The organism is Janthinobacterium sp. PSPC1-1, from assembly GCF_049897625.1.
Lineage (GTDB): Bacteria > Pseudomonadota > Gammaproteobacteria > Burkholderiales > Burkholderiaceae_D > Janthinobacterium > Janthinobacterium tructae.
Window position 1 is genome coordinate 233,645 of the sequence record NZ_JAFCWP010000006.1, and the last position, 57,671, is coordinate 291,315.

The window sequence follows — 57,671 nt, forward strand, 5'->3', positions numbered from 1 at the left end:
GCCAGCGGAGTGCGGGCCGATATCACGCCGAAAGCGTTGACGGTGACGGGAGTGACGGCGGCGAGCCGGGACTATGACGGCACGCAGCAGGCTGCGCTGTCGGGCGGCGCCTTGAGCGGCCTGGTCGGCATGGAAACGCTGAACTTGAATCTGGCGAACCAGACAGGCGCCTTCAGCGACAAGAACGCAGGCAGCAACAAAGTGGTCAATGTCACGGGCGCGACGGTCACGGACGGCACTGGCCTGGCCAGTAATTACGCCTTTAGCAATGCCAGCGGAGTGCGGGCCGATATCACGCCGAAAGCGTTGACGGTGACGGGAGTGACGGCGGCGAGCCGGGACTATGACGGCACGCAGCAGGCTGCGCTGTCGGGCGGCGCCTTGAGCGGCTTGGTCGGCATGGAAACGCTGAGCTTGAATCTGGCGAACCAGACAGGCGCCTTCAGCGACAAGAACGCGGGCAGCAACAAGGTGGTCAATGTCACGGGCGCGACGGTCACGGACGGCACTGGCCTGGCCAGCAACTACGCCTTCAGCAATGCCAGCGGGGTGCGGGCCGATATCGGCAAGGCGTCCATCAGTAGCGTGACGAACGTGGGCGTCAACAACAAGACCTACGATGGCTTGAGCACGGCCACGCTGAACGGTGCGGCCACTTTCAATGGCAAGGTGAACGGCGATAGCCTGACGCTGGACGGCAGCGGCGCATTCAGCGACAAGAATGCGGGCACGGGCAAGACGGTGACGGTCAGCGGTATCACCCTCGGTGGCGCGGACGCGGGTAACTACAATCTTGTCAGCAATGCATCCAGCGGCATGGCCGATATCGGCAAGGCGAGCATCAGCGGCGTGACGGACGTGGGCGTGAACAACAAGATCTACGATGGCATGACCACGGCCACGCTGAACGGCGCGGCCACCTTTAATGGCAAGGTGAACGGCGATAGCCTGACGCTGGCCGGCAACGGCGCGTTCAGCGACCAGAATGTGGCCACGGGCAAGGTTGTGACGGTCAGCGGCATCACCTTGAGCGGCTTGGACGCCGGCAACTACATCCTGGCCAGCAATGCCTCCAGTGGCACGGCGGATATCACGCCGAAAGCCCTGACGGTGGCGGGCCAGGTGGCGGGCAACAAGGTCTACGATGGCAATGCGGTAGCGCAATTGCTTGGTGGCAGCTTGCTCGGCCTGGTGGGCGGCGAAACCCTGGCCATCGCTGGCCAGACAGCGGCCTTCAGCGACAAGAACGTGGCTAACGCGAAAACCGTCACGGTCAGCGGCACCACCCTGCTCGACGGCACTGGCTCGGCCAGCAACTATACGGTGCTCAACCCGACCGGTTTGACTGCCAGCATCACGCCCGCGTCCATCAGCGCCATTGCCGGTATCGTGGCTGCGAACAAGGTGTATGACGGTGGCACGGTAGCCAGCCTGAACCTGGCGGGCACCAGCTTCAATGGCATGGTGGCTGGCGACGCCTTGAGCCTGGGCAGCGGCCCCGTCCTTGGCACATTCGGCGACAAGAATGCGGCGCTGGGCAAGACCGTGGCCATCAGCGGTTTGGGCCTGGCCGGTGCCGATGCGGGCAACTATGTGCTGGCCAGCAGTCAGGCCAGCACCACGGCCGATATCACGCCAGCCGCCCTGACGGTCAGCGCCAGCGGCGTCAACAAAGTGTATGACGCCACCACGAATGCCGCCGTCTCCTTGCGCGACAACCGCATCGGTAATGACCAGCTGAGTATTGCCAGCAATGGCGCCAGTTTCAGCGACAAGAATGCGGGTGTGGGCAAGACGGTGACGGTGGCAGGCATAAGCCTGAGCGGCACGGATGCGGGCAATTACGTGGTCAACACCAGCGCCAGCACCACGGCCACGATCTCGCAGGCAGCGCTGACGGTCAAAGTCGATAACACTGAAAAAGACCAGGGACGCGTCAACCCCGACTTCAGCGCCGGCTACAGCGGCCTGCTCGGTGGCGACACGGTGGCCGCCGAAGTGAGTGGCAACCTGGCGTTCAGCACGCCGGCGACGACGGCATCCGTGGCCGGCAATTATCTGGTATCGGCATCGGGCCAGGCGTCGAACAACTACGCCTTGAACTATGTGGACGGCGTGCTGAAAGTCAAGCCGACGGAAGCGCTGCAAAGCGCAGTCGCCAGCGTGATCGCGGCCGTTGCCGTGGCACCATCGCAGGGCAATATGGTGCAGGCAGACATGATCGTCAGTGGCGAGGCGGCACCAGGCAAGCCCGCCGCCACGCAGGAGGCGCCGCGCGAGGGAGAGAAGGGTAACGCAGGCGGCGCGCCGGTGGTGCAACTGGCCGGCAATGTCGTCAGCAATGTCCTGCCAGGCCTGCGCCTGAGCGTGGTCGACAGCGGCCTGCGCTTGCCGGTCGAAGCTGGCGGCAACACGCGCCAGGAAAGCCAGTAAAGCCCGCTGCGTCACCCTATGGTGGCGTCGGAGTGCCGCTTCGTGTTTCGAAGCGGCATTTTTTATGCCGTCGCTTCATCGCATCACTCTTATAATGGCTGCACCATCCTTGTTTTCCGTCAGAAGAGCAGCGTTGAACAGAAAGTACCATCGCATGACATCCCATTTCATCGGCGTGGCCGGCTTGCCACGCGCTGGCTCCACCTTGCTGTGCCAGTTACTGGCGCAGCATCCCGACCTGCATTGCGAAGGCAATAGCTCGCCCCTGTGCAACGCCTTGCTGGGCATGCGGCGCATGGTCAGCGACGATTCTTTTTTCCTGTCGCAGCTCGATACGAGTTTCGACGCCAGCTATGGCCATCTGAAAACAGCCATGCAGGGCTTCCTGCGCGGCTGGTACCAGGATTGCGGCAAGCAGGGCGTGGTGGACAAGAACCGCGCCTGGCTGCATTGCGTGGAGATGCTGCTGCAACTGGCGCCGGAAGCGAAAGTCATCGTCTGCGTGCGCGAACTGGGCCAGGTATATGGTTCCATCGAAGCGCAGCACCAGCGCACCATCCTGCTCGACTTTGTCGACCACCTGGCCGATTTCGACCGTCTGGGCCGTGCCGACATGCTGTTTGCCAAGGATCGCACCATAGGCGCGCCCTTGAGCTCCCTGCACGCCGTGCTGGACCTGCCAGTCGAGGTGCAGAAAAAGCTGTATTTCGTGCGTTTCGAAGACTTGATGGCGCGGCCGGTGGAATGCATGTCGCACCTGTATGCGTGGCTGGGCCTGGCGCCATGGCAGATCGATCCGCATAATCTGGCCGTGGGGATACAGGAAAGCGACAGCCATTACCGCATGAAGTATACGCACCGCCAGCAGGCGACGATCAGCGCGCCCAGGCCGCATGCGATACCGCCGCGCATCCAGGCGCAAATCGAGGAGGCGTACGGCTGGTTTTATGACCTGTATTATCCGCAACACCAGCGCGCGGCAACGCCATCGGCCTGAAAACACCTGCGGCAGTGTTAATACCACTTGCGGCACCGCTGCCGGTGCGGTATTGCCGGTTTTGCTGCAAACTCCGCTTTTCTCTCTCTCCTTCACTCTTCGCTTGTCGCGCCGTAGCCGTACCGTCTGAAGTCACTGGTATTGTAAAAAACACCGTTATATAAAACCACTTGACTACCAATTTCCGGCGTCGCATTCTCTGTGCAGAAAGCCGATGCTGCGCTGCGCTTTCTTTACGTACAACATAAAAAGCTACTTCGATAGTTTTCGTATAACGTTCAGGAGACAATGTGAAAACACGGCAATCAAGCCGGCTGGCCACGCCATTCATGGCTGGCCTGCTGGGCAGCGCGCTGCTCGCTTGCGGCGGCAATTCCCCCACCGAACCCCCATCGACCCTGCTGGCCGCGACCATCGCCAGCGACAGTTGCGCGGCCTGGAGCGCCAGCGCCGTCTACACGGCGGGCCAGTGCGCCGTGTATGACGGCAAGGTGTACCGGGCCAAATGGTGGGTGCAGGGCACGGCGCCGGGCAACGACCAGTGGGGGCCGTGGAGCCTGGATTCCACCACCCCGACACCGACACCGACACCGACACCCACGCCAGGCGTGCCCACCAAGGCCCAGGCCGAGGCGAACGAGGCGGCGCTGACGAACAATGATTTCTTCCGCAAGGTCAAGGCCTCGATCCGCACCCTGGGCAATGCGACCGTCGAAGCCGTGCAGCCTGGGCTGGCCGGCAATCCGCTCAACGTCAAGCGCGTCGAACGCCTGCTGCCGGCGGCGAAGTGGGATTACTATTTTGCCGCGCGCGACGCCAGCTACACCTACCAGCGCTTCCTGCAAGCGGTGGCCAAGTTCCCCGCCGTATGCGACGACTACAGCGACGGGCGCAATGCGGATGCCATCTGCCGCCACAGCCTGGCCACCATGTTTGCCCACTTCGGGCAGGAGACGGGTGACCATAACGCCAGCAGCCCGCTGCCGCAATGGCGCCAGGGCTTGAAGTATCTGCGCGAGCTGGGCTGCGACGAGACGGGCGCCGGCTGCGGCTACAACATCGAGTGCGCCGATCCCGTCTTCAACAAGGTATGGACCTGCGGCAAGAACGCCGATGGCAGCTTCAAAAAGTACTTTGGACGCGGCGCCAAGCAGCTGTCGTACAACTACAACTACGGTCCGTTTTCGCAAGCCATGCATGACGGCGATCAAACGGTACTGCTGAAAAACCCGGACCTCGTCGCCTCGACCTGGCTGAACCTGGCCTCGGCCACGTTCTTCTTTGTCTATCCGCAACCGCCGAAACCGTCGATGCTGCACGTGCTCGACGGCACCTGGGTGCCGAACGCGGCCGATACGACAGCCGGTGCGGGCAATAACTTTGCCACCACCATCATGATCATCAATGCCGAGTGCGGGCAGGGCACGGAAAAGCAGGCCGCACAAAACCGCATCGATTACTACAAGCAATTTGCCACCGACATGGGCTGGGATTATTCAGGCGAACAATTGTCGTGCGCCAACATGCAGCGCTTCACCCCGGCCAGTTCCGCTTCCTACAACATCTACTGGGAAAAGAACTGGAGCGCGGGTGGCGAGAACCAATGCCAGCTGGTCAGCTATCAGACGCCGTACAGCGCCTTGCTGGCCGGAAACTACGTGAAATGCGTGGAAGCCAACTGGAATGTGAAGTTGCAGTAACAGCAAGCGCAGGAAAGCCGGCCAGGGATCACAGTTGACAAGAGCCCCCATAGGGGCCTGCAACAGCTCTCGATGTATAACCATAACGGAGACAGACACCTCATGAAATCGAATGCATTATTGATGGCCTTGCTCAGCGGCGTGCTCGTCGCTTGCGGCGGCGGCCAGGAAGGCACGACGGCCACGCCAAACACCTTGCTCGCCACCGTGGAAGCGTGCGCCGTCTGGGATGCCGCCACCGTCTATACGGGCGGACAGTGCGTGCTGTACCAGGGCGTCAGCTACAAGGCCAAGTGGTGGACGCAGGGCAATGTCCCCAGCGCCACCGACCAGTGGGGACCATGGGCCGTGACGGATACGCCGACGCCGACACCGACGCCGACACCGACACCGACACCAACGCCGACACCAACACCAACACCAACACCAACACCAACCCCAACCCCGACACCAACGCCCACGGCTTGCCGTCCGGACGGCTTGATCTCGGCCGTGCCGAATGTGCCGTATTGCAAGGTGTACGATGTGAATGGCCGTGAAGTGTTGGGCAATGGCTTGAACCGGCGCATCGTCGGCTATTTCGCCAGCTGGCGCACGGGCGTCGATGGCAGTCCGACTTACTTGGTGAACAACCTGCCGTGGGACAAGATTACCCACCTGAACTATGCGTTTGCTTCCGTCAACCCGGCCACCTCGAAAATCGCCATCGGCAGCGGCGCGGCCAATCCCGATACGGGCCTCACCTGGCCCAATGTGCCGGCGGCGGCCATGGACCCATCCTTGCCATACCAGGGCCATTTCAACCTGCTGGCGCAATACAAGAAGAAGTATCCAGGCGTGAAACTGATGATTTCCGTGGGCGGCTGGGCCGGCAGCGGCGGCTTCTACACGGCCACGACGAATGCGGACGGCAGCATCAACACGGCCGGCATCAATACCCTGGCCGATTCCATGGTGGCCTTCGTGCGCCAATACAATTTCTTCGATGGCGTCGATGTCGATTACGAACATCCGACCACCAACAATGAAGCGGGCAATCCGAACGATTTCGCCGTCTCGAAACCGCGCCTGGCCGGCTTGATGACGAGCTATAACGTGCTGCTGAAAGTGCTGCGCCAGAAGCTCGACGAAGCGGCTGTGCAGGACAATAAATACTATCTGCTCACCATTGCCGGCTCCGCCTCGGGCTGGGTCTTGCGTGGCGAGGAAAACATGTCGGGCTTGAAATATCTCGATTACGCCAGCCTGATGTCGTATGACTTGCACGGCGCGTGGAACCAGTATGTGGGACCGAACGCGGCGCTGTTTGACGATGGCAACGATGGCGAATTGCGTGCCGGCAATGCTTACCAGTACCAGAACATCGGCTACCTGAACACGGACTGGGCGTATCGTTACTACCGGGGCGCCATGCAGGCGGGCCGCATCAATATCGGCGTGCCGTTCTACACGCGGGGCTGGAAGGATGTGACGGGCGGCACCAACGGCCTGTGGGGAACGACGGCGCTGACCAATTCCACCGTCACCTGCGCGGGCGTGAAAACCTGCGGCATGGGCGCCACCGGCATCGACAACGTGTGGTACGACCTCGACTCGCAAGGCAAACCCACGCCCGGTGGCGGCAACCCCATCTGGCATGCGCTGAACTTGCAAAACGGCATCGTGCCAAGCTACCTCGATGCGTATAAAGTCACGGACAAGGCGCTGGTGGGCACGTATGTGCCGTACTACAGCAGCACCATGGTGGCGCCGTGGCTGTGGAATGCGACCAAAAAAGTGTTCCTTTCCACGGAAACCACGCAATCGATCGCGGCCAAGGCCCAGTACATCGTCAACAACAATATCGGTGGCGTAATGATCTGGGAACTGGCGGGCGACTATGCCTGGGATGCCACGCGCAATGGCGGCAAGGGCGAGTACTTCATGGGCACCACCCTGACGGACGTGCTGTACCAGGCCTTCCGCACGGCTGGCGTGTACGGCAACAAGCGCGCCGAAATCGCCATGCCGGCCACGGCGGCCAACGTCAGCATCACTTTGGGCGGCTGGAAGCTGGGCGACAACAACTTTCCCATCAACCCCGTGATGACGGTGAAGAACAACACCACGTCGACCTTGCCGGGCGGCACCGTGGTGGAGTTCGACTATCCCGTCTCGGCGCCATCGGACATGAGCGACCAGTCCGGCTTCGGCTTGACGGTGATCAATGCCGGCTACACGGGACCGAACAATATCGGCGGCTTTACGAAGAACTACAACCGCGCCCGCTTTGCGATTCCCGCCTGGCAATCGCTGGCTCCGGGCGGCTCCGTGGCGCTGACCCTGAATTACCGCCTGCCGATCTCGGGACCGGCCAACTACACGGTCACCGTGGGAGGCACCAAGTATGCATTGACGCAGGAGTATCCGGAATTGCCGGTGGCGCTGCCGTAAGTTGCATCCGGTAGGGTAAACAGGAAAGGGCGGAACCTCGGTTCCGCCCTTTTTAGTTTCTACCGCAGCCTGGTATTAGAACCAGGTTTCCACCTGGAAGCCGTACGAGGTACCGCTGGTATTGTTGTTGTAGATCGGGCCGCCGTTGTTCGACGCGTTGACCGAGGCGGTAGCCGCATCGTTCCATTTGCCGTAGGTCACGAAAGCGCGCAGTTCAGGACGCGACCACAGGCCAGGACCTGCAGAGATCGTCGGCGCGATGGTCAGCTTGGTCAGGCGCTTGGCCGGCTGGCCACCCGCTTGCGTCACTCTGTCCGTGCCCAGTTCGCCCACCAGCTTGAAGTTGTCGGTGAATGCATACACAGGACGCACGCCGACCGAGGTCCAGGTCGAGGAACCTTTGGCGTTCGACTCGTCTTTTTGCCACAGGGCGACGAATTCCATGCCGAAATTGGCCATCGGCTGGATCGCCATGTCATTGAAGATGCGCGTGCGTTTCACGTCCGAACCGAAATTGGTGTCGCCCGAAGCGCCGAACTGCGCGCCATTGCCGGTGCCAGGACCGACGCCGTACTGCACGCCAAAGGTGTTGCCGCCGCCGAATACTTTACCTTGACGGTGGAAGGCCGACAGTTGCCAGCCGTTATTGCGCTTGCCCGTGAGGACGTCGTCCTTGCCTTCGCCGATGATGTAGGTCGCGGCCAGGTCCAGGGTGCCGTTTTCATTGACGGGAATCTCGCCAAAGATGAAGTTCTGGCGCACGGCCGATTTGGTGTTGACGCCGCCGTTCGGCAACGCGATCTTGATGTCGTTGTCCTTGAAGAAGGCATACGAGAATTTACCCGGGCCAGCAGGAATGCGGTCCAGGCCGGCGCCCGTGCCGTTCATGTTGATGTACTGCAGATCCAGCATGTGGATGTCAGGACGGTAGTAGAAGCGTTTACCGATCCAGGCCGTGCCGCCATTGAGGAAGTCGAGTCCCTGCGCTTCGACGTAGGCCTTGACGATGCCCAGTTTGTTGTCACCGAAATCGGAGTTTGGCGCGTAAGCGTTGACCCAGATGGTGGCCAGGTAGTTCACGCCGCCGGACTTGGCGACGGACTTGGTGTAGCCGAATTCCGTGTAGGCGTCGCACTCATTGCCCAGACGGTATTTCATGGTATTGCCACCCAGGCCGAAGCAGCCTTGCGAGCCGCCGTCGCCCGACGTATTGCTGCCGGCGCCGGCGCGCAGGTAGCCATGGAAGCCTTCGGCATCACTTGGGTACATGGGGTCGGCGATGGCGGAAGCGCTGGCGATGGCCAGGAGCAGGGCAGGTAAGGTTTTCAATGCAGTGCGATTCATGCGGTCTCCAGAAAAATGTAGGTGGTAGCGCTGGTGCCCAAGAGGACGGCCAGCGCATACGGTCTAATGCCGAAAACCAAGTCTAGCAGCGCTTTTTTAACCAGGCCGATACAAAACGTACAAGTGACGATACTTTCTTTCAAAGTGTTGTTTTTACTCAATATCGATACTCTGGTGCATAGCGGGTCTGCAAAAGAGTATCGAATTGCGGTTTTGGAGTATCAGAAAGTATCAAAGTCCGGTGCTACATTGTGGTCGTGGTGCTAAGTACCTGAGCATTGCCAACGACAAAAAACACTGGAGACACACAATGAAACGTTCCGCCATTGCCGCGCTGTGCGCCGGCGCCTTCTGCTTCGCCTCGTCCGCGATTGCCGCCACCGACCTGGTCATCGCCACCGTCAACAACGGCCACATGATCGAAATGCAAAAGCTCAGCAAGTTCTTCGAGCAAGCCAATCCCGACATCAAGCTCAAATGGGTGACCCTGGAAGAGGGTGTCTTGCGCCAGCGCATGACCACCGATATCGCCACCAAGGGCGGCCAGTTCGACGTGATGACCATCGGCTTGTATGAAACGCCCATCTGGGGCAAGAAAAACTGGTTGATCCCCATCAAGCCGGACGCTAAATACGATATCGACGACTTGCTGCCGGCTATACGAGAAGGCCTCTCCGGCGATGGCAAGCTGTACGCGTCGCCGTTCTATGGCGAAAGCTCGATGATCATGTACCGCAGCGACCTGGTCAAAAAAGCCGGCGTGACGATCGAAGACCGCCCCACCTGGAACCAGTTGCGCGACGTGGCCGCCAAGCTGCACGATCCGGCCAACGGCGTGTACGGCATCTGCCTGCGCGGCAAGCCGGGCTGGGGCGACAATATGGCGCTGATCACCACCATGGCCAATTCCTATGGCGGCCAGCTGTTCGACATGCAGTGGAAACCGCAATTTACCAGCAAGCCGTGGAAGGACGCGGTCACCATGTATGTCGACCTGATGAAGAAATACGGCCCGCCGGGCGCAGCCGCCAACAGTTTCAATGAAAACCTGGCGCTGTTCAACCAGGGCAAGTGCGGCATCTGGATCGACGCGACGATCGCCGCCTCCTTCATCACGGATCCCAAGCAAAGCAAGGTGGCCGACAAGGTGGCGTTTGCCCAGTCGCCCATCGGCGTGACGGAGCGGGGCGCCAACTGGTTGTGGATCTGGTCGCTGGCGATTCCCGCCAGTTCCAAACACCCGAATGAAGCGCAACGCTTCATCAACTGGGCCACCTCGCCCGATTACGTGAAACTGGTGGCCAGGGAAACGAGCTGGGCCAACGTGCCGACGGGCACGCGCAAGTCGACGTATGCCAGCCCCGAGTTCCAGAAAGTGGCGAAATTTGCCGCCGCCGAAGGCAAGGCCCTGGCCACCACGCGCGCCGTGCAAAGCACCATGCTGCCGTCGCCGTACGTGGGCGTGCAATTCGCTTCCATCCCGGAATTCCAGGTGATCGGCGTGGCGGCCGGCCAGCAAATGGCGGCGGCGCTGCTGGGCAAGGTGACGGTCGACCAGGCGCTGGAATTGTCGCAGCAGACGGCGGAACGTGAGATGCGCAAGGGCGGGTATTACAAGTAGGCCTGCTGCATAGTTTGCGTACCCCAACGGCATAAATCTGGGGTCGGTCCTTCGGATCGGAATGCGTCCCATTGGGCCGCATTCCCCCTCAGGGTCCGACCCCGGCACTTTAGCTTTGCGGGTTATCGGTTCACCTGTCCCAAGAGAACATTATGAAACGCATTATCCCCCGGACTTTGCTGACGCCGGCCGTGGTCGCCGTCTCCGTCATTTCCGTCATTCCGCTGCTGATTACCCTGTTTTACGCGTTCGTGCGCTATTCCATGCTCGATCCGAGCGGCCATCCTTTCCATGGCCTGGCCAATTTCCATTTTTTCTTTACCGATGCCTCGTTCCTGCCGGCCTTGCAGAACACGTTTACTTTGCTGTTTTCCGTCATGCTGATCACCGTAGTGCTGGGCACGGCGCTGGGCTTGCTGATCAATGAAGCATTCCCCGGGCGCGCCATCGTGCGCGTGCTCTTGATCTCGCCGTTTCTCGTCATGCCGGCCGTGAACGCCCTGATGTGGAAGAACATGCTGCTCAATCCGATCTACGGCCTGTTCGCGCAAATCAGCATCTTCTTTGGCGCCACGCCCGTCGACTGGCTGTCGGCCCACCCGCTGTTTTCCATCATCATGATGGTCTCGTGGCAATGGCTGCCATTCGCCTGCCTGATCTTCATGACGGCCCTGCAATCGATGGACCGCGAGCAGCTGGAAGCGGCGCGCATGGATGGAGCCACCTACCTGCAGCAGTTGCGCTATCTCTACATTCCTCACCTGGGCCGCGCCGTCTCGGTGGTGCTGATGATCGAGATGATTTTCCTGTTGTCGATCTTCGCGGAAATCTTCACCACCACGGGCGGCGGTCCCGGTTTCGACACGACCACCATCACCTTCATGATTTATCAGCAGGCGCTGCTGTCGTATGACGTGGGAGCGGCCTCGGCCGGTGCCCTGTTCGCCGTGCTCATTGCCAACATCGCCGCCTTCTTCCTGATGCGCGTCATCGGCAAGAATCTGTCGAAATAAGGAGACCTTGATGCATAGCAAATTCAATCTGTATGGCCGCACGGCCGCCGCCTGGCTGTGCGCGCTGCTGTTGTTCTTTCCCATCTTCTGGCTGGGCCTGATGGCTTTCAAGACGGAAGGGCAAGCCATTTCCACGCCGCCCCTGCTGTTCTTCACGCCGACCCTCGACAGCTTCCGCGAAGTGCTGGCGCGCGACAATTACTTCGGTTACGCGTGGAACTCGCTGTTTACCAGCGTGGTCTCCACCGCCATCGGCCTCTTGATCGCCATCCCGGCCGCGTATTCGATGGCCTTCTTTCCCACGGGCGGCACCATCGGTTTGCTGAAATTCATGCTCAGCTCGCGCTACATGCCCGGCGTGGGTGCCCTGATGCCGATTTATATCTGCTATCAGTACTTCGGCCTGCTCGATACGCGCATCGGCCTGACCATCATGTTCATGCTGATGAATCTGCCCATCATGATCTGGCTGCTGTACACCAGCATGAAGGAGCTGCCGCGCGAAATTCTGGAAGCGTCGCGCATGGATGGCGCCACCGTGTGGGACGAATTCCGCCACGTCGTGCTGCCCCTGTCCGTGGGCGGCATCGCTTCCACGGCCCTGGTGTGCATGGTGTGGTCGTGGAATGAATCGTTCTGGTCGCTGAACCTGGGCGCGTCCAACGCGGGCACCTTGGCCTGGCTGATTGCCTCGTATTCCAGCCCGGAAGGCTTGTTCTGGGCAAAATTGTCGGCCGCATCGCTGATGGCCATTGCGCCCATCATGGCGCTGGGCTGGTTCTGCCAAAAACAACTGGTCCAGGGTATGACCTTTGGCGCAGTCAAATAAACTACAGAATAGAGACACACATCATGGCTTACCTTCAACTGAGCAATATCGAAAAATTCTTTGGCGAGCACCGCGCCATCAAGGGCATCGACCTGGAGATCCGGCAGGGCGAGTTCGTCGTCTTCGTGGGGCCGTCAGGTTGCGGGAAATCCACCTTGCTGCGCCTGATCGCGGGCCTGGAGCCGATCGACGGCGGCAAGCTGTCGCTCGACGGGCGCGACATCACCAACGTGCCGTCGTCCAAGCGCGACCTGGCGATGGTGTTCCAGTCGTACGCGCTGTACCCGCACATGACGGTATTCCAGAACATGTCGTTTGCCTTGAAACTGGCCGGCGTCGATCCCGCCATCATCCGCGAGAAAGTCGACAAGGCGGCCGCCATCCTCGACCTGGGAAAATACCTGGAACGCACGCCCAAAGAATTGTCGGGCGGCCAGCGCCAGAGGGTGGCGATCGGCCGCGCCATCGTGCGCGACCCGAAAGTGTTCTTGTTCGATGAACCGCTGTCGAACCTCGATGCGGCCCTGCGCGTGCAGACGCGCATCGAGATCGCCAAGCTGCACCGCGAGCTGGGCGCCACCACGATTTATGTGACGCATGACCAGGTTGAAGCGATGACCCTGGCTGACAGGGTGGTGGTGTTGCGCGACGGGCAGATCGAGCAGCATGGCACGCCCCTGGAACTGTATGACCATCCCGCCAACCGCTTTGTCGCGCAATTCATCGGCACGCCCAGCATGAACGTGGTACCGGCCGACGCGGCGCCTCAGTTGCTGGCGCAGGCGGGCAGCGCGGCCCAGGTCGACGGTTTTGTCGGCATCCGCCCCGAACACGTGCACCTGGGTGCGGCGCAGCCGGGCAGCGTGCCCGTCACCGTCGACCTGGTCGAATCCCTGGGCGTGGAAACCCTGACCTATGTGCGCTTGCCGAACAATGTGCAGGTGGTCTCGCGCGGCGCCGAACGCAGCAGCCTGCAGCCGGGCCAGCAGACGCATTTGACGTTCGAACCGGGCTTCGTCCACTATTTTGACCGCGCCGGCAAGACCTATGCGGCGGCGAAAGGAGCGCTGTAATGGACGCCATCGCATTGAACCAGGTGAACCTGGCGCAGTTGCCGGCCAACGTGGCCGTGCCCGCGTACGCGCGCGAGACGCTCGTGGCCAGCATCGTGCATATCGGCGTGGGCGGCTTTTTCCGCGCCCACCAGGCCGTGTACCTCGACGACTTGCTGGCCTTGCCCGGCCAGGAACACGCGCAATGGGGCTATTGCGGCGTGGGCTTGCTGGCGCATGACGCGGCCATGCGCGACGCCATGCGGGCGCAGGACGGCTTGTATGCGGTGGTCGAACGCAGCGCGGCCGGCGACTCGGCGCGCATCATCGGCAGCGTCGGCGAGTATCTGTATGCGCCCGACGAGCCGCAGGTCGTGCTGGAAAAACTGGCCGACCCCGGCACGCGCATCGTCGCGCTGACCATCACCGAGGGCGGCTACTACGTCAACCAGGGCACGGGCGAGTTTGACGCGGATCATGCCGATATCGTGCATGAACTGGCGCATCCCGATGCGCCGCGCTGCTCGTTCGGCTACCTGGCCGCTGCGCTGGCCCTGCGCCATCAGCGGGGCCTGGCGCCGTTTACCATCATGTCCTGCGATAACCTGCAAAACAATGGCGACGTGACGCGCAAGATGCTGCTGGCCTTTGTCGCCCTGCGCGACGGGGAACTGGCGCGCTGGCTGGCCACGCATGGCAGCTTCCCCAACAGCATGGTCGACCGCATCACGCCGGCCACCACGGATGAACACCGGGCGCTGCTGCGTGACAGCTTCGGCATCGTCGACGCCTGGCCCGTCGTGTGCGAGCCATTCCGCCAGTGGGTCATCGAAGACGAATTCCCGCAGGGCCGCCCGGCCTGGGAAAAGGTGGGTGCGCAGATGACGCACGACGTGCTGCCGTATGAAAAGATGAAGCTGCGTCTCTTGAATGCCAGCCACCAGGCCCTGTGCTACATCGGCATGCAGCTCGGTTACACGTTTGCACATGAAGCGATGCTTGACCCTGGCATCCGCCTGCTGGTGCGGCGCATGATGGATGACGAGGTCACGCCCTTGCTCGATAGCGTGGAAGGCATCGATCTGGAACGGTACAAGGCTACCCTGATCGAGCGCTTTTCGAATCCGGCCGTGCGCGACCAGCTGGCGCGCATCGGCACGGAAGGTTCGGCGCGCATCCCGAAATTCGTGCTGCCATCCGTGCGCGAAGCGCTGGCCCGGGGCAGCGCCATCAAGCTGCTGGCCTTCACGGTGGCGTGCTGGTTCCGCTACCTGGAAGGCCACGACGAGCAGGGGCGCGAGATGCCCCTGAACGACCCGTATGCGGCGCGCCTGCGCGCGCTGGCACTGCAGGGCGGCTCGGACGCCGCGCCGTTGCTGTCCTTGCGCGAGCTGTTCGGCGACCTTTGCGACACACCAGCGTTAACGCAGGCAGTGGGCGAAGCGCTGGCCAGCCTGTATGGGCTGGGCGCGCGCGCGGCGCTGGCACAGAGCGTGGCTTGAGGGGAGGGCGCGCCATGCCACGCAAAGCCGATGCTGTCTTGCCGCAGATGGAGCTGGAACAGCAGCGCGATGCCACGCCCGGCTTCGAGCCGAAAGGCAGTTTCGGTTTCATCCGCTACCTGGAGCACGGCTTTCCGAATGCGCTGGTGCGCTGGCATTATCATGACGAGTACGAGCTGCACCTGATCGTCGAGACGAGCGGCAAGGTCTTCGTGGGCGACTATATCGGCCAGTTCGCGCCCGGTCATTTGGTGCTGACGGGGCCGCGCGTGCCGCACAACTGGGTCTCGCTCGACACGCCGCCCGAAGGCGTGGCCCTGCGCGACATGGTGCTCCAGTTTTCGCACGCGCCGCTGGCGTCGATGGCGGCCGCCATTCCTGAGTTAAAAGGGATTTTTCCGCTGCTGCAGCGCGCCCTGCATGGCGTGGAATTTTTCGGCGTCAGCGAGCAGTCGCTGCGGCGCTTTCAGCGTATCCGCGACAGCAGCGGCCTGCCGCGCTTCATCGAGTTTCTGACCCTGCTGGGCGAACTGGCGCAGATCAGCGACTACCAATTGCTGTCGACGGTGCCGATGCAGTCGAGCGATGACGACGTGGCCTTGGCGCGCATCAGTTCAGCCATCAACTTCATCGTGCACAATTACAGCAGCCAGTTTTCGCTGAAACAGCTGGCCGAGCAGGTGGACATGCCTGAGCGGACGTTTTCGCGCTTCTTTCGCAGTGCCACGGGCAACAGCTTCACGGACTTCGTCAACCGCCTGCGCATCAACAAGGCGTGCCAGTTGCTGATGGAGACGGAGCGCTACGTCAGCAACATCTGCTACGAGGCGGGTTTTAACAATGTGGCCAACTTCAACCGGCGCTTCCTGGAATTGAAAGGCATGACGCCGAAGGAGTTTCGCCAGCAGGCGCTGGGCCGTTTTGGCGCCTGAGGTTTTTTGAGGTACATTCGATGGCACGGGCGCGGACCGCTTGGGAGAGACGAGCATGGAACACGTATGGCAGAAGGACAGCGAGCGCAAGGCGCCCGAACTGGAGCGCGAAAGCTACGATGGCATCATCAATTACCTGGAACATGGCTATCCCAGCTCGCGCGTGCGCTGGCACTGCCACGAAGAATACGAGCTGCACCTGATCGTCGCCACCAGCGGGCGCTTGTTCGTGGGCGACTATATCGGCGAATTCTCGCCCGGCCACCTGGTGCTGACGGGCCCGCGCCTGCCGCACAACTGGATTTCCAACGTGGTGCCGGAAGGCGGCGTGGCCCTGCGCGACATGATCGTGCAGTTCGCCCACGCGCCGCTGGCGGGCGCCGCGCGCGTCATCCCCGAACTGCGCGAGCTGCTGCCGCTGCTCGAGCGCTCCAGCTATGGCGTGGAGTTTTTCGACATGGGCCATGAGGCCGAGCAGCACCTGGCGCGCATCCGCACCACGCATGGCGCCGAGCGCTTCGCCGCATTCGTGCAATTAATGAGCAAGCTGGCGCGCACGGCCAACTATCGCCTGCTGTCGAGCGCCTCGCTGCGCTCGTACGATGATGATGCCACCCTGGCCAAGGTCAATTCCGTCCTCAATTACATCACGGACAATTACCGCGAGCCGATTTCGGCGGAAATGCTGGCCGAGCAGGTGGGCATGTCGCTGAGTAAATTCTCGCGCTTCTTCCGCAAGGCGACGGGCAACAGCTTCACGGATTTCATCAGCCGTTTGCGCATCAACAAGGCCTGCCAGCTGTTGATGGACACGGATCAATACGTTTCCAACGTCTGCTACGACGTGGGTTTCCAGAACGTGGCCAATTTCAACCGCCGCTTCCTGCAGGTGAAGGGCGTCACGCCGAAGGAATTCCGGCGTCAGGCCGATGGGCGCTTTGGCGGCATCGGCGGGCCTGTTGCGGATACGCCACGGGCTTGAAGGCTGTCACGGGCTTGTCACTTTGCCCAGTTACTCTCCACGGCTTCAATCCCACTTTAGCCGAGGAATGCATGAACGCTGCCGTAACGTCGACCCCGAAACTGACCCTGTTGGCCATCGCCGCCAGCCTGACCCTGGCCGCTTGCGGCGGCAGCGATAATACGCCGGCGGAACCGGCCAAACCGGTGGCGCAGACGGGCGTGTTCCTCGACGGTGCGGTGGAAGGTCTCGATTACGTGGCTGGCAGCGCGGTCAAGGCCAGCACCAACGCCAAGGGCGAGTTCATGTGCAACCCGGGCGATACTGTGGCCTTCAGCGTGGGCGGCCTGGCCCTGGGTTCGGCGCCATGCGGTGCCGTCGTCACGCCGCTGGCGCTGGCCGCCAGCACGAATGTGGCGGACGACAAGGTCGTCAACCGCCTGCTGGCGCTGCAATTGCTTGACGACGACAGCGATCCGTCGAACGGCATCAAGCTGACGGCCGAAGTGAAGGCGGCGCTGGCCGGCAAGACGCTGGACTTTGCAGGTGCGCCGGCCGTCTTCAACACGGCGCTGGCCGCGCATTTGGCGGCGGTAGGCGGGAAATTCGCCAGCCGCACGGTCGATGCCGAGCGCCGCGCCCTCGTGCGCGAGCATTTCGAAGATACCCTCGCTTCCAAGGCGGGCGCGCCCGTCAATGAAGCGCTGACGCAGGCCAATCCGGTGGGCGAAGTGAAAGTCACCGTGACGCGCTACCAGATCCAGGCGGCGGACAAATACTATGTGCCGTACGAAGGCGCGAATGCCAAGATCAAGGGCGAATTCCCGAACGGCTTTTTGCCGTCGTACGGTTCGGGCCTGGCCTACAAGGGCAAGAATGCAGCCGGCGACCTGGAATTCTATGGCTTGACGGACCGTGGCCCGAACGGCGATGGCCCGCTGGTGCCCGATCCTTCGGGCAAGGGTACGATCGGCAGCAAGATCTTCCCGTCACCGAGCTTTACGCCTTCGTTCGGCGTCATCACGGTGGGCAAGAACGGCGCCGTGCTGGCATCGAGCACGCCGATCAAGGTGTCGGCCAGCGTGAACAGCTCGGGCTTGCCCGTGCCCGTGGGCGCGGTGGGCAATTCGGCCGAGATTCCCGTCATGGATGCGATGAAGTTCGATGCCGCCGGCAAGGCCGTCTTCAACGCGGGCGGCCTCGATTCGGAAGCCATCGTCGTCGATGCGAAGCGCAATGCGCTGTGGGTCTCGGACGAATACGGCCCCTTCATCATCAAGATCGATGCCGCCACAGGCGTCATCCAGGCCAAGTACGAGCCGGGCAAGGGCTTGCCGGCGCTGTTCGCCAAGCGCCGCGCGAACCGCGGCATGGAAGGCATGACGCTCGACACGAGCAACGACAAGCTGTACGCCTTCCTGCAAAGCCCTCTGTCCGACGGCACGGCACCATACACGGTGACGAAGAAGAATGAACAGGTCGAGCGCTTCGCCCGCTTCACGCGCTGGATCGAATTCGACCCGACGACGGGCAGCAGCGGCAAGATGTTCGCCTACCCCTTGAATGCGGCCGACTACCAGGATGGCCGCACGGGCAACGCCAAGCTGGGCGACATGGTGGCGCTGGGCGGCGGCAAGTTCCTCGTCATCGAGCAGGGCGCCGCGCCGTCGGGCAAGGTCTTCAACAAGCTGATGCTGGTCGAACTGAAGGGCGCCACGGACATTGCGGCCGCCGCTTTCAATGCGACGACCTCGGACCTGGAAAAAAGCAGCATGGGCGGCGCGGCCGTCAATGGCGCCGACTGGGCGGCTGTCACGCCGCTGAAGAAAACCCTGCTGCTGGACTTGAACGCCATCGGCTGGGCGGCGGAAAAGGCCGAAGGCCTGACCCTGATCGACGATTCCACCATCGCGCTGGCCAATGACAATGACTTCGGCCTGAAAACCAAGATCTTTGATGCGAATGGCGTGGAAGTGGCGGACGCCGACGTGACCAAGTGCACGGTTGACGCCAGCGGCGTCATCGTCACCAGCAGCGCGGCCGGCTGCAACGCCGCCAATACCATCCGCGTGGCGCGCGGCGACGACCGCGAGCGTCCAAGCCGTTTGTGGATCGTGAAGTTTGCCAAGGCGCTTAATACGTATTGATGTGATGTGCAGTGTCGGATTACGCGGCGCTGCGCGCCGCTAATCCGACCTACATGACAAAAAGCCGCGCGGTGCTGGATGCACCCTGCGGCTTTTTATTGTGGAAATCGAGGGTAGGTCGGATTAGGCCGAAGGCCGTAATCCGACACTCCCCCGTTACTTCTTGGTATAGGTATTCAACCAGTCCAGCACCGTGTGATGCCACAGCAGCGAATTGGCCGGCTTCAGTACCCAGTGGTTTTCGTCCGGGAAGACCAGCAGCTTGCTCGGGATGCCACGGCGCTGCAGCGCCGTGAAGGTGCCCAGGCCTTGCGCGGTAGGGATGCGGAAATCCAGGTCGCCCTGCACCACCAGCATCGGCGTCTTCCAGTTCTTCACGAAGTTGACGGGATTGAACTGTTCGTGCTTGGCCGGCGCGTCGTAGTACGGGCCGCCGTTTTCCCACTCGGTGAACCACAGTTCTTCCGTCGCGTAAGCCATGCCGCGGTTGTCGAACACGCCGTCGTGGTTGACCAGGCATTTGAAGCCGTCCGGCCAGTTACCGGCGATCCAGTTCATCATGTAGCCGCCGTACGACGCGCCCAGCGCGCAGCTGCGCTCGCGGTCCAGCCACGGGAACTTTTTGGTGGCCGCTTCCAGGCCCTTTTGCAAGTCAACCAGCGGCTTGCCGCCCCAGTCGCCGCTGATGGAATCCGTGAACTTCTGGCCATAGCCGGTGGAACCGTGGAAGTCGATGAAGACGGTGGCGTAGCCGGCGCCCGCATACACTTGCGGATTCCAGCGGTAGCTCCAGCTGTTGCCAAAGCTGCCTTGCGGGCCGCCGTGGACTAAAAAGGCGATCGGATACTTTTCACCGGCCTTGGCATTCCATGGTTTCATCACGTGGCCATACACGGTTTCGCCATTCGCGCCAGCGAACGAGAACTGTTCATATTCGCCGAAACGTACGTCCGCCAGCGCTTGCGCGTTCTGCTTCGTCAGTTGGAGCATCGGTGCCGTTTCTGACTTCGCGTCGAGTTTGCGCGTGTACAACTGCGCGCCCGAGGCCAGGTTGGCTTGCGCCAGCACGATGGTATTGCCGCGCACGTCGAAGTCGCCCACTGCGCCCTTGCCCGTCAGGGCAGCGACCTTGCCGCTGGCCGCGTCGATGTGGAACAGACGGTGCTGGCCCACGTCATCGGCGGCGACGAGGAAGGCCTTGCCATCCGGCGTCCAGCGGAAGTCGGCCACAGAACGGTCCCAGTCATCGGCCAGGGTGCGCTTCTTGCCCGTGGCGACATCCATCAGCACCAGATGAAAACGGTCCGCTTCGAAGCCCGGCTTGGTCATGGCGACATAGGCCAGCGTGCGGCCATCGGGCGAATACGTGGCTTTCGCGTCCCAGGCCGGATTGTCGGCCGTGAGATTGCGCGGCGCCTGCCCGCCGGCGGCAGGAATCGTATAGACGTCGAAGTTGGTCGACCACGCTTCCGTGCGGCCGGCCACGCGCACGGAGAATGCCACCGTCTTGCCGTCCGGGCTGAAGTGGTATTCGCTGTTGTCGCCGAATGGCTTCGATGGCGCGTCGCCATCGAGGGTGCCGCTCAGGCTCACGGGTGCGGCGCTGACCTTGCCGCTGGCGTCGATCGGTGCCGAGTACAGCGCGTTGCGGCGGCCATCGGCCCAGGTATCCCAGTGGCGCACGAACATCTGCTCGTAGAGCATGCCGCTGGCCTTGTTTTTCGCTTTTTCATCGAGGCGCTTTTTCGTGCAGGCGAGGTCCGCGCAATCGAGGAAGACGCCCATGCTGAAGGCCACGCGGTCGCCCTGCGGCGACAGGCGGTAGGTGTCGACGTCCAGCGCCAGGTCGGTGACCCTGGCCGCTTCGCCGCCGGTCAGGGGCAGCTGCCACACTTGCGAGGAGCCGGAGCGGCCGGACAGGAAGTAGATGGCGTCGCCGTTCGGCGACCATTGCGGGTCGCTGGCGCTGGCATCGCCGCGCGTGAGCTGGCGTGGCGCCGCGTTTGGTGCGCGCAGGTCGATCATCCACAGCTGCGTGTTGCCGCGGTTTTTGTCCAGGTTGGTGGTGCGCACCGTGTAGACGACGCGCGTGGCGTCCGGCGACAGCACGGGGCTGCCTACGCGTTCCATGGCGACCATGTCTTCCACGGTGAAACCGCGCGGCGCGGCCAATGCCGGCACGGCGGCAGTGGTGGCCATGGCGGCACTGAATGCTCCCAAAAGCAGCAGACGTAAACTCATTCAAACTCCCGATTCTGATGACGACGTTATTGATATGGTATTGACGTGGCCGGCTGTACCGCCGGCAGCCCGACATCATAGCAATAAAGACGCGCCCGCTGCGGTAGTTGACCGCCGGTTAGCCGGCTGGCAGTGCCAGTTGGTCGAGTGCCACGTGGCCCAGGAAGCCGCCCTGGCTGGTGGCCGGCAAGCCGTCTTCGATGGCGTGGGCAAAGCGGATGCCGGAGTCTTGTTCCAGCGCGGCCAGCACGCGTGCCACGTGCGGATAATCGGCCAGGCTGGCCAGTTGCAGCGGTTCGGCCCAGCGCGCCGTGGCGGCCAGGTAGGCGTCGGCGATGCTCGGTGCTGTCTCCGAAGCGAGCCAGGCGCGGCTAGCGAGCAGGCGCTCCAGGTGCGCCAGGCTTTTGTTGACCTTCTCGATGGCCATCTCGCGCCAGATAGCCGCGCGCGCATCGTCCGGCGCCGCACGCGACGCCTGGAAGGCGGGCATGAAGGCGGCGTGAAACGTCGTGTGCAGAAAGGACAGTACGCTGTTCAGGCGGTCGTAGGCGGGCGTGCCCTGCGCAAAACCGAGGCCTTTGTGCGGTGCGCGGGCGGCCAGGTGCAGCAGGATCGCCATGCTTTCCAGCAACGGCGCGCCCGCGTGCGTGAGCAGGGCCGGCGTCTGGCTCAGCGGATTGATGGCGAGAAAGGCGGGATGCTGCTTGCTGGCCGGGTCGCGTGCTTCCACGCGAGCCAGGCGATACGGCAAGCCGCTCCATTCGAGGGCGGCGATGGCGGCAAACGAGCAGCCGAACGGCACGCTATAGATCAGGGTGGTTTCCATGCTGGAGCTCCAATTGGATGAGGGAAGGGCAGTCTAAGGGTAACGGTTACTATTTGGAAGAAGGCAGAATAATGTGGTATAGGTACATTTTTTATACCAGGTGGGAAGCGAACCATGAAAGACAATGTCTCCGGCTGCGCCGTGGAAGAAGCCATGCGACTGCTGGGCGGGCGCTGGAGAGTGGTGTTGCTCAGCTATCTGATGGCGGGGCCGAAGCGTTTCAGCGAAATCCGCCGCGCCGTGCCGAATATCTCGCAGCGTATGCTGACTCTGGATTTGCGCGCGCTGGAAGAGGCGGGCTTGCTGACGCGCACGATTTACGCGGAAGTGCCCGTCAAGGTCGAGTACCAACTGACGCACGAGGGCCTGCGCCTGCGCGAGCTGGTCGAGATGCTGCGCGCCATTGGCTTGCGCCTGCGTGGGCAGGCGGATGCGGGCGGCGCCTTTCTTGCGTCCGACGCTGGATAAATGTCTCTAGAGAAACAGCTGTTTTTATGCAAAGTGCTAGACTGCCGGCCTTAGCTCACTACTCTCGATACCCATGCGCCTGACTTCCCTTGCCCTCACCGCCGCCGCCCTGTTTGCCGCCTTGCCGGCCCATGCCGCTACCATGCCGACACTCGAACAAATCCACGCCGCCGTGCAGGCGGGCGTGGCCAGGACACAAGCCAGGACGCAGTCAGCCATGCCGTTCGCTGTCAAGGTCACCAGCCTGCAGGGTTGCCAGGATTCGCTGGAAGTGCCAGGCGAAGTGGTGTGCCTGGTGGCCATGAGCGCCGGCATGCGCGACGGTTTTAATGTATTGCCCCTGCGTAAAGAGGGCGATACCTGGGTCGGCGTCGAACGCAAGAACGCCAGGTTCGCGGGACCGTCGCCGGCCGAGGCGCAAGCGATGATACGCGCCTGGGCCAAGGACGAAGTGGCGCGCAATCCGGACGCGGCCAAGGACGTGCAGATGCAGGAAGCGCAGAGCACCATGCAGGTCAAGGCCGTCAACGAGTGCGACGTCAAGCGCAAGACGGGCTACCTCGTGTGCGACACGGAATTGAGCGTGCCGAGCCGTCCTGAAGGCATCAAGACGGAACTGACCTTCATGCTGGAAAACGCCGGCTGGCGCTACGTGCCGCGCTAGGCCGCCGCCCGCCGCTCTCGCATCAGCCTGATACTTCTCCCTGCATAGCGCCAGCGCCTTTTCGGCACGTCTGGCGCTGGCGCACACCTTTCCTTTCCTGCACAGCATGCCCATGTGGCGGCCCATGAGGCCGCCGGCAGACATGCGCCTCCATCCTCGGCAGGATGCATACAATTCCACAAAACCAATATGGATTAATTGATATATTTATTGATTAATCATTTATCGCCAATGTAAATGGTAGAATTGGTGATTATTGCTGTATTTGTTGCGATTTTGCCATATAAACTAATTTATTTGGTTTAATCATTATTTTCGGCGTATGATATTGATAATGGGCAAGTAAATGCCGCGATTTGAATGGGTGGAGAACCGTCGTGCTGAAAAAAATAACGAGTAGCGAACTCATGCTGGGAATGTATGTCGAGCGCCTCGGCCGCTCCTGGCTGGAGAACCCGTTCTGGAAGCGTTCCTTTTTGCTCGAATCGCCGGCTGACCTGGAGCGTATCCTGGCGGCCCGCCTGAATGAAGTGTGGATCGACACGGCGCGCGGGCTGGCGCCGCCTGAACCTGTTGCCGTTGCCGCGCCGCCCGCTTCCGTTCCTGCAGCCGCAGCAGCCGGCACGGAAGCTGCAGTGCCGGCCGTCTCCGTCCCCGTCGCGCATGTGGCGCCTGCCCTGTCGCGCGAGGCGGAAATGGCGCACGCCCGGCGCCTGATCGAGCGCACGCGCCAGGCCGTGCAGACGATGTTTGACGAAGCGCGCATGGGCAAGGCTTTGGCCGTGGGACAGGCCTACGAGCTGGTCGACGACATCGCCTCGTCGGTGCTGCGCGGCGGCGGCGTGCTGCTGGGCCTGGCACGCCTGAAAACGGCCGACAACTATACGTATATGCACTCGGTGGCCGTGTGTGCGCTGATGACGGCGCTGGCCAGGGAGCTGGAGCTGGCGCCGGAGCAGGTGCGCTCGGCCGGCCTGGCGGGCTTGCTGCACGACATAGGCAAGATGGCCGTGCCGTCGGCCATCCTGAACAAGCCTGGCAGCCTGAGCGACGCGGAATTTTCCTCCGTGCGTGCCCATCCGGCCGCCGGCCACCGCATGCTGCTCGAGGTGGACGATATCGATCCGGTGGCGCTGGACGTGTGTCTGCACCACCATGAAAAACTCGACGGCAGCGGTTATCCCAAGGGCTTGTGCGGCGAGGAAATCAGCCTGTATGCGCGCATGGGCGCCATCTGCGACGTGTACGATGCGATCACCTCGAACCGTCCATACAAGCAGGGCTGGTGCCCGGCCGAGTCGCTGCGCCGCATGGCGGCCTGGCGCGGCGGGCATCTGGACGCGACACTGTTTGCCGCCTTCGTCAAATGCCTGGGCATTTATCCGTTGGGCACCCTGGTGCGGCTGCAATCGGAGCGCCTGGCCGTGGTGGTGGGGCAGGCGGCGGGCAAGACGCTGACCTCGCCCACGGTCCGCGTATTTTTTTCCATCCGCGCCGGCACTTGTATCGCACCCTGCGTCATCGACCTGGCGGCGCCGGGTTGCCAGGAGCGCATTGTTTCCACGGAAAGCGCGGCTCAGTGGGGCTTGCTGGACGTCGACCGTTACTGGGTCGGCGAACCTGCGGTGGCATAGCGGTAGCTACGGCGGGAATAAAGTATATTTTATTAATAATAAAATATTAAAATAATGGTGCCAGTGCCGCGTCCGTTTTCCTGTCTGGCGACCGTTCCTTGTCCGCACACCCGCCACCATACGGGCTACCACTGAGGATGTGACCATGCGAATCAATCTTCCCGTCAACGATACCGAGATCAACCTGAGCGATACCGAGACCATCGTCTCGACTACCGACTTGCAAGGCAATATCACGTATGCGAACCCGTATTTCATCGCCGTCAGCGGTTACAGTGCGGAAGAATTGATCGGTGCGCCGCAAAACATCCTCCGGCATCCGGACATGCCGGTCGAAGCGTTCGCCGATTTCTGGGCCACCATCCGCTCGGGACGCTCGTGGAGCGGCATGGTGAAGAACCGCTGCAAGGATGGCGATTACTACTGGGTGCTGGCAAACGTGACGCCGGTGGTGGAAGACGGCGTGGCTGTCGGCTACATGTCCGTGCGCACCAAGCCCACGCGCCAGCAGGTGGCGCAGGCGTCCGCCCTGTACGCGCGCATCAAGGCGGGGCAGGCCGATGGCATTGCCCTCAGCCAGGGCGCTGCCGTGCGCACGGGCTGGCTGGCCAGGCTGGCGAGCATGCGCGACCTGCCGCTGGGCAAACGCATCGGCTGGAATTTGGGCTTGCTGAGCCTGATATTGCTGCTGCAACTGGCGTGGAATGCGGGCGTGCTGCCGGCCAGCGCGGGCGGCTGGCTGGCGGGCCTGTCCGTGCTGGCCTTGTGCGCGACCCTGTATTTCTGGCACAGCTTGCACCGCGCCGTGCTGCAACCGCTGCAGCGGGCGCGCCAGGCGTGCGACGTGATGGCGGGCGGCGACCTGACGGGCGAGCTCGATACCACGCGGCGCGACGAGATGGGGCAGCTGCTGCGCTCGCTGCGCCAGCTGCGTGTGAACTTGCACTCCATCGTCGGCGATGTGCGCGGCAATTTCCTGCGCATCAGCATGGCCAGCCAGGAAATCGCCGCCGGCAATATGGATTTGTCGGGCCGCACGGAAGCGCAGGCATCGGCCCTGGAGCAGACGGCATCGAGCATGGAGCAACTGGCGGCCACGGTGCAACAAAACAGCGGCAACGCCGTGCAAGCGAGCGACATGGCGGGCAAGGTGCATGGCCTGGCGGGGCGCGGCGGCGAAATCGTCGGCCAGATGGTGACGATGATGGCGGACATTAACGCCTCGTCAAAGAAGATCGGCGACATTACGGGCATCATCGAAGGCATTGCCTTCCAGACCAATATCCTCGCCCTGAACGCGGCAGTGGAAGCGGCGCGCGCGGGCGACCAGGGGCGTGGTTTTGCCGTCGTGGCGGGCGAGGTGCGCAACCTGGCCCAGCGCAGCGCGTCGGCCGCCACGGAAATCAAACAATTGATCACGGCATCGCTGGTGCAGGTGCAGGCGGGTGCGAAGCTGGCGCAACAGGCGGGTGCCAGCAGCGCCGAAATGCTGGGCGCCGTGCAGGGCGTGCACGGCATCATGGCGGAGATCGCCTCGGCCTCGCGTGAACAGAGCCATGGCATCGGCCAGGTCAACATGGCCGTCACGCAGATGGATGAAGTGACGCAACAGAACGCGGCGCTGGTGGAGGAATCGGCGGCCGCCTCCGCTTCGCTGCAAGACCAGGCCTTGCAGCTGGAGCAAGCCATGTCCTTGTTCAAGCTGGAACGGCGGCGCGGCGGCGGCCAGGCAGGTGCTGCCACGCCCTTGCGCGCGCCCGAGCGGCGCGCTACAGCAGGCGCTCTGACAGCGCCTTGAAGTCCACTTGCGGTACGAGAAAGGCAAACGGCCTGGATACGGGCGGCAGTTGCCTCAGCATGCCGCAGTCGGCGTGCCAGGCTGTCATTGCTTGCACTTGATCCACATCAACGGGCAAGTCGATTTCACCGAAGACCAGCTTGCCGTTGCGCGGCACGTGCGCGATGGCCGCATCCTGGCAAGCGAGGAAGGCGACGGCAGCGTGCCAGTTGCCAAACAGCGTTTGCCAGTCGGCATCAAGATCATGCTCCGCTGTGATGTTCGCCTGCACATCGAGCGCTGGGGCGCTGCCAGTGCCGGATGCAATGCTGCAGTGCGCCTGCGTGGCGCCAACTTCCAGCGTCATGCCGGCGGCCAGGTGCGTCGGCAAGATATCGCTGAACAGCCGCGTGCCCAGCGCATGGGGCAAGCTATCCATGATGTTTTTCAGAAAATACACGCAGGGCACGGCGGGCGCGCCCGGAGGCGTGTGGTCCAGATATAAACGCCAGTTGCTTTGCAAGGGCGAGGGCAGCAGCCGGCGCAAGGGAGCGGGCAGGGCAGGGCCGAAATGCCCGTGGCGGTAGGTCAGCACGGTAAACGGCGTCCTGCCGTCGCGCTGCCACAAGGCCACACCTGGCGGCAATAATTTCTGCGCGGCAGCGGCGTCGACCAGCCAGCTCACGTACACGACGTCGCGCACGTCGCTGTGCAGGGTCAGGAAGGGCAGGCGCGACATGACAGCCTGGCGCACATTGGCGAAACGCGTGCAATTGGCGAGCGCGGCAAACAGGCGCCCCGGCCAGCCCGCGCGCGGGTGACGATAAGTGTTGTCTTGCAATTGGGAAGTCTTTCGAGTGCGGTGATGCAGGCGGACGACGCCGCCTGCCGGAGACGCTACGTCTTATTGCATGTGCCAGCCGTGGCTGACAACGATGGATTGTCCGCTCAGGGCCGTCGATGGGAACGCCGCCAGGAAGACGGCCGTTTGCGCCACGTCTTGCGTGGTGGTGAATTCGCCGTCAATCGTGTCTTTCAGCATCACTTTCTTGATCACGTCCTCTTCGCTGATGTTCAGCTGGGCTGCCTGTTCGGGGATTTGCTTGTCGACCAGTGGCGTGCGCACGAAGCCGGGGCAGATGACGTTGGCGCGGATGCCGTCCTTCGCGCCTTCCTTGGCCACCACCTTGGCCAGGCCCAGCAAACCGTGCTTGGCGGCCACGTAGGCGCTCTTGAACGGCGAGCCTTCGTGCGAGTGCACGGAACCCATGTAGATGATGGCGCCGCCGCGGCCGGCCTTGATCATTTCGCGCATGCAGGCGCGCGTGGTGAGGAAGGCGCCGTCCAGGTGAATGGCCAGCATCTTTTTCCACTGATCGAACGGGTAGTCGACGACGGGACTGATGATCTGGATGCCGGCGTTGCTGATCAGGATATCGATGCCGCCGAAATGGGCCGCGGCATCGGCCACGCCCTTGTCGACTTGTTCTTCGCTGGAGACATCCATGGCGACGGCAAACGCCTGGCCGCCCGATTGCTTGATTTCCTCGGCCGTCTTGCTGGCCGCTTCCAGGGCCAGGTCGGCGATGACGACCTTGGCGCCTTGTTTTGCGTATTCAATGGCCATTTCCTTGCCGATACCACTGGCGGCGCCGGTAATCAGTGCGACTTTGTCTTTGAGTTGCATATTAATCCTTTGCATTGCGGGTTGGAGTGATCGTGGGAAGTCAGACTATGCCAGTATAGCCAGAAAACGCGTCAGGCATGACCCGCGCACGCCTGCAAACTGGCTTGCTTCTCCTGTAATTGCTGCAGGCGCCAGGCGCCGGGATTGGTGCCCGCCCAGACGCGGAACGCGTGGTTGAACGCGCTTTGTTCCTGGTAACCGAGCAGGAAGGCGATGTCGACCAGCGACAGATCCGGCTCGCGCAAATAATCGCGCGCCAGGCGGTAGCGGGCCTGATCCAGCAGGGCCTGGAAATTGGTGCCCGCGTCGGCCAGCTTGCGCTGCAGGGTGCGCGGCGTGACGGCCAAGGTGGCGGCAATGGTGGCCAGCCGCGCCGAACCCTGGCGCAAGCCTGCCACGATGGCGGCGTGCACGTGCGCCTCGATACCGGCGCCGTTCCCCGCTGCGGCCTGGCGCTGCGCCAGCAGTTGTTCCGCATGCTGGCACAGCACCGGATACAGGCTGACGTCCGCGTTTGGCACGGGCCAGTCCAGCAATTGCGCGTCGAAGGTGGCCGTGTTGCTGCTGGCGCCAAAGGCGGGCAGGCTGCCCAGCACGCGCACGTATTCGTCGCGGTGCGTGGCGTGGCGCAGCAGGTCGCCGCCGCCATCATGGGTAAACGCCAGCCGGGCCGGCGGCAGCGGCATGCCCGCCAGCCAGTCGCCGCACACTTTGACACCGGCAAAGACGCTGTCGACCAGGTGCCGGCTGGCGCCCGGGAAATTGCTGGCCCAGCGGTAATGCGCGATGGCGCCGTCGCGCTGCAGCGTCGAGCGGCCCAGGTCATGCGCCAGCCGTTCGTAGCGGGCCGTCTGTTCCAGCGCCTGGCCCACATTCTTGCAACTGAGCAAAATCAAGCCGTAGGCGCTGTACGTGCCCATGCGTACGCGCTGGCCCACGTGCAGGCCGAAATGCGCGTCGCCCGCCAGCTTTGCTGCCGCATCAAGCAGGCGCACGTAGTCGCGCGCGGCCAGGCTGGCCGCTGACGCTGCCAGGCTGTGCGGCGGCACGCCGGCCGCTTGCGCCAGGGTGGCTGCTGCGATGCCGTGCGCGCCGGCCGCTTCGAGCAGCGGCTGCAGATAGGCGCCGGCGACACGGCCGTCAGTACTTGTCATGATGGAACAATGCGATTGTCATGAAAAACCAATACCCTTGGCCTGTGGCGGCATATGCTGTTGATAAGGCAAGGACAGTATAGCAAGCCGCCGTGGCGCGCAACTGGACCAATAAGAGGGGATGTCGATGCAACGCTGGAATGGCTGGGGGGACGAGAGCGTCACATACGCGCTGAGCGCGGAGGCGCTGGCATTCCTGGGCGAGCGCCTGGGGCCGGGCAGCGGCATGCTCGATGCCACATTGGACGAGGCCTGCGCGCAAGTGCCCGCTTCGCGCCTGGCGCCGCATCCGCTGATCGATACCCTGCCTGCCACGCGCGTGCGCCATGCGCTCGGTCAAAGCCTGCCCGACTGGTTCAAATTGCGCCACGGCCGCATCGGTGTTGTTCCCGATGGGGTGGCGTTTCCCGACAGCGCGCTGCAGGTGCGCCAGCTGCTCGACTACGCGCGCCAGGCCTGCGTGGCCGTGATACCGCACGGTGGCGGCACCAGCGTGGCCGGGCACCTGACGGTGGCGGCGGGGTCGCGCCCCGTGCTGGCGCTGAGCCTCGTGCGTCTGTGCGCGCTGGGCCACCTGGACCGAGAAGCGCAGCTGGCCACGTTTGGCGCGGGCGTCTACGGCCCCGACCTGGAAGCGCAACTGCGCACACACGGCTATACCCTGGGCCATTATCCGCAATCGTTCGAATACTCCACCCTGGGCGGCTGGATCGCCACGCGCTCGTCGGGCCAGCAATCGCTGCGCTATGGCCGCATCGAGCAGCTGTTCGCGGGCGGCGAGGTGGAAACGCCGTCCGGCACCCTGACGATTCCCACGTTTCCCGCTTCGGCGGCCGGCATCGACCTGCGCGAAATGGTGCTCGGTTCCGAGGGGCGGCTGGGCATCCTGACGCAGGCCACGGTGCGCATCTCGCCGTTGCCGCCCTACGAAGCGTTCCACGCCGTGTTTTTCGCTGATTGGGGCCAGGCACAGGTGGCCGTGCGGGCGCTGGCCCAGTCACGCCTGCCCCTGTGCATGCTGCGCCTGTCGAACGCGCTGGAAACGCAAACCATGCTGACCCTGGCCGGTCACAAGAAACTGGTGGGACTGCTGGAGCGCTACCTGTCCCTGCGCGGCTGCGCGCAAGGCAAGTGCATGCTGATGCTGGGCGTCAGCGGAGACGTTAAACCGGCACGCGCGGCCCTGCGCGGCGCCCTGGCGCTGGCGCGGCGGCACAAGGGCGTGCACGTGGGACGCCACATGGGCGACAAGTGGAAGCAGGGGCGCTTTCGCAACGTCTACCTGCGTAACGGCGCCTGGGAACACGGCTATGTCATCGACACGGTGGAAACGGCCGTCGACTGGCCCCGCGTCACGCCCATGATGGCGGCGCTGGAGCAGGCGGGCACCAATGCGCTGGCCGCGCACGGCGAGCAGGTGCACGCCTACACGCATCTGTCGCACGTGTATGCGCAGGGCGCCAGCGTCTACACCACGTATGTGTACCGGCTGGCGCCCACGTATGAAGACAACATGGCGCGCTGGCGTACCTTGAAAGACGCGGCCTGCGCCGCCATCGTGGCCAACGGCGGCACCATCAGCCACCAGCATGGCGTGGGCACGGACCACGCGCCGTGGCTGGTCGCCGAAAAGGGCGAGCTGGGCATCGCGGCCATGCGCGCACTGTTCCGCCAGGTCGACCCGCAGGGCATGATGAACCCCGGCAAACTGCTGCCTGACGTCGGAGACCCATCGTGAACAGGGCGGATCTGCCTGGCGTCCTGGCGCGCGAGTGGGATATCTTGATCGTCGGCGGCGGCATCACGGGCGCCGGCATCTTGCTGGAAGCAGCGCGGCGCGGCTTGAAGGCGCTGCTGGTGGAGCAGCGCGATTTCGCCTGGGGCACGTCGAGCCGCTCCTCGAAGCTGGTGCACGGCGGCTTGCGCTACCTCAAGCAGGGCCAGTTCGCGCTGACGCGCGAATCGGTGCATGAGCGGCAAGCCTTGCTGGCGGATGCGGCGGGGCTGGTCGAGCCGCAGGGCTTTGCCTTTGGCGACTACGTCGGCAGGAAGCCGGGGCGGCGCCAGTTCATGCTGGGCCTGGCCATCTATGACGTGATGGCGGGCCGGCGCGCGCGCCGCTATGTCGACGCGGCGGACTTTGCCATGCTGGCGCCGCACGTCCAGCGCGAAGGGCTGCGCGGCGGCATGCTGTACCAGGACGCCAAGACGGACGATGCGCGCCTGGTGCTGCGCGTGCTGCAGGAAGCGCGCCGGCATGGCGGTGTGGCCGTCAATTACCTGGGCGTGGCATCGCTGATCCGTGAAGATGGCAAGGTCGTGGGCGCCATGCTCAAGGATGCGGTGGATGACACGGCGCCTGCCGTGCGCGCGCGCCTGGTGATCAGCGCCACGGGCGCCTGGGCCGACGGCTTGCGCGGCCAGATGGGAGAGCCGCCGAAACTGCGGCCCCTGCGCGGCAGCCATCTGTTGCTGCCTGCCTGGCGCCTGCCGCTGGCGCAAGCCGTCAGCCTGATGCATCCGCAGGATGGCCGTCCCGTGTTTGCGTATCCGTGGGAGGGCGTGACTCTGGTGGGCACCACCGATGTCGACCACGGCGCCAGCCTGGACCTGGAGCCTGCCATCACGCGCGGCGAACTCGATTATCTGATGACGGCGCTGCGCTGGCAGTTTCCGCAGCTGGCGCTGGGCGAAGACGATGTGCTGGCCACGTTTGCCGGCGTGCGCCCCGTCATCGACAGCGGCCAGCTTGACCCGTCGAAGGAAGCGCGCGAACATGCGCTATGGCTGGAAAATGGCTTGTTGACGGTGGCGGGCGGCAAGCTGACGACGTTCCGCGTGATCGCCCTCGACGCGCTGCGCCGGGCCGCGCCGCTGTTGCCGGGCTGGCAGGCGGATCTGCGCCCCTTGCCGATCTTTGACGCAACACCGCCCCTGTCGGGCAAGGCCTTGCTGCTCGACGGCGAACAGCGCGCGCGCCTGCTGGGCCGTCATGGCGCGGCCGCGCAGGCCCTGTGCGATGCGGCGCAGGAGGGCGAACTGGCGCCGATTCCCGGCACGCAGACCCTGTGGGTGCAGCTGCGCTGGGGCGCGCGCAACGAGGACGTGCGGCACCTGGACGACCTGCTGCTGCGGCGCACGCGCCTCGGTTTGCAGCTGGCCGGCGGCGCGCTTGCTATCATGCCGCGCCTGCGCGCCATCTGTCAGCATGAACTGGGCTGGGACGATGCGCGCTGGGACGACGAGCAAGCACGCTACCTGGCCCTGTGGCGCAGCCATTACAGCGTGCCGCAAGGCGAATGAAACAACGATAAAAACAACGATAAAAATATAAAAGAGGAGAGCATCATCGACACCACCCTGTTTGGCCAGCCCCTGGCGCTGGGCGACGCCCGTATCACCTATGACAGCCTGTCGCCGCTGGACCTGCGCCAGAGCGTGGAGGTTCTCGTCGACGACCTTGGCGAAGACCTGCTGCAAATTACGTGCGCGAATGGCGACATCGTCGACGTGGGCTGGTATCCGGCCTGGAATGAACAGGGACGCTTGCGCGTGGTGGCCGTGCGCGGGCAGGACTGGGAAGCGCCCGTCTTCAGCGCGCAGCCGGAAAAAGATCCGCAGGCGCTGCTGGCCGCGCTGCGCGCTGCGCTGGCCAGCGTGGCATAAGCGATGGCCAGCGTAGCGGGCAATGGCCCGTATATCCTCTCCATCGACAATGGCACGCAAAGCGTGCGCGCGCTGCTGTTTGACAGCGATGGCAACCTGGCGGCCAAGGCGCAAGTGTTTCTCGAAGCGTATTACTCCGAGCACCCCGGCTGGGCCGAGCATGACGCCGACGGCTACTGGCAAGCCGTGTGCGAAGCATGCCAGCAGCTGTGGCGCAGCACAGACATAGCCAAGTCCTCGGTGGCCGGCGTGGCCGTGACCACGCAGCGCGGCACGGTGGTCAATGTGGATGAACATGGCGTCCCCCTGCGCCCCGCCATCACCTGGCTGGACCAGCGCAGCACGCGCGACATTCCGCAACTGGCGCCGTGGTGGCGCGCCGCCTTCCGCGCCATGCGCCTCGATGGCACGATCGCCTACTTCCGCCGCGAGGCCGAAATCAACTGGATCAGCGCGCACCAGCCCGATATCTGGCGCCGCACGCATAAATTCCTGCTGCTGTCGGGTTTTTTGAATCACCGCCTCTGCGGACGCTACGTTGATTCGACGGGCTCGCAAGTGGCCTACATCCCGTTCGACTACAAGCGCCACGCCTGGGCCGGGCGCTTCGACTGGAAGTGGCAGGCGCTGGCGATCGAGCGTTCCATGCTGCCGGAACTGGTGACGCCGGGCACGCGCATGGGCGTCATCACGGCCGCGGCGGCGGCGGCGACGGGCATTCTTGAGGGCACGCCCTTGCTGGCGGCCGCCGCCGACAAGGCGTGTGAGGTGCTGGGCGCGGGCTGCGTTGAGCCGCACGTGGCGTGCCTCAGCTACGGCACCACGGCCACCATCAACACGACCAACCGCAAGTACGTGGAAGTGACGCGCTTCATTCCGCCGTATCCGGCCGCCATGCCGGGCGCCTACAGCACGGAAGTGCAGATTTTTCGCGGCTACTGGATGGTCAACTGGTTCAAGGAGCAGTTCGGCGACCGCGAACGGGCGGCGGCCGCCGAAGATGGCACGGGCCTGTCTGCCGAAGCGCTGTTCGACCGCCTGGTCGAGGCCGTGCCGCCCGGCTCCATGGGCTTGATGCTGCAGCCGTACTGGAGTCCCGGCATCAAGGTGCCTGGTCCGGAAGCGAAGGGCGCCATGATCGGCTTTGGCGACGTGCACACGCGCGCGCATATGTACCGCGCCATCCTCGAAGGCCTCGCGTATGCACTGCGCGAAGGCAAGGAGCGCATCGAGCGGCGCAGCGGCATGGCGATTACGGAGCTGCGCATCGCGGGCGGCGGCTCGCAAAGCGACGCGGCCATGCAGCTGACGGCCGACATCTTCGGCTTGCCCGCCGCGCGCGCCCACGTGTATGAGAGTTCGGGCCTGGGCGCGGCCATCGCCGCTAGCGTGGGCCTGGGCTGGCATGCGGATTTTCCCGCCGCCGTGCAAGCCATGACGCGCAAGGGCAAGGTATTCCATCCGCATCCCGAGCACCGCAAAATCTACGAGCAGCTGTACCGGCGCGTGTACCAGAAAATGTATGCGCGGCTGCAGCCCCTGTACCGCGAGATCGCCGACATCACAGGCTATCCGGAATAAAACTCATTAAATCGTATTGCGAATCATTCGCATCCGATATATGATGTGTTCCGCATTTCACCAAGGCAACTTATCCCGGTGACTGCAGTGCGCCGCCGGCCATGCGCCGGCGGCGTGTCCGCGCGGGCAGGGTTCCGCCGCAACGCTTCCGTCAACGCCGCCGCTTGATCGTGCACAGCCTATCCTCTGCTCAGCGTTTTTTCATTCCACAAGCATGAAGTAGCAAACCCCGGCAAGGATAGCGATGAAGAGCCGCAAACAACGATTGATCCCGCTGGCCGCCGCGCTGGCGCTGGCATTGGGCGCCGCGCACGGCCCTGCGGGGGCGGCAGCGATGGCCGAGAAGGCTGACAAGGCTGATGTCGTGCAGATGCCCGCCATCAGCGTGTTTGGCGACGCCATCAGCGCCGGCACGGCCGGGCGCTCGTACATCAACAGCGCCGACATCGAGCGCCAGCAGGCCGACAATGTCGCGTCCTTGCTCGACACCCTGCCAGGCGTGGACCTGGCCGGCACGGCCCGTCCCAGCGGCCAGAGCCTCAATATCTGGGGTTTTAATAAAGTACAGGATGTGAAAGTCATCCTCGATGGCGTGCCCAAGGGCTTTGAAAAATACCGCCAGGGCTCCATCTTCATCGAGCCGGAACTGATCAAGCAGATCGAGGTGAACAAGGGCGCGCATACGAGCTTGTACGGCAATGGCGGTTTCGGCGGCGTCATCACGGTCGAGACCAAGGATGCGCAAGACTTGCTGGAAGGCGGCGAGAAAGTGGGCGCCATGCTGAGGTACTCGCGTCGAACAATGGCGAAAACGACGCCACCGTGGCCGTGTATGGCCGCAGCGCAGATGGCCGCTTCGATGCGATGGCCTTTACCACGCAGCGCAAGTCCGACGATTTGCGCAAACCCGATGGCAAGCCATTCCGCTTTTCCGCCATCGACGCGCCATCGAGCCTGGCCAAGCTGAATATCCGCCTGACGCCGGAGCAGCTCTTGACCCTGACGGCGATGAAGAGCGGCAGCACGGGCTGGGGCCCGTTCGCCGCCATGGGCGAAGACGTGCCCACGCCGACCGAGGCGGAGATCAGGAAGTACGGGCTGGAAGAAGCGTGGCAGCGCAAGGCCGTGTACCGCGACCAGGACGACGACACGTACTCCGTGAAGTGGCAGTATGCGCCGCAAGACAATCCGTGGATCAAGCTGACGGCCAGCGCCGGCTATTCGCACACGGACCAGCATGACAAGCGGCTGCCATCGGCTTCGCTGGGCTCCTACCTGGGTTCGCTGGGCAACGAGAGCTGGGCGTCGTACGTGGACCGCATTTTTGAGGTGCGCAATGAGAGCGTGTTTGCGACGGGCGCCGTGTCGCACGTGCTGCAAACGGGCCTGCAGTGGCACAAGAACGTGCGCGATACCCTGATGTACTACCCGTCGTCGACGGCACTGAAGGACCCCAGCTATAACTACGGCTACTTCCAGCCCTACTACATGCCGGCCGGACGCCAGGAAACCACGGGCCTGTACCTGCAGGATGCGATGACGTATGGCGACCTGACGCTGACGGCGGCACTGCGTCACGACAGAGTCGTTTCCGAGGGCGTGCCGAACAAGGCATCGCGCTACAACAGCCCGCTGCCGGCCGCCGGCCACGATTTTAGCGAGAAAGTACATGCAGACTGGTCGCCCCGCCTGGGCCTGTTCTGGAAGGCATCGAGCAGCGTGGCGCTGTTCGGCGACTTGAGCCGGACCTGGCGCGCGCCGACCATCGACGAGATGTATTCGAATGAATATTATGTGTCGCCGCGCCTCGGTTCATCGACGCCGGGCACCAGCCGCAACTTGGCCGTCGAGCGCGTGACGGCCGTACGCGCGGGCGTCATGCTGCACCGCTAGAACGTGTTCATGCAGCGCGACGACGCGCAGCTGCGCCTGACGGTCTACCGTAATCGCGTCAGCGACAATATCGGCCCGCGCCTGGGCGTGCTGATCGAAGGCTACGAGCCGGGATCGGGCAAGGTGCCGCCGGCGCTGTCCGACTACCGCAACCTGGCCGGTTTCCACACGCAGGGCGTGGAGGTCGAATCCTACTACAACTCGCCGCGCCTGTTTGCCAGCGCTTCGTTGTCGAAGCAGCGCGGCACGCGCACCGGTTCCCAGCGCGACCCGTGGGGCCAGGATGAACCCGTATCGACGATTGCGCCGGACAAACTGATGGCGGGCCTGGGCTGGCGCTTGCCCGACCTTGGCGCCAGCATCGGCTGGCAGGGCCGCTTCGTGGCGAAGCAGGAGCGCGTGCTGCCGGTGGGCAGCGTGTACCGCCTGCCGCCGTCGAAAGGCTATGCGTTGCATACCTTGTTCGCGTCGTGGAATGGCAAACAGGGCGTGTGGCGCGGCACGGAAGTGCGGTTGACGGTCGATAATGTTTTCAATCGCAATTACATGCCCTACTTGAGCGAAGCCGTTACCGGCGTGGGACGGAATGCAAAGTTGAGCGTGTCACGTAAGTTTTGATTAATTTTAAGAATGGCGGGCCGGAGACGCGGGCCTGAGAAAATGCCGATGGCGGCGTTGCAGCTCCTTGCCGTACTGGCGTACTGTCTGCGTCGCTGCGCCTTGCCCTCGACATTTTTCAGGCTCGCTTGGCCCGGGGTGCCTTTTTTTGGGGCGTGGGCCTACTCCCGGTCCGTTGCATGTTCCGTTGAACTTCCAACTTCAAACGTCAACGTAGCACCAATGCCTTGACCGTTTTCCAGGCCGTGCTGCCCGAGTGCGTGACGCGCACCTGGTTGCGGCCCCCTTCCTTGGCCACGTACAGGGCGCGGTCGGCGGCGACGAACAGCGCTTCGCGGTCGTCCAGCTGGTGCGGGATGATGGTCGCCACGCCGATGCTGACGGTGATCCACGGCGAGGTGGCGGAGCGCGGGTGTGGCAGTTGCAGTGCTTCGACGTGCATGCGGATGGTTTCGGCCAGATGCAGGGCGCCGTCGGCATCCGTGTCGGAGCACAGCATGACGAATTCCTCACCGCCGTAGCGGGCTGCCAGGTCTCCCGGGCGGGCGGCGTGCGAGGCGATGGCTTGCGCCACCTGCTGCAGGCAGCTGTCGCCGGCCGGATGGCCCAGGCTGTCGTTGTACAGCTTGAAGTGGTCGACGTCGAGCACCACCAGCGACAGGGCGCCGCCGCCGCGCACGGCGCGCTGCCACTCTTTCTCCAGAAAGCTGTCGAAATGCCGGCGGTTGGCGATTTTCGTCAGCGGGTCGAGGTAGGCGGCGCGCTGCAGCGCGTCTTCCGAGCGCTTGTGGTGCGTGATGTCGTGCAGCAGGCCGATATACAGGGGCTGGCGCAGATACATGGGCGTCAGGGTCAGGTCCATGCTCAGCGCCGCGCCGTTGCGGTGGCGCACTACCACTTCGCGCGTGCCGTGGTTGTGCGCCGTCTCCGGATTGGCCGCGTACATGGCGAAGTAATCGAGGTACTCCTGCGTCACCAGCGGGCTGAGCAGTTCAGCGATCGAGCCTCCGGCCAGTTCGTTTTCGCGGTAGCCCAAATACTGGTCGCAGGCGGGATTGGTGTACTGGATGCGCCCGTCCGCCTCGATGATCAGCAAGCCTTCGGCCATGTTGTTGACGATGGTGCGCAGGCGCTCGGCCTGTTCCTGCTGGTTCTCATTGTTGCTGCGGATGTGCAGCTGGGCGCGCACGCGTGCGCACACTTCGGCCATGCGCAGCGGTTTGCTGATGTAGTCGACGGCGCCGCAGTCGAAACCGGCCACCACGTCTTCCGTCTCCGTCCTGGCGCTCATGAAGATGACGGGAATGCCCTGCGTCAGCGGATGCTGCTTGAGGCGGCGGCAGGTTTCGATGCCATCCATGTCCGGCATCAGCACGTCGAGCAGGATCAGGTCGGGATGGGCGCGCTGGGCGATCGCCAGCGCCCGCTCACCGGACGTGGCGACATAGGTTTGATAACCCTGTTCGCTCATCAGCTTGCGCAGCAGCTCAAGGTTGGCCGGCGCATCGTCGACAATCAAAATGGCGGCATCGCGCCGCTGGGAATGCTCCACACTGCCTGGACTCATTGCTTCCGGCCTTCTCGATGTACTCTGCGCTGCCAGCGTTTGCTGCATTTTCCGTGATGCTGACCGGGTTCAAAGCGGATACAGCGGTCAAATCATACCGCTTTGCCAATTTCTTGGGTGGAAAAATCGATGCTGCGGGAGATGAGAAAATATTATTCTTATACTATTTTAAGAATAAATATACGCGGTTGCTGTCGCGAAGGCGGTTTTTAGGCGGAGAGAGGCGTGCCCGTTGGCGCTGGGGCAGCAATGACACGCCCCGCGCAGGCGGGGCGTGAAGAGCGCAATTACATTTTTGCGGCGATCAGTTTACCCAGGATGGCGATGCCCTCGCGGATGCGTTCCGGCGGCACCGTGACGAACGACAGGCGCAAGGTATGCGTTTCCGGCGTGTTCGCATAGAACGGCGCGCCCGGCACGAAGGCGACCTTGTTGGCGATGGCTTCATCGAGCAGTTTCATGGCGTCGATGTGCTTCGGCAAGGTGACCCAGATGAACATGCCGCCTTCCGGTTTCGTCCAGGTGACGCCGGCCGGGAAGTGCTCTTCCAGCGCCGACAGCATGGCCTGGCACTGGTTGCCGTACAGGCTGCGGATGCTGGGGATATGCCGCTCCAGGAAGCCATCCTTGATCACTTCATGCACCACCATCTGCGTCAGCTGCGACGTGTGCAGGTCGGCCGCCTGCTTGGCCAGTTCCAGGCGGCGCACCAGTGGCGGCGGGGCCACCACGTAGCCGAGGCGGATGCCGGGCGTGAGCACTTTCGAGAACGAACCCATGTAGATGACGCCATCCGGATTCATGTTGATCATCTTCGGATACGGCTCGCCGCTGTAGCTCAGGGCGCCGTACGGATCATCCTCGATCAGCGGCAGGCCGTGGCGGGCGCAGGTTTCCACCAGTTCCACGCGGCGCGCCACGGACAGGCTGCGGCCCGTCGGGTTCTGGAAGTTCGGCAGCGCGTACAACAGGCGCGCGCCATCGGCGACGGGGTCGATCGACGACGGCACCAGGCCTTCGTCATCGGTGTCGACGGAAACGAATTCGGGACGGTAGACGGAAAACGCCTGCAGTGCGCCCAGGTAGCTGGGGGTCTCCACCAATACCTTGCTGCCTTCGTCGATCAGGACCTTGCCCAGCAAGTCCAGCGCCTGCTGCGAGCCGGACGTCATCAGCACTTGCTCGGGCAGGATAGTGCTGCCATTGCTGGAGAGCGAGTCGGCGATCCACTGGCGCAGCGGCAGGTAGCCGTCGGTAGGGCCGTATTGCAGGGCCACCTTGCCATTGTTCGACAGGACCTTGTCGAAGGCGGTCTTCATTTCTTCCACGGGGAAGGTGGCGGGCGAGGGCAGGCCGCCGGCAAACGAGATGATCTCGGGACGCTGCGTGATCTTCAGGATTTCGCGGATGAACGAGCTTTGCAGCTGTTCCGCGCGTTCGGCAAAGCGCCATTGGATCGGATTCGGATTTTCAATTTTCATACGAGTCTCACAGAAGATGCCGAGCTGCGCCGGCTGGATTTGTTGGCCCGCTTGTGGCGGTGCGTGCGCAAGCGGCGCCGGATAGGCGTCGCCATGGTGCTGCGGTATTGTACGGCTTGCACGCCGCTCTGCCCATCCGCACGCGCAAGGACGTTGCAAATGGGCGTCAGGGAGCCTTACTTCAGCTTGCGTCCGATGGCCACAACGGCGATCACGGCGCCGGCAAACAGCAGGCTTTCTCCCGTCAGGGGCTCGTGCAGCAGCACGGCCGCGCCCATCAAGGTGAGGAAAGGCTGCAGCAACTGCGTCTGTCCCACGCGCGCCACGCCGCCCAGCGCCATGCCCCGGTACCAGAAAAAGAAGCCGATAAACATGGAAAACACGGAGATATAGGCAAAGCCCAGCCAGGCCGCGCCGCTGGCCTGCGCCATCAGCGCGCGCTGCGGCCAGGCGTTCCACAGCACCACGGGCAAGACAAAAGGCACGGCCAGCAGCAGCGCCCAGGAAATCACATGCTGGCCTGGCATGGTTTGCGCCAGGCGTCCCCCTTCCGCATAACCGAGGGCGCCCAGCAGCACGGCGGCGAACATCAGCCAGTCGGCCAGGTGGAAGCTGCCGCCGCCCTGGCGCAGGGCGAACGCCACCACCAGCGCCGTGCCGAGCAGGGCCATCAGCCAGAATCCCGGGGAAGGGCGCTCCTTGCCGCGCAGCACGGCAAACACGGCCGTGGCCAGCGGCAAAATGCCGACCAGCACGGCACCGTGCGAAGCGGGCAGGCTGCGCATGGCGATCGACGTCAGCCAGGGGAAGCCCAGCACGCAGCCCAGCGAGACGAGCGCCAGCGGCAGCCATTGTTCGCGCCGTGGCAACGGCGCCCGCTGCTGCCACAGCCACAGGCTGGCCAGGCAGGCGGCCACCAAGGCGCGGCCCAGGGCGACAAAGGTGGGATCGAGTTCGGCCACGGCCATGCGCGTAAAAGGCAGGGTCAGGCTGAAGAGGGCGACGGCGATCAGGCCCAGCAGCAACCCCTTGCGGTCATCGCTGAAGCGGGGCGGATGGGGGGGAGAGGCGGCGGTGCTCGTGAGTGAAGACATGGGTTTCCTGGTGCGTGCGATAAGGGGAAGGCATGGATTTGTGTGATCCATACTGCTATCCTAGGCGTGAATAGCAGTACAGTACAAATACACTTCCACGCATAATTTCACATACTGTAATGGTCATATGAGCAATACACTCGCCTCTCCGTCCCTACCCTTGCTGTCGCGCGCCTCGGGCGAAACATTGATCGACCAGATCGTGCGCTCGCTGGCGGTGCGCATCGACGACAAGCTGCTGCGCGGCGGCGCGCGCATGCCCTCGATCCGCCAGTGCGCCGCCAGCCTGAGCGTGTCGTGCGCCACGGTGGTGGCCAGCTACGACAAGCTGGTGGCGCGCGGCTACCTCGAATCGCGGCGCGGCGCCGGCTTTTTCGTGCGCGAGCGCTCGCCGCTGAACGCGCCGGCGCCGCCCGCTGGCGCGCAGGACGCGGCGGCGCAGCCGATGGACGTGGTTTGGCTGATCCGTAACATGTTCCGCCAGACGCCGGTCATCCCCGCGCCAGGCTCCGGCATGCTGCCCGCCGAGTGGCTCGATGGCGACCTGGTGGCGCGCGCGCTGCGCGACGTCAGCCGCCAGCCCGGCAGTTTGCTGCTGGGCTATGGCGCGCCGCAGGGTTTCCTGCCGCTGCGCCAGCAGTTGCAGCTGAAACTGGCGGGGCTGGAAATCGCCTGTCCGCCCGAGCAGATCGTCACCACGGTGGGCGTGATGCAGGCGCTGGACCTGGTGGCGCGCGAGTTTGCCCGGCCCGGCGAGACCATTTTCGTCGACGATCCCGCCTACTGGCTGATGTTTGGCGCCTTTGCCGCCATGGGCATGCACGTCATCGGCATCCCGCGCTTGAAAGATGGCCCAGATATCGCCGTGCTGGCCGAGCTGGCGGCCTTGCACCGTCCCAAGCTGTACGTGATCAACTCGGTGCTGCACAACCCCAGTTCGACCTCGCTGTCGGCGGCCAAGGCGTTCCAGGTGTTGCGCCTGGCCGAACAGCACGATTTCCTCGTCGTCGAAGACGATATCTATTGCGACATGCATCCCGGCGGCGAGGTGCAGCCGGCCACGCGCCTGGCCGCGCTGGACCAGCTGCGCCGCGTGATTTACCTGGGCGGCTTTTCCAAGAGTCTGGCGGCGAACCTGCGCGTGGGCTTCATCGCCACATCGCCGGAGCGGGCGCAGCGCCTGGCCGACCGCAAGATGCTGGCCACCTTGACCACCAGCGACATCGGCGAGCGCGTGGTGTATAAAATCCTCTCGCAGGGCCTGTATCGCAAGCATGCGGAGCGCCTGCGCACGCGGCTGGATAAGGTGCGCGAGGGTACTTACCGCAAGGTCGAGCAGGCGGGTTTGCGCTTCGATCCTGCGCCGGCCGGCATGTTCGTGTGGGTGGACGCGGGTTGCGACACGAATCTGCTGGCTGAAAAGGCGCTGGCCGAGGGGCTGGTGCTGGCGCCGGGCAGCTTGTTTTCGCCGCGCCAGCTGCCGTCGACCCGCATGCGCCTGAATCTGGCCACGGTGCAGGACCCGCGCGTCTGGGATTTTTTGGGCCGCGCACTGGGATAAGGCACCGCGTGAAGGCACAGCGTGAAACAGGGGGCCTTGAAATCGCTTATATAATCCCCAACTCCGTAGCATCCGTCCCATCCACAAGACTATGAGGTAAAAATGGCTGTCTCCGAAAAGCAAACCCTGGGTTTTCAGACCGAAGTGAAGCAAATGCTGCATCTGATGATCCATTCCCTGTACTCGAACAAGGAAATCTTCCTGCGCGAATTGATCTCGAACGCGTCCGACGCGGCCGACAAATTGCGTTTCGAAGCGATCGATAACGACGCCCTGTACGGCAACGATCACGAATTGAAGATCAAGGTCAGCTTCGACAAGGATGCGCGTACCATCACCATTTCCGACAATGGCATCGGCATGACCCGTGACGAGGCGATCTCGCACCTGGGCACCATCGCCAAGTCGGGCACCAAGGAATTCTTCGGCAAGCTGTCGGGTGACCAGCAGCAGGACGCGGCCCTGATCGGCCAGTTCGGCGTGGGCTTCTATTCAGGCTTCATCGTCGCCGACAAGATCACCGTCGAAACGCGCCGCGCCGGCGCGGACGCGTCCGAGGGCGTGCGCTGGGAATCGGCTGGCGAAGGCGATTACAGCATCGAAACCATCGAGAAAACGGGCCGTGGCACGGACATCATCCTGCACCTGCGCGAAGGCGAGGACGAATTGCTGTCGAGCTGGAAGATCAAGTCCATCATCCGCAAGTACTCGGACCATATCTCGCTGCCGATCGTGATGCAGAAGGAAGAGTGGGACGAAGAGAAAAAAGAAACCGTCCTGAAAGACGAATTCGAAACCGTCAACCAGGCCAGCGCCCTGTGGGCCCGCAACAAGGCCGACATCACGCCGGAACAGTACGACGAATTCTACAAGCACGTGTCGCACGACTTCCAGTCGCCGCTCACGCACACGCACAACCGCGTGGAAGGGCGCAGCGAATACACGCAGCTGCTGTACATCCCGGCCAAGGCGCCGTTCGACATGTGGGACCGCAACAAGCGCGGCGGCATCAAGCTGTACGTCAAGCGCGTCTTCATCATGGACGATGCCGAGCAGCTGATGCCGACCTATTTGCGCTTCGTGCGCGGGGTGATCGACTCGGCCGACCTGCCGCTGAACGTGTCGCGTGAAATCCTGCAGGAATCGCGTGACGTCAAGGTGATTCGCGAAGGCTCGACCAAGCGCGTGCTGGGCATGCTGGAAGAACTGGCGAATGCGGACGAGCAGGACAAGAAGGACAAGTACGCCGTCTTCTGGAAGGAATTCGGCCAGGTGCTGAAAGAAGGCATCGGCGAAGATGCGGGCAACAAGGAACGCCTGGCCAAGCTGCTGCGCTTTGCCTCGACCGCCAACGACAGCGACGCGCAAATCACCTCGTTCGCCGATTACGTGGCGCGCATGAAGGAAGGCCAGGACAAGATCTATTACGTCACGGCCGACAATTACGCTGCCGCCAAGAACAGCCCGCACCTGGAAATCTTCCGCAAGAAGGGCGTCGAAGTGCTGCTGCTGACGGACCGTGTCGATGAATGGATGCTGTCGTTTATCCAGGACTTCGAAGGCAAGGAACTGGTTTCCGTCGCCAAGGGCGGCCTGGACCTGGGCGCGCTGGAAGACGAGGCGGAAAAGAAAGAGCACGAAGAAACGGAAACCTCGTACGCCGACCTGGTGGGCAAGATGAAGGCCGTGCTGGCCGACAAGGCCAAGGACGTGCGCGTGACGTTCCGCCTGACCGATTCGCCAGCCTGCCTGGTGGCCGATGAAAATGAATTGTCGGGCAACCTGCTGCGCATGCTCAAAGCGGCTGGCCAGAGCGCGCCGGAATCGAAGCCGATTCTGGAAATCAATCCGAACCACCCGCTGGTGACGCGCCTGAAATACGAAGATGCGCAAGGCGGCAAGTTCGGCGACTGGGCCAACATCCTGTTCGACCAGGCCATGCTGGCTGAAGGCGGCTCGCTGGCCGACCCGGCCAGTTTTGTCAAACGCCTCAACGAGTTGCTGCTCAATACGGCGAAGTAATTCAGATGCGTGTAGGTCGGATTAGCGCAAGCGTAATCCGACACTGTGGCTAATGCGTCAAGGCCGGCCCTTTCCTCGTGAAAGGGCCGGCTTTTTTCATGGCTGCTGTTAGCGCCGCATGCGCGTGCATCGAGCCCTGACTGCAGGTACTTGAGGCATAATTGCCTCTTGTTGAATTTAATCCGTCGATGGCCGGCATGGCCGTTGGCGCAGGAGCCTGTCATGTCAGTGAGTACCCGGGATGCCCTTTTGAAGAGCGCAGAGATCCACTTGCGTTCGAAAGGCTACGCCGCTTTCAGTTATGCCGATTTGTCGGAAGAGATAGGCATACGCAAGGCCAGTATCCACCATCATTTCCCCACCAAGGAAAATCTCGGCGTGGCCTTGATCACACAATATATCGAAATGTTTACCGAGAAGCTGCAAGCCATCGATGCGGCGCATGCCGATCCGGTCGAGCGTCTGCGCGAATTCGGCGGGCTGTTTCTGGCCAGCGCCAACGATCATTTGCTGCCGCTGTGCGGCGCGCTTGCGGCCGAAATGGCGGCGCTGCCCGAATCGCTGCAGGCCTTGGGCCGGCAGCTGATGGCGCAGCAGCTGGACTGGATGGAAAACAACCTCGTGCAGGCGGCGCAGGTACATGGCTGGAGCTTGCGGAAACTACCGAAGGATTACGCCTTCATGCTGCTCAGCGCCTTGGAGGGCGCCAGCTTTATCGGCTGGGCCCTGGGGCCATCGACCGATCCGCTGGCGGCGTTTCATTACATGCTCGACAATCTGGCATAGCGCTGGCAGGCCCGCTCAGGAAAACAGAGCGGGTTTGGCGATCATGAGCGCGCAGATGGTCAAAAACACGGCCAGCTTGATGCACAGCCAGGTTTCCAGTCTGGCGTCCGCTTGCGCGTATCCCTGTTCCATTTTCTCTTCCACCTTGTCCGCCCAGAAATGATCGATGGCTTGCGCGCCGATAAAAAGCGCGAGGGACAGCCGCATCCAGCCCATTTGCAGCCAGTCCCATTGTTGCTGGTATAGCAGGATCAGCCCGCCGGCAAGCAGTACCCAGCCCGCGACGGCGATCTGCTGATGGAGCTTATGCAAGGTGTCGCGGCCGGCGGGCTTGCGTATCAGCTTGAGCAGGCGCGGCGTCAGCATCATCGGGCCGATGAAGGCCATGGCGGCGACGATGTGCAGTATCAGCAGGAATGTATAGGTGTTCATGGTTCTCTCGTATCGGCAAGGACAGTTGTTTGCGGAACGTTTAGAATAAGATTGTCCATCCACTTTCGCTACTCGCATTCATGGCAAAAACTGCAGCGCATGCGGAGCCCCGCAAGCGGCCGTCCCAGGCCAGATCGGCTGCCACCGTCGCGGCGATGGTGGAGGCGGCTGCTCGCATTATTGAGGTTCGGGGTTGGGCCACGTTGACGACGAATCATGTTGCCGAGCTGTCCGGCGTCAGCATCGGCTCTTTGTACCAGTACTTCCCGTCGAAAGAGGCGCTGCTGGCCGAACTGGTACGCCGCGAACGCGCGATGCTGCTGTACGACGTGGGGCAAGCCATGGCGCTGGAGGGGGAATTGCCGTTCGCGATAGAACGATGTGTCATGGCCGGTCTGGCGTACCAGTTCAGGCGGCCCGCGCTTGCCCTCGCGCTGGAATCGGCGCCGTCGTCGCCATCCTTGCAGCATGAGGACGAGGCCTTGCGGCAGGCGCTATCGGGCCAGCTCGCGGGGCTGCTGGCGCGTCATGGTGTCGCCGATCCTGATATGGCCGCCGCCGACGTGATTGCGCTATGCCGCGGCATCATCGACGCCGCAGCGCTGCGGGGAGAAACGGATATGGCGTCGCTTGCGCGGCGCCTGGAACGCGCGGCCCATGGCTATCTGGACACGGCGGGACCTGCCAGGGGAGCCCCCGCCAGCGCTTAAGGGAGGATGCAGCCGTCCAGACCACAGACCTCCCCGGCCGATGCGGCCAGCTCCTGCCGCGATTGCGCATGGAGATTCTCCAGCGCTTGCCTGAAAACTTCTGGCGGCTGGGCGCCAGAAATGTGCGCTCCATTGCCGAAAACGAACAGCGGCACGCCGGAAGCGATGTGCGAGGCCTGGTACTCATCGTCTTGCACCTGCTGGCGCAATTGCGGTGTCGACCACGCGCGCTGCACCACCTCGGCAGGCACGCCCGCCTGGGCCGCGAGCAGGGCGAGGGAATCGCGGTCGAACAGCGACTTGCCGTGCGAAATACTCTGCTCATACAGTACTTCGGCCAGGCGCTGCTGCGATGCCGCGTCGCCGGCTGCCTTGACGAGCATGTGCGCGTCCATGGTGTCGCCAAACAGCATGGTGTCGAAGTGGTAGGCCAGGCCTTCGGCCGCTCCATGCGACTGCACCGAATACATCATGCCCTCGGCGGCCAGCGGATCACGAAATTTTTTCAGCAAGGCTGTCTTGATCGGTTCGGCTTTATAGTTCGGCGCAAGGCGGTAAGCGCGCAAGTTGACTTGCACTGCGTCCTTGTGTTCGAAAGCGGCAAGGGCCCTGTCGAAGCGGCGCTTGGCAATCCAGCACCAGGGGCAGACAAAATCGGACCAGATATCGACGACGAGCGTTTTTGTGTTGCTGTTCATGGTTTTTCCTTGAATGGCCGGCCTGGCACGCGTACATGCCAGGCCGGCTGACGTGGCTTATCAAGCCTTGTCGAAAGCGTCCAGTACGTGGGTGCTGTACACCACAGCGGCGCCCGCATTGAGGTTGATCGCCACGCCGAGCGCTTCAGCAATTTCTTCCACGGTCACGCCGAGTTTCTTGGCGGCGGCAGCGTGGAAGGCGATGCAGCCATCGCAGCGCGTGGTGACGGCCACGGCCAGCGAGATCAGTTCCCGCGTCTTCGCATCGAGATGGTTCGTCTTGTCGCCGGCGCCGCCCAGTGCGGCGATGCCTTTCATGGTGTCGGGCGTCAGTGCATTGAGTTGCATCGCACGTGTGTTGATGTCTTGCCGAGCTTGTTTCCAGTCTTCCATGATTTCCTCGCTATCTATGTAAGCGCTTGCGCGCGGGTTGGGGGGCGACGATTCCCGGGAGGGGAATCAGGCCTCGATAATTTCCAGGGTGGGCAGCATACGGATGGCCTTCGAGAAATTGGCCAGGTTGACCGAGGTCTTGGTCACGGCCTGGTGCAGTGCCTCGACGCGCTCGCGCGAGGCATCCGTGCGCAGCCGCACCACGTAGCTGACTTCGTCGTAGCCGGGGTTGACGCTGTCGTCCAGGCCGAGGAAGCCGCGCAGGTCCAGCTTGCCGTCCGTCTCGATCTCCAGGCTGTGCACGGTGATGCCCATGGCTGCCGCATTGGCGGCGTAACCGACCGACAGGCAGGCGTTGAGGGCGGCCATCAGCAACTCTTGCGGATTGGGCGCCGTGTTTTGGCCAAGCAATTCATGCGGTTCGTCCGAGGCGATCTCGAAATGGCGCGCATGCATTTCACCACCGAGGACATAGTGACTGACGGTGGCCACGCTGCGCGTCTGGTGTTCCCACCGTGTCTTGACATTGAAGCGCGCCTCGCCTTTGTCGGGATGCTCTGCTACGCCTTGCGCAAATTGTTGCAGGCCTGCTACGTCAATTCCATTGAGCATGTTGGCACCGGCCGCCGCGCCATAGGCCGGATAGTCGGTATAGCCCTGGGACAGGGGACCGCTGGCGCCGTAGTAGGTCGAGCGGTCGCTGTCGGCCAGCGGCCAGTTGTTTTGCATGCGCTGCACCAGATCCGGGTTGGAGATGAACGGCATGCCGAAGGCGATCAGATCGAGGTCGCCCTTTTCCAGCTCGCTGTGCGCCAGTTCCTGCGTGAAGCCGCCCGCGCCGATCAGGGTGCCACGGTAGTCCTGGCGGAACTGCGCGCCAAAGCCGGGCGGCACTTGCGCCGCCGTGATGGTCGGCTGGTAGTTCAGGTGCACATAGGCCAGTTTCCGGGTATTGAGCGCCTGGGCCACGCTGCTCCACACCTGCGCTTCATCGGCATAGGCGCGCATGTCGTACAGGCGGCCGAACGGCGAAATGCGCACGCCGACTTTGCCGCTGCCGATGGCGGCCGACAAGGCGTCTATGGTATCGAGCAAAAAGCGCTGGCGGTTGGCGATGCTGCCGCCGTACTGGTCGGTGCGCGTATTGACGGCGCTGCTGAGGAACTGGTCGAACAGGAAGCCGTTGGCCGCCATGACCTCGATCCCGTCAAAGCCGGCTTCGATAGCCACTTTTGCCGCATGCACGAAGTCGGCGGTCACGCGCGCGATTTCATCGACGGTCAGCGCGCGCGGCACGCTGGGCAGCACAGGTCCGGCCTTGCCCGGTTCGATCCAGGCGTAGACGGTGGTGTTTTCCGCCGCCACGGTGCTGGGGCCGACGGGCGCCACGTTGCCCGGCTGGATAGACACATGCGACATGCGGCCCACGTGCCACAGCTGGGCAAAGATCTTGCCGCCCTTGGCATGCACGGCATCGGTGACCTGGCGCCAGCCCTGGCCCTGGGTGGTGCTGTAGATGCCTGGCGTGTACAGATAGCCACGGCCTTCATCGGAGACGGGCAAGCCCTCGGTGACGATCAGGCCGGCCGAGGCGCGTTGGGCGTAATACAGTGCGGTGAGCACATCGGGATTGTTTTCGAGGGTGCGCGTGCGCGTCATCGGCGCCATGACGACGCGGTTGGCCAGGGAAGTGCCCGACAGGTCATAGGGGGTGAACAGTTGATGCATGTGATGCCTCGCAAAGGGACGAATGCGCCGTGGCGCGGAAGGATTGCCGGGTGAAATGCCGGGCTCGAAATAAGTCTACCATCTAGTAGGTAGGCATGTCAATCGATCGTAGCGCCAACAAAATCGCTATGATGCGGCTTTGCACGGGATGATACGGATGATGGCAATGAAGAAGCGCCTGATGGCGGGCCTGGGCGCGCATGCGCTGGGCTGCCTGCTGTTTATTGTGTTGAGCTGGCTGGGTTTTTTCCTGTACACGCAGCTGTTCGGCAGCCTCGGCTCGCGCGGCGTGGCCGGTGGCCTGGCCCTGCTGCTGGTGTTTTACGTGTATGCGGGCACGAATCTGCTGCTGGCGCTGCTGCCGCCCGGCAGGGTGAAACCGCTGCTGTGCGGCTTGCTGGGCGCGGCGGTGCTTGCGTATCTGCTGCCCCAGCATCCGCTGCGGGCCATTTACTTCAGCGTGCTGTCGGGCGGTTTGAGCTGGCTGGCCGTGCTGGCCAGCGCGCGCTTAATCCAATTCCTGCGCGGCTGACAGGCCCGTGAGAAAGGCGGCGACCGCATGGGCGGCCGCTGCCGGCGCCGCCTGCAGCAGCATGTGCGGCGCGTCGATATCGACCAGCTGCGTGCCCGCTGCCTGCCGCAGTATCTGCTGGGCGTTTGCCGGCGGCACCAGGCGGTCGTGGCGGGCGCGCAGATACAGCACGGGCAGGCTGCCGCGCGCGAAGCTGCGCGAGGCGTCTTTTTTCGGTATCTCCAGCACGGCGCGCAGGCGCTGGCGCAGCACGCTGGGCGGCACTTGCGCCAGCGCTGCTGCCAGTTCCGCCTGCAGTGGCGGCGTGGCGTAGGGCGTCAGCAGCGCCTGGCGCAGGGCGAAGCCGGGCAGGGTGCCAAAGGGGATCAAGTCCAGCAGGTGGCGCAGCGGTGTCAGCAGCGGGCGCGGATTGCGCACGAATGAACAGCACAGGATCAGCGCGCGCATGCCCGGCGGCGGATCGGCGCGCAGGGCGGCCCCCAGCGGCCCCGAAAACGATTCGGCCAGCAGCACGAAAGGGCGGTCGCGCGGCAGGCGCTCGCGCACGAACGCTTCCAGTGCCGCATAGTCGAGTGGTGCGGCCGGATAGGCGATGGTCTGGGTCTCGATGGCGGTCTGCGCGCGCAAGGCGGCGTCAAAACGCTGGAATAGCCGGGCCGTGCCATCCATGCCGGGCAGGAGGACAAGCAGGGTCGGGGCGTGGGTTGGTGTCGTCATTGCGGCCATCATAACAGCGGCCTCGGCGCACATGCCGTCCGCCAGCCGCAGGGCATGGGGGCTGGCGCCATGCTAGAATCGCCGGCGCGCCATGCGTGGCCGTAATCGCGGTCAAATCCCCGACAGACAGAATCATGCATATCATTTTTTCGAATTACCGCACCCTGGGCGGCGCCTTGCTGGTAGCTGCCTGCGTCCTTTCCCAGCCCGCCCGCGCCACGGCGGCACCCTCGGCGCCGGCCGGGAAAAGCCTGTCCTCCCTGCTGGCCGGCGGCCCTTTGCCGCGCCTGAGCGAAGACCCGCAAGTGCGCGCCGCGCTGTTCGATTTCTTCGGTTACGCGCGCGGCAGCTACACGGAAGACGATGAACTGCTGCTGGCGCAGGCGCTCGAAGCGATCAGCGAAAAGCGCGACGCCACGCGCACCGCGCTGGCCGATGGCCGCCAGTTGCTGGCGTCGATGAATGACCGCAAGCAGGGCCGTGAACGGGGCGCCATGCTGCTCGACAAGCGCGGCGCCATCCTCGCCTTTGGCCTGGTCAACGGACATTGCCACCTGGAGGGCCAGCCGCTGGCGAAAGTCTGCAATCCCGATCCGAATGCGGTGCTGACGGTGTTCCACCGCAAGGGCATGCTGGTTGGCGACGCGGCGCCCCTGTTGGCCTGGGCCAGGCAATTGCCGCCCATGCTGGCGCTGATCGCGGGCGACAAGGAAGCGGGCGCCGATGGGCAGAAGATCGCCAGCGTCGAATATGTGCTGGCGCAGCCGGCCCTGCCGGGCTGGAACCGCGCCCAGCTGCCGCCCGCCTATCCGCCGGCGCTCTTGCCGCTGCTGCTCGATAAATCCACGGTGCTGACGTCGGCCGGCGCCGGCGTGTTTGCCTATCCGCTCACGCTGAAGGGCAAGAAACAGAACAATGTGCTGGACCATGCCGAAGGCCGCCCGCCGCGCGACCTGGAAGTGGCATTGCGCAGCTATGCCAGCTTCGATGCGGTGGTCGAGCGCTACCGCCAGCTGGCCAAGGGCGCCAGGCTGCAGCGCAATGAGCGCACGGCCTACCTCGATGGCGACATGGGGCAGGGCAGCTACCGCGTCTACATCCGCAACACGGGCGTCGATGGCGTGATGATCGACGTGGCGCTATGGCAGCGCAAGCTGGCGGCCGGCCGCTGATTTTAGCCTGGGCGCGCCTCTTCGTAGCCCAGTTGCACCAGCTGCGCGGCGATGGCGTCGTCGCGTGATTTCCTGCCGGTGCGCAGACGCGCATGTGTCAGGGACGCGGGCAAGCCGTGTGCCAGCAAGGCGTCGATGTCGAGCATAGTCTCGGATACCGACAGCTGGCGCAGGGCGGGCAAGGCGGCGAGGCCGGGCAGGCTGTCGAGCGTCTTGCAGGTGTGCAGGTTCAGGCGTTCGAGCACGGGATTGGGACCCAGCGCGATGTGCCGCAGCTTGATCTGGTCTTCCACCCATAGTGCCTGCAGCAGGGGGAAGCGGCCGATATCGCCCAGCGTTTCCAGGCCGCGCACGCGTATCACTTCCAGTTTCTTCAACAGCGGCGCGTCGATGTGCGCGATCGATTCGCGGCCACCCAGCTGCAACAGCAGCCTGTCCAGGCCGGCCATCTCCGAGATAAAATCCAGCGCTACCTTGTTCTTGATGCGGTACAGCGACAGCTCATGCAGAGCCGGCAGGCTGGCCAGGGTGTCGATATGCTGGCTGTGGCCCTCGATGGCCAGGCTGGCCAGGTGCGCGTAGTGGCGCAGGGGCGCCAGATCGATATTGTTCCTGGCCGATTCGCCCAGGTTCAGGTATTCGAGGGCGCGCAAATTGTCCAGCTGCAGGATGTCGGCTTGCGCCAGCTCGTACACGCCCAGGCTCAGGCGCTTCAGGTGGCGCAGCTCGCCCAACGTTTCCAGATGGATGGCTTGCCGGTGGCAGTCGATGGACAGGCTGGCCACATGCGGCAGCGCGCGCAGGATGCGGGCATCGAACACCCTCGGATCGTAACCGTAGATGCGGATGGTCAGCGCCGTGCCGCAGCTGGCGGCCAGGGCGTCGAGGTCGGCCAGCAGCGGCCCCGGCTCGCCCAGGGTATTGAACTGCACCAGCACCTGCTGGCCGCTGGCGATGGCGGCGCGGATCGCCCCGGCGTCGATGCGCTCGGGGTTCTGGATGCACTGCGGCTGCCTTGTTTGCGTCATGGTCACAGTCCTATCGGATAGTCGACTTTCCTGGGGGGCGGGCAGCCTTCCGGTCCCGGGAACGTCTGCTTGCCCGTGTCGTCGTAGCGCTTGCCGCAATCGACGAGCACGCGCTTGCGGAAGGTGAAAATGCTGGCCACCTTGCCGTTCGGGTGGTAGCAGATATTGTCGCCATCGCGGTCGGCCGAGGCGTAACTGATCATCGACTCGCCATTCACCGTGCGCGTGCTGTGGCCGCTGCGCGGCTCCGTGCATTTGAGCTGGCCGCTTTCGTAATATGCGTTGACGATGGAAGTGTCGGCCGCGCGGTCGACCAGCAGTTCGTCCTTGCGTTTGCCGTTCGGGTAGTTCGAATAGCCTTCCTGGCGCTGGCCGTACTGGAAGGCGTAGTAATACTGCGGCTTGCCGTCCGGGTAGTACATGTGGTGGTACTCGCACACGTCGTCGCGTGTGCTGCCGTACTCCTTGAAGGTACAGCGGTGGATGTCGTTGAGCAGCTGGCCGTCTTCATAGTATTCGCGCAGGTGCGTGAGCAGGCGGCCCTGGTCGATGACGGCCAGGCGTTCCGGCTTGCCGTTCGGGTAGTAGCGCGCATCGAGGCCCTGCTTCTTGCCCTTGTCCCACAGCGTATCGAGGCGCAGGACTTTGCCGCTGTCGTCGAACGCCTGTTCGCGGCCATCGAGCTGGCCATTGCGGTAAGTGGCCGTGTAGACCACGTATTCCTTGCCGGCCGGGCCCAGATGGCGCGTGCGGCTGCCATCGAGCACGCCCGCCTGGTAATGGTCACGTACGCGCAGCGCGCCTTGCGCATCCTTGTCGAGGGCCTCGCCCTGTTTTTTGCCTTTCACGAAAGTGACGCTTTGCGTGACTTTGTCCTTGAGCTTGAGCTTCCACGGCCCGTCGCGCAAGCCGTCGACAAAGCTGCCGTCGCCGTCTTCCGTGATCCATGCGCCATGGCGCGTGCCGTTGACGTAGTTGCCGCGCGTTTGCAACTTGCCGCCCATGCTGCGCTCGTGCGGGCCGTTCAGCTGGCCGCCCGCGTAGGTGTCGAAACCCGTCACTTCCTCTTCATCGGCATAGTTGACGACCGTCCAGCGGCCTTCGCGCTTGCCGGCCCGGTACATGCCACTCTCGCTCTGCTTGGGATAGTTGAAGGACCACAGGCCTTCCTGCAGGCCGTTGACGAAATGGCCTTTTTCGCTGCCTTCATGCATGCCTTCGCGCACCCACAGTCCCTGGCGCTTGCCTTTCACGTACTCGCCCCGCTCGACCACCGAGCCGTCGTCCCAGGCCAGGCTGTAGATGACGGACGGGCCGTCCTGGCTGCCCGTGAATTGCTGCGGCGCCGTTTCCCACGCCACTTGCCACAGGCGGTAATTGGGCAGGATGCCGGCGCCCGCATCGCTGTACAGGGTGTAGCTGGCGGTGAGAAAACGCTCGCCTTTTTTCTGGAAGGTTTTCTTGTAGGTGATGGCGTCCTTGCCGCCTGCTGCCACGGGTTTGCCGTCATCGCTGTAGTAGCCGACGATGGTGCCTTGCGTATGGTCGATGGCGTCGAAGTCCGCATTGCCGCTCTTGCCGCGCGCGACGCTGTAGTCCATCGGCGCCAGTTTCGCCAGCGCCGCCTTGACCTGGCCCGCATTGGGAGCGGCGCCTTGCGCCACGATGCGGTTCAGGGCCGGCTGGAGGCCGTCCAGGCGCCGGTATTTGCCGGAGCTGCGGTGGTAGCGGTAGGCGCGCAAGCCATTTTTGTCTCCCTGGCGGAACAGCACCAGCATGCTTTGCACGCTGTCGTCTGTTTCCTTGTCCAGCGAGGCGTAGAAGACGGAGCGGATGACGGCGTTGCCGAACTGGTCGAGCAAAATGGGTTTCGAGCTGCTGCTTTTGCACTCGCAGTAATAGCCGTTGACGCCCTCTTTTTCCTTGAGAAAGGCGACGTCAGCCCCGCTGTCCTGCGAGGCGCTGATGGCGGGATGGGCGAGGCTCTTGCCTTCGTAGAAGGGCGCGCCGTGGGCCAGCGCGGAGCAGAGAAGCAGGGGCAAAAGCAGACGTTTCATCGTAGGGCTGGCGCCAGGGCGCCGCTATGGAAAGGCCACGATTCTGCCTGTGTTCCCTGATGCGGGCAAATGCGCGCGCTTCTATCGTGTGCGGTGCGCGCCCCCGTTCAGGCCTGGTGCGCGGCGCAAAAATCGAGCAGCAGCTGTTCGCCGTCCGGCCAGGGGCCGTAGCCGGCGTCGCCATTGATATGGCCGGCGTCGCCGATCATGGTGAATTCGCTGCCCCAGGCGCTGGCAAACGCGCGTGCCCGCGCGAAGCTGACGTAGGGATCATCGCCGCTGGCCACCACCAGGCTGGGAAACGGCAAGGCTTGCAGCGGCATGGGAGAGAAACCCGTGGTGCCGGCGGGGTAGGAGGGCGCTTCCACATCGCTGGGGGCGACCAGGAAGGCGCCGGCGATCTTGTGCGGCGAGCCGCTGGCCGCCCAGTGGGCCACCAGCGTGCAGGCCAGGCTGTGCGCCGCCAGCACGGGCGGGCGCTCGCAGGCGGCGATGGCGCGGTCGAGCTCCGCCACCCATTCATCCTTGTCCGGCGTCTGCCATTGCCGGTGCGGCACGCGCGACCATTGCGGGTGGCGCGCTTCCCAATGGGTTTGCCAGTGCTGCGGCCCGGAATTCCACAGGCCGGCCAGGGTCAGGACCAGAGGCGACATCAAATCTCCTTGTAAAATCAAAGCTCCGTGCGCAGGGCGAACAGCTCCGGAAACAATACCACGTCGAGCATCTTGCGCAAATAGCTGACGCCCGCCGTGCCGCCCGTGCCCGTCTTGAAGCCGATGATGCGCTCGACCGTCGTCACGTGGCGGAAGCGCCAGAAGCGGAAGGCCGTCTCCAGGTCCACCAGCTTTTCGGCCAGCTCGTACAGGGCCCAGTGTTTCGACGGGTCGCGGTAGACTTCCAGCCACGCCGCTTTTACCGAGGCGTCGGCGGCGGTCGGCAGGGTCCAGTCGGCGTCCAGGCGCTCGGGCGCGATGGGCAAGCCGCTGCGCGCCAGCAGCTTGACGGCTTCATCGTAGACGGACGGCGTGCGCAGGGCGGCATCCAGCACCGCATAGGTTTCCGGTGCCGTCGTGTGCACGTTGAGCAGGGCGGCGTTCTTGTTCCCCAGGATGAATTCGATCTCGCGGTACTGGAAGGACTGGAAGCCGGAGGAGGCGCCCAGGTAGGGCCGGATGGCCGTGTATTCGGGCGGCGTCATGGTGGCCAGCACGTCCCAGGCATGCACCAGCTGGTCCATGATGCGCGCCACGCGGGCCAGCATTTTAAAGGCGGGCGCCAGGTCGCCGCTTTGCAGGTTGGCGCGCACGGCGTGCATTTCGTGCAGCATCAGCTTCATCCACAATTCGCTGGTCTGGTGCTGCACGATGAACAGCATTTCGTTGTGGTTCGGCGACAGCGGATGCTGGGCCGTCAGGATGCGGTCCAGCGCCAGGTAGTTACCGTAGCTCATCGATTCGCTGAAATCCATCTGCGCGCCATGCCATTCGGCACCTTGCTGGGCGCCCGCATGCATGGGGCAGCCGCTGGTGTTTTTCTCGTTCATAGTCTTGTCGTCGCTCATGGGAAGGCTCAGGTGACGGCATCGCGCTTGGCGGCGATGTCGTAGGCTAGTGTGTCGAGGATGTCGCGCAAGATTTCCACGGCATCCCACACGTCGGCAAAGCTCGTGTACAGGGGCGTGAAGCCGAAGCGCATGATGGCCGGCTCGCGGTAGTCGCCGATCACGCCGCGCGCGATCAGCGCCTGCATCACGGCATAGCCGTGCGGGTGCGTGAAGCTGACCTGGCTGCCGCGCCGCGCATGCTCGCGCGGCGTGACGAGCCCCAGCGGATGGCTGGCGCAGCGCTGTTCCACCAGCGCGATGAACAAATCCGTCAGGGCCAGCGACTTGCGGCGGATCGCTTCCATGCTCGTTTGCGCGAAGATCTCCAGGCCGCATTCGACCAGGGCCAGCGAGACAATCGGCTGCGTACCGCACAGGGCGCGCGCGATGCCGTCGGCGGGCGTGAAGCCCGGGTCCATGGCGAACGGCGTGGCGTGGCCCCACCAGCCCGATAGCGGCTGGCGGAAGCGCGCCTGGTGTTTTTCCGGCACCCAGATGAAGGCGGGCGAGCCGGGGCCACCGTTCAGATATTTATAGGTGCAGCCGACAGCCAGGTCGGCGCCGGCGCCGTTCAGGTCCAGCGGCACGGCGCCGGCCGAATGGGCCAGGTCCCACAGTGCCAGCGCGCCTTGCGCGTGGCAATGGCTGCTGATGGCGGCCATGTCGTGCTGGTAGCCGGTGCGGTAGTTGACGTGCGTGAGCATGGCGACGGCGCAATCGGTATCGATGGCTTGCGCCAGTTCCTCGGGGCTGTCGACCAGGCGCAGCTGGTAGCCGCGGTCGAGCCAGGCAGCCAGGCCTTGCGCCATGTACAGGTCGGTGGGGAAGTTGCTGCGTTCGCTGACGATGACCCTGCGCGCGGCCTGCGCGGGATCGCTGGCCTGCATCTGCAGGGCGGCGGCCAGTGCCTTGAACAG

The 57,671-nt window shown here is 63.6% G+C and carries 46 protein-coding genes and 2 pseudogenes (2 of these 48 running past the window's edge); 28 read left to right on the forward strand and 20 right to left on the reverse strand.

The window, feature by feature from the left end; translation table 11 throughout:
* The 4 genes from ACP7EG_RS19890 to ACP7EG_RS19905 form a co-directional block, all read left to right on the forward strand.
* Positions 1-2,433: the 3' portion of a YDG domain-containing protein gene (locus tag ACP7EG_RS19890; RefSeq protein ID WP_426088997.1), read on the forward strand. The gene continues 7,350 nt to the left of window position 1, outside the view; the window shows 2,433 of its 9,783 coding nt (coding positions 7,351-9,783); its start codon lies beyond the left edge, outside the window; it ends in the stop codon at positions 2,431-2,433.
* A gap of 154 nt (positions 2,434-2,587) precedes the next feature.
* Positions 2,588-3,430: a sulfotransferase family protein gene (locus ACP7EG_RS19895; RefSeq protein WP_426088998.1), complete on the forward strand. Its 843-nt coding sequence runs from the start codon at positions 2,588-2,590 to the stop codon at positions 3,428-3,430.
* Between the two features lie 290 nt (positions 3,431-3,720).
* The gene (locus tag ACP7EG_RS19900; RefSeq protein WP_426088999.1) at positions 3,721-5,130 is read left to right on the forward strand and encodes a glycoside hydrolase family 19 protein; all 1,410 of its coding nucleotides are present in this window, start codon (positions 3,721-3,723) and stop codon (positions 5,128-5,130) included.
* Between the two features lie 102 nt (positions 5,131-5,232).
* Positions 5,233-7,563 (forward strand): chitinase C-terminal domain-containing protein, encoded by a 2,331-nt coding sequence (locus ACP7EG_RS19905; protein WP_426089000.1) that lies wholly within the window; start codon positions 5,233-5,235, stop codon positions 7,561-7,563.
* A gap of 75 nt (positions 7,564-7,638) precedes the next feature.
* Here ACP7EG_RS19905 and ACP7EG_RS19910 read toward each other — a convergent pair whose 3' ends face one another.
* Positions 7,639-8,907 carry a maltoporin gene (locus ACP7EG_RS19910; protein WP_426089001.1) on the reverse strand — a complete coding sequence of 423 codons (1,269 nt, stop codon included), beginning with the start codon at positions 8,905-8,907 and terminating at the stop codon, positions 7,639-7,641.
* Between the two features lie 310 nt (positions 8,908-9,217).
* On the opposite strand from ACP7EG_RS19910, the gene ACP7EG_RS19915 reads away from it, so the two are divergent.
* From ACP7EG_RS19915 to ACP7EG_RS19950, 8 genes are all read left to right on the forward strand, one after another.
* Positions 9,218-10,528 (forward strand): ABC transporter substrate-binding protein, encoded by a 1,311-nt coding sequence (locus tag ACP7EG_RS19915; RefSeq protein ID WP_096234690.1) that lies wholly within the window; start codon positions 9,218-9,220, stop codon positions 10,526-10,528.
* Between the two features lie 152 nt (positions 10,529-10,680).
* Complete coding sequence (locus tag ACP7EG_RS19920; RefSeq protein WP_071078292.1) at positions 10,681-11,541, forward strand: carbohydrate ABC transporter permease; 861 nt, start codon at positions 10,681-10,683, stop codon at positions 11,539-11,541.
* 10 nt (positions 11,542-11,551) lie between these two features.
* Complete coding sequence (locus ACP7EG_RS19925) at positions 11,552-12,370, forward strand: carbohydrate ABC transporter permease (protein WP_071078291.1); 819 nt, start codon at positions 11,552-11,554, stop codon at positions 12,368-12,370.
* A gap of 23 nt (positions 12,371-12,393) precedes the next feature.
* Positions 12,394-13,443 (forward strand): ABC transporter ATP-binding protein, encoded by a 1,050-nt coding sequence (locus ACP7EG_RS19930; RefSeq protein ID WP_426089002.1) that lies wholly within the window; start codon positions 12,394-12,396, stop codon positions 13,441-13,443.
* Positions 13,443-14,924: a mannitol dehydrogenase family protein gene (locus ACP7EG_RS19935; RefSeq protein ID WP_426089003.1), complete on the forward strand. Its 1,482-nt coding sequence runs from the start codon at positions 13,443-13,445 to the stop codon at positions 14,922-14,924. Before ACP7EG_RS19930 ends, ACP7EG_RS19935 begins: the two co-directional genes overlap by 1 nt.
* A 14-nt stretch (positions 14,925-14,938) precedes the next feature.
* Positions 14,939-15,856 (forward strand): helix-turn-helix domain-containing protein, encoded by a 918-nt coding sequence (locus ACP7EG_RS19940; RefSeq protein ID WP_096234693.1) that lies wholly within the window; start codon positions 14,939-14,941, stop codon positions 15,854-15,856.
* A 55-nt stretch (positions 15,857-15,911) separates the two neighbouring features.
* Positions 15,912-16,838 (forward strand): helix-turn-helix domain-containing protein, encoded by a 927-nt coding sequence (locus tag ACP7EG_RS19945; protein WP_426089004.1) that lies wholly within the window; start codon positions 15,912-15,914, stop codon positions 16,836-16,838.
* 71 nt (positions 16,839-16,909) lie between these two features.
* Complete coding sequence (locus tag ACP7EG_RS19950) at positions 16,910-18,964, forward strand: esterase-like activity of phytase family protein (RefSeq protein ID WP_426089005.1); 2,055 nt, start codon at positions 16,910-16,912, stop codon at positions 18,962-18,964.
* A gap of 156 nt (positions 18,965-19,120) precedes the next feature.
* Here ACP7EG_RS19950 and ACP7EG_RS19955 read toward each other — a convergent pair whose 3' ends face one another.
* Positions 19,121-21,205, reverse strand: a complete 2,085-nt coding sequence (locus ACP7EG_RS19955; protein WP_426089006.1) for a prolyl oligopeptidase family serine peptidase — start codon at positions 21,203-21,205, stop codon at positions 19,121-19,123.
* 118 nt (positions 21,206-21,323) lie between these two features.
* Positions 21,324-22,031, reverse strand: a complete 708-nt coding sequence (locus ACP7EG_RS19960) for a glutathione S-transferase family protein (protein ID WP_426089007.1) — start codon at positions 22,029-22,031, stop codon at positions 21,324-21,326.
* Positions 22,032-22,145: 114 nt separating this feature from the next.
* Between ACP7EG_RS19960 and ACP7EG_RS19965 the strand changes: the two genes are divergently transcribed.
* The 4 genes from ACP7EG_RS19965 (at position 22,146) to ACP7EG_RS19980 (ending at position 26,595) form a co-directional block, all read left to right on the forward strand.
* Positions 22,146-22,499 (forward strand): winged helix-turn-helix transcriptional regulator, encoded by a 354-nt coding sequence (locus ACP7EG_RS19965; protein WP_141172463.1) that lies wholly within the window; start codon positions 22,146-22,148, stop codon positions 22,497-22,499.
* Between the two features lie 73 nt (positions 22,500-22,572).
* A complete protein-coding gene (locus ACP7EG_RS19970; protein ID WP_426089008.1) occupies positions 22,573-23,163 on the forward strand; it encodes a hypothetical protein in 591 nt (196 codons plus the stop codon).
* Positions 23,164-23,540: 377 nt separating this feature from the next.
* A complete protein-coding gene (locus tag ACP7EG_RS19975) occupies positions 23,541-24,797 on the forward strand; it encodes an HD-GYP domain-containing protein (RefSeq protein WP_426089009.1) in 1,257 nt (418 codons plus the stop codon).
* A gap of 145 nt (positions 24,798-24,942) precedes the next feature.
* A complete protein-coding gene (locus tag ACP7EG_RS19980) occupies positions 24,943-26,595 on the forward strand; it encodes a methyl-accepting chemotaxis protein (RefSeq protein ID WP_426089010.1) in 1,653 nt (550 codons plus the stop codon).
* Here ACP7EG_RS19980 and ACP7EG_RS19985 read toward each other — a convergent pair.
* The 3 genes from ACP7EG_RS19985 to ACP7EG_RS19995 all read right to left on the reverse strand — a co-directional run bounded on the left by ACP7EG_RS19985 (position 26,567) and on the right by ACP7EG_RS19995 (position 29,415).
* Positions 26,567-27,415: a DUF2071 domain-containing protein gene (locus ACP7EG_RS19985; RefSeq protein WP_426089011.1), complete on the reverse strand. Its 849-nt coding sequence runs from the start codon at positions 27,413-27,415 to the stop codon at positions 26,567-26,569. The genes ACP7EG_RS19980 and ACP7EG_RS19985 overlap by 29 nt on opposite strands.
* Before the next feature lie 63 nt (positions 27,416-27,478).
* Positions 27,479-28,261 carry a 3-hydroxybutyrate dehydrogenase gene (locus ACP7EG_RS19990; protein WP_071078281.1) on the reverse strand — a complete coding sequence of 261 codons (783 nt, stop codon included), beginning with the start codon at positions 28,259-28,261 and terminating at the stop codon, positions 27,479-27,481.
* 71 nt (positions 28,262-28,332) lie between these two features.
* Positions 28,333-29,415: an AraC family transcriptional regulator ligand-binding domain-containing protein gene (locus ACP7EG_RS19995; protein WP_426089012.1), complete on the reverse strand. Its 1,083-nt coding sequence runs from the start codon at positions 29,413-29,415 to the stop codon at positions 28,333-28,335.
* A 127-nt stretch (positions 29,416-29,542) separates the two neighbouring features.
* Here ACP7EG_RS19995 and ACP7EG_RS20000 point away from each other — a divergent pair, with 127 nt between their 5' ends.
* From ACP7EG_RS20000 to ACP7EG_RS20025, 6 genes and pseudogenes are all read left to right on the forward strand, one after another.
* The gene (locus ACP7EG_RS20000; RefSeq protein WP_426089013.1) at positions 29,543-31,153 is read left to right on the forward strand and encodes an FAD-binding oxidoreductase; all 1,611 of its coding nucleotides are present in this window, start codon (positions 29,543-29,545) and stop codon (positions 31,151-31,153) included.
* Complete coding sequence (locus ACP7EG_RS20005) at positions 31,150-32,718, forward strand: glycerol-3-phosphate dehydrogenase/oxidase (RefSeq protein ID WP_426089014.1); 1,569 nt, start codon at positions 31,150-31,152, stop codon at positions 32,716-32,718. Before ACP7EG_RS20000 ends, ACP7EG_RS20005 begins: the two co-directional genes overlap by 4 nt.
* A 135-nt stretch (positions 32,719-32,853) precedes the next feature.
* Entirely contained in the window at positions 32,854-33,081 is a 228-nt protein-coding gene (locus ACP7EG_RS20010; RefSeq protein WP_071078277.1) for a hypothetical protein, read from the forward strand.
* A 3-nt stretch (positions 33,082-33,084) separates the two neighbouring features.
* Positions 33,085-34,662, forward strand: a complete 1,578-nt coding sequence (locus ACP7EG_RS20015; protein ID WP_426089015.1) for an FGGY-family carbohydrate kinase — start codon at positions 33,085-33,087, stop codon at positions 34,660-34,662.
* Between the two features lie 244 nt (positions 34,663-34,906).
* Positions 34,907-35,629: a TonB-dependent receptor plug domain-containing protein gene (locus ACP7EG_RS20020; protein WP_426089016.1), complete on the forward strand. Its 723-nt coding sequence runs from the start codon at positions 34,907-34,909 to the stop codon at positions 35,627-35,629.
* 80 nt (positions 35,630-35,709) lie between these two features.
* Positions 35,710-37,173: pseudogene (locus ACP7EG_RS20025) on the forward strand (TonB-dependent receptor domain-containing protein).
* A gap of 208 nt (positions 37,174-37,381) precedes the next feature.
* Here ACP7EG_RS20025 and ACP7EG_RS20030 read toward each other — a convergent pair.
* The 3 genes from ACP7EG_RS20030 to ACP7EG_RS20040 form a co-directional block, all read right to left on the reverse strand.
* A complete protein-coding gene (locus ACP7EG_RS20030; protein WP_426089017.1) occupies positions 37,382-38,740 on the reverse strand; it encodes a diguanylate cyclase domain-containing protein in 1,359 nt (452 codons plus the stop codon).
* A gap of 287 nt (positions 38,741-39,027) precedes the next feature.
* The gene (locus ACP7EG_RS20035; RefSeq protein ID WP_426089018.1) at positions 39,028-40,221 is read right to left on the reverse strand and encodes a PLP-dependent aminotransferase family protein; all 1,194 of its coding nucleotides are present in this window, start codon (positions 40,219-40,221) and stop codon (positions 39,028-39,030) included.
* Between the two features lie 176 nt (positions 40,222-40,397).
* Positions 40,398-41,315, reverse strand: a complete 918-nt coding sequence (locus tag ACP7EG_RS20040; protein ID WP_426089019.1) for a DMT family transporter — start codon at positions 41,313-41,315, stop codon at positions 40,398-40,400.
* 127 nt (positions 41,316-41,442) lie between these two features.
* Here ACP7EG_RS20040 and ACP7EG_RS20045 point away from each other — a divergent pair, with 127 nt between their 5' ends.
* The 3 genes from ACP7EG_RS20045 (at position 41,443) to ACP7EG_RS20055 (ending at position 45,684) form a co-directional block, all read left to right on the forward strand.
* Positions 41,443-42,876 carry a PLP-dependent aminotransferase family protein gene (locus ACP7EG_RS20045; RefSeq protein ID WP_426089020.1) on the forward strand — a complete coding sequence of 478 codons (1,434 nt, stop codon included), beginning with the start codon at positions 41,443-41,445 and terminating at the stop codon, positions 42,874-42,876.
* Between the two features lie 102 nt (positions 42,877-42,978).
* Positions 42,979-44,898, forward strand: coding sequence for a molecular chaperone HtpG (gene htpG, locus ACP7EG_RS20050; protein WP_426089021.1), 1,920 nt, complete (start codon positions 42,979-42,981; stop codon positions 44,896-44,898).
* A gap of 222 nt (positions 44,899-45,120) precedes the next feature.
* Positions 45,121-45,684, forward strand: coding sequence for a TetR/AcrR family transcriptional regulator (locus ACP7EG_RS20055; RefSeq protein WP_426089022.1), 564 nt, complete (start codon positions 45,121-45,123; stop codon positions 45,682-45,684).
* A gap of 15 nt (positions 45,685-45,699) precedes the next feature.
* Here ACP7EG_RS20055 and ACP7EG_RS20060 read toward each other — a convergent pair whose 3' ends face one another.
* Entirely contained in the window at positions 45,700-46,116 is a 417-nt protein-coding gene (locus ACP7EG_RS20060; RefSeq protein WP_426089023.1) for a hypothetical protein, read from the reverse strand.
* Positions 46,117-46,271: 155 nt separating this feature from the next.
* On the opposite strand from ACP7EG_RS20060, the gene ACP7EG_RS20065 reads away from it, so the two are divergent.
* Complete coding sequence (locus tag ACP7EG_RS20065; RefSeq protein ID WP_426089122.1) at positions 46,272-46,826, forward strand: TetR family transcriptional regulator; 555 nt, start codon at positions 46,272-46,274, stop codon at positions 46,824-46,826.
* Here the strand turns inward: ACP7EG_RS20065 and ACP7EG_RS20070 are convergent.
* The 4 genes and pseudogenes from ACP7EG_RS20070 to ACP7EG_RS20085 form a co-directional block, all read right to left on the reverse strand.
* Positions 46,823-47,524 carry a DsbA family oxidoreductase gene (locus tag ACP7EG_RS20070; RefSeq protein WP_426089024.1) on the reverse strand — a complete coding sequence of 234 codons (702 nt, stop codon included), beginning with the start codon at positions 47,522-47,524 and terminating at the stop codon, positions 46,823-46,825. The two genes, ACP7EG_RS20065 and ACP7EG_RS20070, sit on opposite strands and share 4 nt — an antisense overlap.
* A gap of 60 nt (positions 47,525-47,584) precedes the next feature.
* Positions 47,585-47,917 carry a carboxymuconolactone decarboxylase family protein gene (locus tag ACP7EG_RS20075; RefSeq protein ID WP_121668995.1) on the reverse strand — a complete coding sequence of 111 codons (333 nt, stop codon included), beginning with the start codon at positions 47,915-47,917 and terminating at the stop codon, positions 47,585-47,587.
* Between the two features lie 66 nt (positions 47,918-47,983).
* Positions 47,984-48,529, reverse strand: coding sequence for an OsmC family protein (locus ACP7EG_RS20080; RefSeq protein WP_426089123.1), 546 nt, complete (start codon positions 48,527-48,529; stop codon positions 47,984-47,986).
* 21 nt (positions 48,530-48,550) lie between these two features.
* Positions 48,551-49,645 (reverse strand): annotated as a pseudogene (locus ACP7EG_RS20085) (alkene reductase); the annotation flags it as partial.
* A 166-nt stretch (positions 49,646-49,811) separates the two neighbouring features.
* Here ACP7EG_RS20085 and ACP7EG_RS20090 point away from each other — a divergent pair.
* Positions 49,812-50,177: a hypothetical protein gene (locus tag ACP7EG_RS20090; RefSeq protein ID WP_426089025.1), complete on the forward strand. Its 366-nt coding sequence runs from the start codon at positions 49,812-49,814 to the stop codon at positions 50,175-50,177.
* Here the strand turns inward: ACP7EG_RS20090 and ACP7EG_RS20095 are convergent.
* Complete coding sequence (locus tag ACP7EG_RS20095) at positions 50,154-50,894, reverse strand: alpha/beta fold hydrolase (RefSeq protein WP_426089026.1); 741 nt, start codon at positions 50,892-50,894, stop codon at positions 50,154-50,156. The genes ACP7EG_RS20090 and ACP7EG_RS20095 overlap by 24 nt on opposite strands.
* A 134-nt stretch (positions 50,895-51,028) precedes the next feature.
* On the opposite strand from ACP7EG_RS20095, the gene ACP7EG_RS20100 reads away from it, so the two are divergent.
* Entirely contained in the window at positions 51,029-52,066 is a 1,038-nt protein-coding gene (locus ACP7EG_RS20100; protein ID WP_426089027.1) for a hypothetical protein, read from the forward strand.
* Positions 52,067-52,068: 2 nt separating this feature from the next.
* Here the strand turns inward: ACP7EG_RS20100 and ACP7EG_RS20105 are convergent, their stop codons facing one another.
* The 5 genes from ACP7EG_RS20105 to kynU all read right to left on the reverse strand — a co-directional run.
* Positions 52,069-53,094, reverse strand: coding sequence for a hypothetical protein (locus ACP7EG_RS20105; protein WP_426089028.1), 1,026 nt, complete (start codon positions 53,092-53,094; stop codon positions 52,069-52,071).
* A gap of 2 nt (positions 53,095-53,096) precedes the next feature.
* Positions 53,097-55,151 carry a hypothetical protein gene (locus tag ACP7EG_RS20110; protein ID WP_426089029.1) on the reverse strand — a complete coding sequence of 685 codons (2,055 nt, stop codon included), beginning with the start codon at positions 55,149-55,151 and terminating at the stop codon, positions 53,097-53,099.
* 107 nt (positions 55,152-55,258) lie between these two features.
* Entirely contained in the window at positions 55,259-55,804 is a 546-nt protein-coding gene (locus tag ACP7EG_RS20115; RefSeq protein WP_426089030.1) for an RBBP9/YdeN family alpha/beta hydrolase, read from the reverse strand.
* A gap of 17 nt (positions 55,805-55,821) precedes the next feature.
* A complete protein-coding gene (gene kynA, locus ACP7EG_RS20120; RefSeq protein WP_426089124.1) occupies positions 55,822-56,694 on the reverse strand; it encodes a tryptophan 2,3-dioxygenase in 873 nt (290 codons plus the stop codon).
* A gap of 26 nt (positions 56,695-56,720) precedes the next feature.
* Positions 56,721-57,671, reverse strand: partial view of a kynureninase gene (kynU, locus tag ACP7EG_RS20125; protein ID WP_426089031.1) — the 3' portion only. It continues 300 nt past the right edge of the window; only the last 951 of its 1,251 coding nucleotides appear in the window; its start codon lies beyond the right edge, outside the window; its stop codon occupies positions 56,721-56,723.

Coding starts and splice junctions, on each gene's coding strand:
- ACP7EG_RS19895 (WP_426088998.1), top strand. CDS start 2,588: ATGACATCCCATTTCATCGGCGTGGCCGGCTTGCCACGCGCTGGCTCC.
- ACP7EG_RS19905 (WP_426089000.1), top strand. CDS start 5,233: ATGAAATCGAATGCATTATTGATGGCCTTGCTCAGCGGCGTGCTCGTC.
- ACP7EG_RS19910 (WP_426089001.1), bottom strand. CDS start 8,907: ATGAATCGCACTGCATTGAAAACCTTACCTGCCCTGCTCCTGGCCATC.
- ACP7EG_RS19915 (WP_096234690.1), top strand. CDS start 9,218: ATGAAACGTTCCGCCATTGCCGCGCTGTGCGCCGGCGCCTTCTGCTTC.
- ACP7EG_RS19920 (WP_071078292.1), top strand. CDS start 10,681: ATGAAACGCATTATCCCCCGGACTTTGCTGACGCCGGCCGTGGTCGCC.
- ACP7EG_RS19925 (WP_071078291.1), top strand. CDS start 11,552: ATGCATAGCAAATTCAATCTGTATGGCCGCACGGCCGCCGCCTGGCTG.
- ACP7EG_RS19930 (WP_426089002.1), top strand. CDS start 12,394: ATGGCTTACCTTCAACTGAGCAATATCGAAAAATTCTTTGGCGAGCAC.
- ACP7EG_RS19935 (WP_426089003.1), top strand. CDS start 13,443: ATGGACGCCATCGCATTGAACCAGGTGAACCTGGCGCAGTTGCCGGCC.
- ACP7EG_RS19940 (WP_096234693.1), top strand. CDS start 14,939: ATGCCACGCAAAGCCGATGCTGTCTTGCCGCAGATGGAGCTGGAACAG.
- ACP7EG_RS19945 (WP_426089004.1), top strand. CDS start 15,912: ATGGAACACGTATGGCAGAAGGACAGCGAGCGCAAGGCGCCCGAACTG.
- ACP7EG_RS19950 (WP_426089005.1), top strand. CDS start 16,910: ATGAACGCTGCCGTAACGTCGACCCCGAAACTGACCCTGTTGGCCATC.
- ACP7EG_RS19955 (WP_426089006.1), bottom strand. CDS start 21,205: ATGAGTTTACGTCTGCTGCTTTTGGGAGCATTCAGTGCCGCCATGGCC.
- ACP7EG_RS19960 (WP_426089007.1), bottom strand. CDS start 22,031: ATGGAAACCACCCTGATCTATAGCGTGCCGTTCGGCTGCTCGTTTGCC.
- ACP7EG_RS19965 (WP_141172463.1), top strand. CDS start 22,146: ATGAAAGACAATGTCTCCGGCTGCGCCGTGGAAGAAGCCATGCGACTG.
- ACP7EG_RS19970 (WP_426089008.1), top strand. CDS start 22,573: ATGCGCCTGACTTCCCTTGCCCTCACCGCCGCCGCCCTGTTTGCCGCC.
- ACP7EG_RS19980 (WP_426089010.1), top strand. CDS start 24,943: ATGCGAATCAATCTTCCCGTCAACGATACCGAGATCAACCTGAGCGAT.
- ACP7EG_RS19990 (WP_071078281.1), bottom strand. CDS start 28,261: ATGCAACTCAAAGACAAAGTCGCACTGATTACCGGCGCCGCCAGTGGT.
- ACP7EG_RS19995 (WP_426089012.1), bottom strand. CDS start 29,415: ATGACAAGTACTGACGGCCGTGTCGCCGGCGCCTATCTGCAGCCGCTG.
- ACP7EG_RS20000 (WP_426089013.1), top strand. CDS start 29,543: ATGCAACGCTGGAATGGCTGGGGGGACGAGAGCGTCACATACGCGCTG.
- ACP7EG_RS20015 (WP_426089015.1), top strand. CDS start 33,085: ATGGCCAGCGTAGCGGGCAATGGCCCGTATATCCTCTCCATCGACAAT.
- ACP7EG_RS20020 (WP_426089016.1), top strand. CDS start 34,907: ATGAAGAGCCGCAAACAACGATTGATCCCGCTGGCCGCCGCGCTGGCG.
- ACP7EG_RS20030 (WP_426089017.1), bottom strand. CDS start 38,740: ATGAGTCCAGGCAGTGTGGAGCATTCCCAGCGGCGCGATGCCGCCATT.
- ACP7EG_RS20035 (WP_426089018.1), bottom strand. CDS start 40,221: ATGAAAATTGAAAATCCGAATCCGATCCAATGGCGCTTTGCCGAACGC.
- ACP7EG_RS20040 (WP_426089019.1), bottom strand. CDS start 41,315: ATGTCTTCACTCACGAGCACCGCCGCCTCTCCCCCCCATCCGCCCCGC.
- ACP7EG_RS20045 (WP_426089020.1), top strand. CDS start 41,443: ATGAGCAATACACTCGCCTCTCCGTCCCTACCCTTGCTGTCGCGCGCC.
- htpG (WP_426089021.1), top strand. CDS start 42,979: ATGGCTGTCTCCGAAAAGCAAACCCTGGGTTTTCAGACCGAAGTGAAG.
- ACP7EG_RS20055 (WP_426089022.1), top strand. CDS start 45,121: ATGTCAGTGAGTACCCGGGATGCCCTTTTGAAGAGCGCAGAGATCCAC.
- ACP7EG_RS20060 (WP_426089023.1), bottom strand. CDS start 46,116: ATGAACACCTATACATTCCTGCTGATACTGCACATCGTCGCCGCCATG.
- ACP7EG_RS20065 (WP_426089122.1), top strand. CDS start 46,272: ATGGTGGAGGCGGCTGCTCGCATTATTGAGGTTCGGGGTTGGGCCACG.
- ACP7EG_RS20070 (WP_426089024.1), bottom strand. CDS start 47,524: ATGAACAGCAACACAAAAACGCTCGTCGTCGATATCTGGTCCGATTTT.
- ACP7EG_RS20075 (WP_121668995.1), bottom strand. CDS start 47,917: ATGGAAGACTGGAAACAAGCTCGGCAAGACATCAACACACGTGCGATG.
- ACP7EG_RS20080 (WP_426089123.1), bottom strand. CDS start 48,529: ATGCTCAATGGAATTGACGTAGCAGGCCTGCAACAATTTGCGCAAGGC.
- ACP7EG_RS20090 (WP_426089025.1), top strand. CDS start 49,812: ATGAAGAAGCGCCTGATGGCGGGCCTGGGCGCGCATGCGCTGGGCTGC.
- ACP7EG_RS20095 (WP_426089026.1), bottom strand. CDS start 50,894: ATGACGACACCAACCCACGCCCCGACCCTGCTTGTCCTCCTGCCCGGC.
- ACP7EG_RS20100 (WP_426089027.1), top strand. CDS start 51,029: ATGCATATCATTTTTTCGAATTACCGCACCCTGGGCGGCGCCTTGCTG.
- ACP7EG_RS20105 (WP_426089028.1), bottom strand. CDS start 53,094: ATGACGCAAACAAGGCAGCCGCAGTGCATCCAGAACCCCGAGCGCATC.
- ACP7EG_RS20110 (WP_426089029.1), bottom strand. CDS start 55,151: ATGAAACGTCTGCTTTTGCCCCTGCTTCTCTGCTCCGCGCTGGCCCAC.
- ACP7EG_RS20115 (WP_426089030.1), bottom strand. CDS start 55,804: ATGTCGCCTCTGGTCCTGACCCTGGCCGGCCTGTGGAATTCCGGGCCG.
- kynA (WP_426089124.1), bottom strand. CDS start 56,694: ATGAACGAGAAAAACACCAGCGGCTGCCCCATGCATGCGGGCGCCCAG.